Origin of the sequence: Streptomyces sp. NPDC051576 (genome assembly GCF_040681835.1) — a bacterium.
In the GTDB taxonomy this organism is placed as follows: Bacteria; Actinomycetota; Actinomycetes; order Streptomycetales; family Streptomycetaceae; genus Streptomyces.
Map to the genome: position 1 here is coordinate 1 of NZ_JBFAZO010000010.1, position 57,671 is coordinate 57,671.

Genomic DNA, 57,671 nt, shown 5'->3' on the forward strand with positions numbered 1-57,671 from the left:
CGCCCACAGGCCGAAGAGGAGGGCGCCGACCGGCCGCATGACGAGTCACCCCCTCACTCGCGTCCTGCCGGTCAGCCCTTCTGCGGGGACGGCTTGCGCGGGGCCGGCCGCAGCGCCGCCGCCCGCGTCGTCACCGACGTCCACCAGGCCGACAGCGCCCACACCACCCGGACGGTCGAGCGCGGGAGGACCACTGCGCGCACCCGCGTGCCACGGCCGGCCGTGTCCTGGAACCCGACGACCACCCGACGGGCGTCCTTCACGAGCCCGGCCGTCATGCTCGGCCGGGGCGCGTAGAGAACCTGCTCCACGGCGTCCGCCACCCGGTGCACCGCGGCGGTGGTCGGCGGATCGAGCCGCCCGAGTGCCACGATCCGGGCGGCCGCCCTGCGCGGGGTCAGCGATTCGTCGGGCGAGATCCCGAAGTCCCAGGCGGTGTCGGTCAGTTCCTCCCAGACGGCCAGGGTGTGGATCGCCGCCTCCGCCTCCGTACGTCCGTGCGCGCCCAGCCGTACGGATCGCATCCGGGTCCGCCACAGCATCGGCGCGAACGGGAGTGACAGCAGCGCCAGCGCGCCCAGCGTCAGCAGCACTATCGACACGTACGCCCAGAAGTTCGGGCCGTCGTCACCCGCCGCGATCGCCGGGGCCTGGCTCGCGCAGCCGTCCAGCTTCCGCAACTGGGCCGTGCAGCTCTCGCTGGCCGAGGGGGCCGCGGAGGGCGCCGTGCTCGTCGAGGTCGAGGGGCGGGCCGGGTCCGGGATGTCGCTGCCGGGCGTCGTCGACTGGGTGTACGACGGGACCGAGCCGCGGTTGGGGGTCGGTTCGAAGCGGGTCCAGCCGATGCCCTCGAAGTACAGCTCGGGCCAGGCGTGCGCGTCCTTCAGGCCCACCGACACCGTGCCGTCCGCCTCCACGGTGCCCGGTGCGAAGCCCACCGCGACCCGGGCCGGAATGCCCAGCGTGCGGGCCATCGCCGCCATCGCGAAGGAGAAGTGGACGCAGAAGCCCTGCTTCTCCTTCAGGAACTTGGCGATCGCGTTGCGGCCGGTGCCGACGTCCACCTGGGTGTCGTACTGGAAGCCGCCGGTCACCGCGAAGTAGTCCTGGAGCTTGACCGCCTGCTCGTAGTGACTGGTCGCACCCGCGGTGACCTGGCGGGCGGTCTCCGCCACCACCGCCGGCAGGGACTTCGGCACCTTCGTGTACTGGTCCCTCAGCGTTTTCGACGGCTCGGGCGCCGTGGCCAACTGGTCCGCGGTCGGCTGCACGTCCAGGCTCTTGACCTCGTAGGTCACCCCGCGTGTGTTCTGCCCGTGATCGCCGACGACGGTCATGCCCACGGGCTCGTAGCGCCAACTGCCGTCGATGCTCACGCCGCTGGGCGGATACGGCATCGGCAGCCAGTCCTGGGCGTACCAGCCGGCGGCCGAGATCCGGGTCTTGATCTCCGAGCGCTTGACGTCGGCGCCGAGGCCGGTCGGGGTGGGGAACGTGCTCGGCACGCCTTCGATGTGCCGCGACGTCGGCTTCCAGGTGGTGCCGTCGAAGTCGTCCAGGGACACGATCCGCAGATACATGTCCGAGATGTCGTTCGTGTTGGTGCGCAGGGACAGGACCTGGCGGTTCTCGTCCACGTTCAGGCTGTCCCGGAGCGAGACCAGGGGGTTCACCGCGGAGATCGTCCCGCCGTTCCCGGTGCCCGAGCCCACTCCGGTCCCGGCGGCGTCCAGCAGACCGCCCGAGATCGTGGGCAGCGGCAGCAGGGCGATGGCCATCGCGACCGCGCCGATCCGTCGCCCGGTGCGCACCGGCGCGAGCGGGCCCGGGGACTCCGAGCCCGGGGTGGTGCGCGGCGCCCCGCCGAACACCCGGCCCCACTGGGCGAGTCGGTCCCGGCCCTCGGACAGGAGCAGCAGCAGATAGCCCGCGGCGGCGAGCAGGAACCACAGCCAGTCGGCGCTGCTGTCGGACAGCCCGGCGGCGACCGAGTACAGGGCGAGCAGCGGCAGTCCGGCCGGGGCCGCGCTGCGGAAGGTGACCGCGAGGGCGTCCACCGCGAGGCCGATGACCAGGACACCGCCGATGATCATCAGTCGGATGCCGTCGTGCAGCGGTGCCGGGATCGCGTACCGGGAGACGTCGTCGGAACCCTGCTGCAGCAGGTCGGCGAAGTGCTGGAAGGCCTGGGGGCCCGGGACGATCCCGGCGAGGGCCTGCTCGCGGGCGAAGACCAGGGTCAGCATCAGCAGCGTGACCAGGGCCTGTGCCGCGACGGTCAGCGGCCGGGCCAGCGGGACCCGGCGGGTCGCCGCGCCCACCCCGGTCTGGATCGCCAGCAGGAAGGCGGCCTGGAAGATCCAGATCGCCGGGGAGACCAGGGGCATCAGGGCGCAGGACGCCATCAGTGTGGCGGCCCAGGCCCACAGTGCCAGTCGTGCCCGCCCGCTCACGCCCATCCCTCCCCGAGGCCGGCCGCGGTGATGCCGTTCCGCTCCCGGTCGGCCCGCTGCCACAGCTCGGTCAGGGACGCGCCGCGCGGTACGCCCACGGCGGTCCAGCCCGCGTCCCGGAGCATCCGCAGCCGCTCGTCGGACTGTTCGCCCGCACCGGGGACGTCGGTCGGCTCGCGCACCCAGCCCTCGCTGTCCAGCACGAAGGCGAGGGCGCCCCCGCTGCGCTGCCGCATCCGGGCGACGACCGCCGCCTGTTCCTCGTCGAGGTCGCCGAAGAAGGCCACCAGCAGCCCTTCGTTTCCGCCGCGCAGGACGTCGTAGGCACGGGACAGGCCCGAGCCGTCCGAGTGGTCGATCACCGCGAGGGTGTCCATCATCAGCCCGGCCGCGTCCGCCGACTCCTGGCTCGCGCCCGCGAACCCGTCGGCGTCCTGGCCCGGCACCGAGTTGCCGGTGTCGCTCAACAGCCGTACGGAGAAGCCCCGTTCCAGCATGTGCACCAGGACGGAGGCGGCGCCGGAGACGGCCCACTCGAAGGCCGAGTCGGGGCCCTGGCCCGCGAAGGCGATGCCCCGGGTGTCGAGGAGCACCGTGCAGCGGGCGCGCTGGGGCTGCTCCTCGCGGCGCACCATCAGCTCGCCGTAGCGCGCGGTGGAGCGCCAGTGCACTCGGCGCAGGTCGTCGCCGTAGCGGTAGCCGCGCGGGATCACGTCGTCCTCGCCGGCCAGCGCCAGCGAGCGGTTGCGTCCGTCGCCGTAGCCCTTGGCCTCGCCGCTGAGGCGGACCGGGGGCAGGGCCTCCACGCGCGGGATGACCGTCAGGGTGTCGAAGGTCGAGAAGGAGCGGGTCAGTTCGCACATCCCGAAGGGGTCCGTCAGGCGCAGTTGCAGCGGGCCCAGGGGGTAGCGGCCGCGCAGGTCGGAGCGGACCCGGTAGGACACCTCGCGGCGGCCGCCCGCCTCGACCCGGTCCAGGACGAAGCGGGGACGCGGACCGAGCACGTACGGCACCCGGTCCTGGAGCATCAGCAGGCCGGTGGGCAGCCGCGACACGTTGTCCATCCGGAGATGGACGCGGGCCTCGCTGCCGGCCGGCACGCGCGCGGGGGAGAGCCGGCGGCTGCCGGCGACCCGGTAGCGGGTGCGGTAGAGCACGGTCGCGCAGACCAGGGGCAGCACGGCCAGCAGCAGCCCGACCCGGAGCAGATCGCCCTGCCCCAGGACGTACGCGCAGACGGCGGCGGCGATACCGGCGGCCAGGAAGGAGCGCCCGCGGGTGGTCAGCCCGGCCAGCGCCGTGCGGATCCCGCCCTTCTCGTCCCGCTCGGGCTCCGGGTGGCCCGGTCCCGCCGGGGCCATCACAGCCTCCGGGGCGGCTGCTCGCCGTAGGACGGTGTGCCGCGGCCCATGCCGAAGCTGCTCTGCTGCGGGGGCGCCGCGGGCACGGGGGTGCTCTGGATGATCTCCTGGACGACCTGCTCCGCCGTACGACGGTTGAGCTGGGCCTGCGCGGTGGGCAGCAGGCGGTGGGCCAGGACCGCGACCGCGAGCGCCTGGATGTCGTCCGGCAGCGCGTACTCACGGCCGCTCAGGGCGGCGGATGCCTTCGCCGCGCGCAGCAGGTGCAGCGTCGCGCGCGGGGAGGCGCCGAGTCTGAGGTCGGGGTGGTTGCGGGTTGCGGAGACCAGGTCCACCGCGTACCTGCGCACCGGGTCGGCGACATGGACGCCGCGGACCGCCTCGACCAGCTTCACGATGTCGTGCGCGTGGGCCACGGGCTGGAGGTCGTCGAGCGGGTTCACCCCGCCGTGGATGTCCAGCATCTGCAACTCGGCCTCCGCGCTGGGATAGCCGATGGAGACCCGGGCCATGAAGCGGTCGCGCTGGGCCTCGGGCAGCGGATAGGTGCCCTCCATCTCGACCGGGTTCTGCGTGGCGACCACCATGAAGGGGCTGGGCAGTTCGTAGGTCTGGCCGTCGATGGTGACCTGGCGCTCCTCCATGGACTCCAGGAGCGCGGACTGGGTCTTCGGCGAGGCGCGGTTGATCTCGTCGCCGATCACGATCTGCGCGAAGATGGCGCCCGGTTTGAACTCGAAGTCCCGCTGCTGCTGGTCCCAGATGGACACACCGGTGATGTCCGAGGGCAGCAGGTCGGGCGTGAACTGGATTCGCCGCACCGAACAGTCGATCGACCGCGCCAGCGCCTTGGCCAGCATCGTCTTGCCCACGCCCGGAACGTCCTCGATCAGAAGATGTCCCTCGGCGAGCAGCACGGTCAGCGAAAGCCGTACGACCTCGGGCTTGCCCTCGATCACTCCTTCCACCGAACTGCGGACACGCTCCACAGTGGCGGTCAGATCTGTAAGGCTCGCTCGATCGTCATAGGTCGTCACCCGGCCCTCCTCGGCCCGTTCTTTCCATGGGCCGACGCCTGTGATGCGGACCGGCCCACCCCGAAACACGGACACCGCGCGGGAAAAGTTCCGCGCGACGCCACACCCGCATTCTTGTTGCCGTTACCGGTTCGTGTCACTCGCCTGTGGACAACTGCCTTCGCTTTGTCGGGTCTTACGACCTTTTGAGCGGTCCGGGCGGTGACGTTTTCGGGGCGGGCGGGCGCGTCAGGCGGGGTCGATCTCGCGCAGCAGACCCGACTTCACGTCGAAGACGAAGCCGCGCACATCATCAGTGTGCAGCAGGAAGGGCGAGGTGCGCACACGCTGCATGGACTGGCGTACGTCCTGTTCCACGTCCCGGAAGGCCTCCACCGCCCAGGCGGGGCGCTGGCCGACCTCCATCTCCAGGTCGTGCCGGAACTCCTCGGTGAGGGACTCCAGGCCGCAGCCGGTGTGGTGGATGAGCACGACGCTGCGGGTGCCCAGCGCCCGCTGGCTGATGGTGAGGGAACGGATGACGTCGTCGGTCACGACACCGCCCGCGTTGCGGATGGTGTGGCAGTCGCCGAGCTGGAGGCCGAGCGCCGCGTGCAGGTCGAGACGGGCGTCCATGCACGCCACCACGGCCACCTGGAGGACGGGGTGGGCGTCCATCCCCGGATCGGTGAACGCGGCGGCGTACTGGCCGTTCGCCTCGACCAGGCGGTCGGTCACGGTCCCGCCGTCGACTATGGCGCCTTCGGACTCTGTGGGTACGGATGCGGAGGTCGTCATACCTATGACGGTACTGGTCACCGGCCGTTCGGTCGCGGTACGGGAAGGGAAAAAGAGCGTCATTGCGTCCACTTGTGAGGTAACCCACACGGGTGGCGGGGGTGCCCCTGTGTGGGTGATTCCTCCCGTTCTGAGGCTTCACGCGCACCCCGGCCCGCGACGCGCAGGCCGGTTGATTGACCGTGAGACAGCGTGGACTAAAGTTGCGCGGAGCGGGAGGCGAGGCTCTCCCTGCTGGACTTTTCCCGGAGACCCCGGCGATTTTCCGGATTCTCCCCACGTGCGCGGCGCGTACGTACGGCTCGGCCTCCTCCCGCTCCCGGTCGGCCGACGCTTCCGGCGCCGGCGGGCCTCCCCTTCATGAGCGGGCGGGGACCCGGCGGTGCGTACGGGCCCGCCGGACCTGAGAGGGCCCCTTGAGCAACAGTCGACACGTCCCGGTGATGCTCCAGCGGTGCCTGGACCTGTTGGCCCCCGCGCTGGAGCGGCCGGGAGCGGTGGTCGTCGATTGCACCCTCGGCCTCGGCGGGCACAGCGAGGCACTGCTCACCCGGTTCCCCGAGGCCCGCCTCGTCGCCCTCGACCGCGACAAGGAGGCCCTGCGCCTCTCCGGCGAGCGCCTCGCCCCCTTCGGCGACCGCGCCATCCTCGTGCACGCCGTCTACGACGAACTGCCCGAGGTGCTCGACCGCCTCGGCATCCCGCGCGTCGAAGGCGTCCTGTTCGACCTCGGCGTCTCCTCCATGCAGCTCGACGAGGCCGACCGCGGCTTCGCCTACGCCCAGGACGCGCCCCTGGACATGCGCATGGACCAGACGACCGGCATCAGCGCCGCCGAGGTCCTCAACACCTACCCGGCCGGTGAGCTCGTGCGGATCCTGCGGGCGTACGGCGAGGAGAAGCAGGCCAAGCGGATCGTGTCCGCGGTCGTCCGGGAGCGCGACAAGGAGCCCTTCTCCAACAGCGCGCGGCTCGTCGAACTCATCCGCGACTCGCTGCCCCAGGCCGCCAAGCGCACCGGCGGCAACCCCGCCAAGCGCACCTTCCAGGCGCTGCGCATCGAGGTCAACGGCGAACTCTCCGTCCTGGAGAGCGCGATCCCCGCCGCGGTGAAGTCCCTTGCCGTGGGCGGCCGGATCGCCGTTCTGTCGTACCACTCGCTCGAAGACCGCCTGGTGAAGCAGGTGTTCGCGGCCGGCGCCGCCAACACCGCGCCTCCTGGGCTGCCGGTCGTGCCCGAGCGGTACCAGCCCCGGCTCAAGCTCCTGACGCGCGGTGCCGAACTTCCCACCGAGGAAGAGGTCGCCGAGAACCGGCGGGCGGCCCCCGCGCGACTGCGGGGGGCTCAGCGCATCAGGGAGGACGTCGTTGAGTAGGAAACCCGAACTGAGGGGCAGGGCCGCGCGTCTCGCGCGGCTTTTCCCGACCGGCCCCGGACAGGCGGCCCGGACCCCGTTCGTGCTCCTTGTCGTGCTCCTCCTCGGCGGCGGCCTGATCGGCCTGCTCGTGCTGAACTCCGCGCTCAGCGAAGGGCAGTTCAAGCTGGACGACCTCCAGAAGCAGACGAAGAGCCTCACCGACGAGGAACAGGCCCTCCAGCGGGACATCGACGCCTACTCCGCTCCCGACGCCCTCCAGCGCCGCGCCCACGAGCTGGGCATGGTGCCGGGCGGAGACCCCGCCTTCCTCGACCCGAACGGCACCGTGAAGGGTGTCCCCGAGCAGGCCACCGCCGCGAAGACCTCGGTGGAGGCGCCGCTGGTCCTCGCCCCCGAGGCGCTCGTCAGCAGCCCGAGCCCCACAACCGTCGTGTCCACTCCGGCCGCGACCAGGTCTGTACAGCCCGCCCAGCCCTCCACACCCCAGTCCTCCACCCCGACAACCCCCGGCAGGTGACGGAAGTGTCCGACAGGGAACCGCCGCGCCGCCGAGTGCCAGGACCGGCCAGGGCCGAACGCCCCGATGCCCGGCGCCGCCCCGGACCCGGCGCCCGCCCGGCCCGCCGCCCGGCATCGCCTCCGCCATCGGCCCGCCCGGGCGGCCCCCGCTCCCTCCGGCTCGGCAGCCCCCGTCCCCGGCTGCGCATGATCAGCCTCGGGCTGACCCTCGTCCTGATCGCCTTCGTCGTACGGCTGCTCCAGGTGCAGGCCGTCGACGCGAGCGCGTACGCCGCCAAGGCCGCGCAGAACCGGTACGTCGACTACGTCCTGGCCGCCGAGCGCGGTGAGATCACCGACCGCTCCGGGGTGGCCCTCGCGACCAGCGTGGACGCGTACACGATCACCGCCGACCCGACGCTCTTCACACGCAAGCAGTTGAAGATCGACGACGGGCCCGAACAGGCGGCCGCCCTCCTCTCCCCGATCCTCGGCGTGGACCAGGCCTCCCTCGTCAAGAAGCTCAGGCCGGCGAACAAGAACCTGCGCTACGTGGTGCTCGCCAACCGGCAGACCCCGCAGGTCTGGAAGCAGATCAAGGACCTGAAGTCCGCGCTCACCACCAAGTCCGGGACCGACCCGACGACGGTCAACGTCCTGGCCGGTGTCCTCGCCGTCCCCACCACCAAGCGCGTGTACCCGAACGGCGATCTCGCCGCCGGGATACTGGGCTGGGTCAACGCCGACGGCAAGGGCGGCGGCGGGGTCGAGCAGCAGTTGAACAAGGACCTCACGGGCAAGGACGGCAAGGTCCGCTACGCCCAGTCCGGCGGCCTCCAGGTGCCCACCGCGGGCTCCACCGAGACGCCCGCGGTGCCCGGTTCCGATGTCGAGCTGACCATCGACCGGGACATCCAGTGGGCGGCGCAGAACGCCATCACCGAGCAGGTCAAGAAGTCCAAGGCGGATCGCGGGTACGTGATAGTGCAGGACACCCGCACCGGAGAGATCCTCGCCATGGCCAACGCGCCCGGCTTCGACCCGAACGACCTCGCCCAGGCCAACGCGGCCTCTCTGGGCAACGCGGCCCTCCAGGACGCCTTCGAGCCCGGTTCCACCGCCAAGGTCATGACGATGGCCGCCGTACTCCAGGAGAACGTGGCCACCCCGCTGACGCATGTCGTCGTGCCGAACCGGCTGCACCGCGGCGACCGGCTCTTCCAGGACGACGTGGACCACGCGACCTGGAACCTGACGCTCAACGGCGTCCTCGCCAAGTCCAGCAACATCGGCACCATCGAGGCGGCCGGCCAACTCGGCAAGACGCAGGCGCAGTCCAACCAGGTCCTGTACTCGTATCTGCGCAAGTTCGGCATCGGCAGCTACAGCGGCCTCGGCTTCCCCGGCGAGACCAAGGGCATCCTCGCGCCCGCCTCCAAGTGGTCGACCTCGCAGCAGTACACGATCCCCTTCGGTCAGGGCATGTCCCTCAACGCGCTCCAGGCGGCCTCCGTGTACTCGACGGTCGCCAACGGCGGAGTCCGCGTCGAACCCACCCTGGTGCGCGGCACGAAGGGGCCCGACGGCCGCTTCACGCCCGCGGCGACGCCCAAGAAGACCCGGGTCATCAGTGCGAAGACGGCGAAGACCCTCGCCCAGATGCTGGAGTCCGTGGTGGACGACGAGCAGGGCACGGGCGGTAAGGCCGCCATTCCGGGGTACCGGGTCGCGGGCAAGACCGGCACCGCCAACCGCGTGGATCCGGCCACCGGCAAGTACAAGGGCTACACCTCGTCGTTCGCCGGGTTCGCGCCCGCCGACAACCCCCGCATCACCGTCTACTGCGCGATCCAGAACGCCACCAGCGGAAGCTACTTCGGCGGTCAGATCTGCGGACCGATCTACAAGCAGGTGATGGAGTTCGCCCTCAAGACCCTCCAGGTCCCGCCCACCGGGGCGAAGGCCGCGAACCTGCCCGTGACCTTCACTCCCTGATCAGCGCAACAGCCAGGAACCGATCCGTGACCATGATCACCTCCCAGTCCGGGAACCAGGACGCACCCCGCCCCTCGCTTCGCCCCGGGGCGGGTGCGCCCGGTACGCTCACCGCCGTGCCAACCGCCGATCAGTCCCAAACCCCCCAGAAGGGCGCATCCGTGACATATCCGGGACCGCCCAGGCCGGCGCAGCTCTCCGCCACACCCCTCGCGGAACTCGCCGGTCAACTGGGCGCCGCCGAGCCGACGACGACCGCCGACGTCACGGGCATCACCCATGACTCGCGCGCCGTCCGCCCCGGCGACCTGTACGCCGCGCTGCCCGGCGCCCGCCTGCACGGCGCCGACTTCGTCACCCAGGCCGCCGGCCTCGGCGCCGTGGCCGTCCTGACGGACCCGGCCGGCGCCGACCGGGCGGCCGCAACGGGCCTGCCGGTGCTGGTCGTTGCCGACCCGCGCGGGCAGATGGGCGAGCTGGCGGCCACGATCTACGGCCACCCCGGCCGCGAGCTGCTCCAGATCGGTATCACCGGTACCTCCGGCAAGACCACCACCGCGTATCTCGTCGAGGGCGGCCTGAAGACGGTCCGGTCCACCGGCCTGATCGGCACGGTCGAGACGCGCATCGGCGACGAGCGCATCAAGTCGGAGCGCACGACCCCCGAAGCCACCGATCTCCAGGCGCTGTTCGCGGTCATGCGCGAGCGCGGGGTCGACGCGGTCGCCATGGAGGTCTCCAGCCATGCGCTGGTCCTCGGCCGGGTCGACGCCTGTGTCTTCGACATCGCGGTCTTCACCAACCTCAGCCCGGAGCACATGGAGTTCCACTCCGGCATGGAGGACTACTTCCAGGCCAAGGCCAGGCTGTTCACCCCCGAACGCAGCCGCCAGGGCGTGGTCAACCTCGACGACGAGTACGGCCGCAGGCTCGCCCGCGAGGCCACGGTCCCCGTGGTCACCTACTCCGCCGAGGGCCACCCGGACGCCGACTGGCGCGCCGAGGACGTCGAAGTCGGCCCGATGGACTCGACGTTCACCGCGGTCGGCCCCAAGGGCGAGCTGATCACCGCCAGGTCACCGCTCGCGGGCTCCTTCAACGTGGCCAACACCCTCGCCGCGATCGCCGCCCTGGCCACCGCGGGCCTCGACCCGCAGCTCGCCGCCGACGGCATCGCCGCCGTGCCGGGCGTGCCGGGCCGCCTGGAGCGGGTGGACGCCGGACAGCCGTATCTCGCGGTCGTCGACTACGCCCACAAGACGGACGCCGTCGAATCGGTCCTGCGCGCGCTGCGCAAGGTCACCGAGGGCAGGGTGCACGTCGTGCTCGGCTGCGGCGGGGACCGGGACAGGACCAAGCGCGAGCCGATGGGCGCCGCCGTGGCCCGGCTCGCCGACACCGCCGTACTGACCTCCGACAACCCCCGCTCCGAGGACCCCCTCGCGATCCTCGCCACCATGCTCCAGGGCGCGGCCTCCGTGCCGGCGCACGAGCGGGGCGAGGTCCAGGTCTTCGAGGACCGGGCCGCCGCCATCGCCGCCGCCGTCGCCCGCGCACGGCCAGGCGACACCGTGCTGGTCGCGGGCAAGGGCCACGAGCAGGGCCAGGACATCGCCGGAGTGGTCCGTCCCTTCGACGACCGCCAGGTGCTTCGCGAAGCCATCCAGAACACCCAGGGATGAAAATCCAGAAGACCCAGGGGATGAACTTGTGATCGCCCTCTCCCTCGCCGAGATCGCAGCAGTCGTCGGCGGGCAGACGCACGACATACCGGATCCGTCCGTCCAGGTCACCGGCCCGGTGGTCCGCGACTCCCGGGAGGTACGACCCGGCAGCCTCTTCGTCGCCTTCGTCGGCGAGCGCGTCGACGGCCACGACTTCGGACACGCGGTCGTCGAGGCGGGCGCCGTGGCCCTCCTGGCCTCCCGCCCGGTCGGCGTCCCCGCGATCGTCGTGGACGACGTCCAGAGCGCCCTGGGCGCCCTCGCCCGTCATGTCGTACGACGGCTCGGCGCGACCCTGGTGGCCCTCACCGGCTCGGCGGGCAAGACCAGCACCAAGGACCTCATCGCCCAGGTGCTCGCCCGCAAGGCGCCCACGGTGTTCACACCGGGATCGTTCAACAACGAGATCGGGCTGCCGCTGACCGCGCTGAGCGCCACCGACGAGACGAGGTTCCTCGTCCTGGAGATGGGCGCCCGCGGCATCGGCCACATCCGCTACCTCACGGATCTGACGCCCCCGCAGATCGGCCTCGTCCTCAACGTCGGCACCGCCCACATCGGCGAGTTCGGCGGCCGGGAGCAGATCGCGCAGGCAAAGGGTGAACTCGTGGAGGCGCTGCCGGAGAACGGCGCCGCGATCCTCAACGCAGACGATCCTCTCGTACGGGCCATGGCGTCCCGTACGAAGGCGAAGGTGATCCTTTTCGGAGAGTCCGGCGAAGCGGACGTACGCGCCGAGAACGTGCGACTCACGGACAGCGGACAGCCCGCCTTCAGCCTTCGCACACCCTCCGGGTGCAGCGAAGTGACCATGCGCCTGTACGGTGAGCACCACGTGTCGAACGCGCTCGCCGCGGCCGCCGTCGCCCATGAGCTGGGCATGTCCGCAGACGAGATCGCCACCGCGCTCTCCGAGGCGGGCTCCCTCTCCCGCTGGCGGATGGAGGTCACCGAGCGACCGGACGGCGTGACCATCGTCAACGACGCCTACAACGCGAACCCCGAGTCCATGCGAGCCGCCTTGCGCGCGCTCGCGGCCATGGGCAAGGGGCGGCGGACCTGGGCGGTGCTCGGCAAGATGGCCGAGCTCGGGGACGAGGCGCTCGCCGAGCACGACGCGGTCGGACGGCTCGCCGTCCGGCTCAATGTCGGCAAGCTCGTCGCGGTCGGGGGCAGGGAAGCGTCCTGGCTGCAACTGGGCGCATATAACGAGGGTTCGTGGGGTGAGGAGTCGGTGCACGTGTCCGACGCACAGGCGGCGGTCGACCTGTTGCGCAGCGAGTTGCGCCCGGGAGACGTCGTTCTCGTGAAGGCGTCCCGGTCGGTCGGTCTGGAGAGCGTGGCGCAGGCGCTCGTCGAGGCCGGTACCGAGGGTGAGGTTGCCGCCCGATGATGAAGCAGATCCTGTTCTCAGGAGTCATCGGCCTGTTCCTGACCCTGGTGGGCACCCCGCTGCTGATCAAGCTGCTGGCCCGCAAGGGCTACGGCCAGTACATCCGCGACGACGGCCCGCGTGAGCACGCCAGCAAGCGCGGTACGCCGACGATGGGCGGTATCGCCTTCATCTTCGCGACGGTCGCCGCGTACTTCCTGTCCAAGGTCATCACCGGCTACACGCCGACCTATTCGGGTCTGCTGGTACTCGGTCTGATGGTCGGGATGGGACTCGTCGGCTTCCTCGACGACTACATCAAGATCGTCAAGCGGCGTTCGCTGGGCCTGCGGGCCAAGGCGAAGATGGCCGGCCAGCTGATCGTCGGCATCAGCTTCGCGGTGCTCGCGCTGCAGTTCCAGGACGCCCGCGGCAACACCCCGGCCTCGACGAAGCTGTCGTTCATCACGGACTTCGGCTGGAAGATCGGCCCGATCCTGTTCGTGATCTGGGCGCTGTTCATGATCCTCGCGATGTCGAACGGCGTGAACCTGACGGACGGTCTGGACGGCCTGGCCACCGGCGCCTCGGTGCTGGTCTTCGGCGCCTACACCTTCATCGGCGTCTGGCAGTTCCAGGAGTCCTGCGCCAACGCGCAGACCCTGACCAACCCGAACGCCTGCTACGAGGTACGCGATCCGCTCGACCTCGCGGTCATCGCCTCCGCGCTGATGGGCGCCTGCCTGGGCTTCCTGTGGTGGAACACGTCGCCGGCCAAGATCTTCATGGGGGACACCGGTTCGCTGGCCCTCGGCGGTGTCCTCACCGGTCTGGCGATCCTCTCCCGCACGGAGCTGCTGGTCGCCATCATGGGTGGCCTCTTCGTCCTGATCACCATGTCGGTGGTCATCCAGGTCGGCTCCTTCAAGCTCACCGGCAAGCGGGTCTTCCGAATGGCCCCGCTCCAGCACCACTTCGAACTCAAGGGCTGGTCCGAAGTGCTCGTGGTGGTCCGTTTCTGGATCATCCAGGGCATCTGCGTGATCGTCGGCCTGGGCCTCTTCTACGCGGGATGGGCAGCGGAAAAGTGACCGAAGGGCAGGGGCTCTCCTGGGAGGGCAAGCACGTCACCGTCGCCGGACTCGGTGTCTCCGGGATCCCGGCGGCCAAGGTCCTGCACGGCCTCGGCGCGCACGTCACGGTCGTCAACGACGGCGACGACGAGCGCTCCCGGGCCCAGGCGGCCGACCTGGAGGCGCTCGGCATCATCGTGCGCCTCGGCGACGGCGCGACCCTGCCCGACGGCACCGAACTGATCGTCACCACCCCCGGCTGGAAGCCCGACAAGCCGCTGTTCACGGCGGCCCGTGAAGCGGGCGTTCCGGTCTGGGGCGACGTAGAACTCGCCTGGCGCCTGCGTGGCCCCGACGCGGCTCCCTGGCTGGCCGTCACCGGCACCAACGGCAAGACCACCACGGTCCAGATGCTCGCCTCGATCCTGAAGGCGGCGGGCCTGCGCACGGCGGCGATCGGCAACATCGGGGTCTCGGTGCTCGACGCCGTCCTCGGGGACGAGCAGTACGACGTCCTCGCCGTCGAACTGTCGAGCTATCAGCTCCACTGGGCGCCCTCGGTGCGCGCGCACTCCGCCGTCGTCCTGAACCTGGCGCCCGATCACCTCGACTGGCACGGCTCCATGGAGGCGTACGCCGCCGACAAGGGCCGTATTTACGAAGGCAATCGGGTCGCCTGCGTCTACAACGTCGCCGACAAGGCCACCGAGGACCTGGTCCGCGAGGCCGACGTCGAGGAGGGCTGCCGGGCCGTCGGGTTCACGCTGGGCAGCCCCGCGCCGTCCCAACTCGGCGTCGTGGACGGCATCCTGGTCGACCGGGCCTTCGTCGAGGACCGGCAGAAGAACGCCCAGGAGCTGGCCGAGGTCTCCGACGTCAACCCGCCTGCCCCGCACAACATCGCCAACGCCCTTGCCGCGGCGGGCCTCGCGCGCGCCTTCGGGGTGCCCGCCAAGGCCGTACGGGACGGGCTGCGGGCCTTCACGCCCGACGCGCACCGCATCGCGCACGTGGCCGATGTGGACGGCGTCGCCTACATCGACGACTCCAAGGCCACCAACACCCATGCGGCGGAAGCCTCGTTGGCGGCCTACCCGTCGATCGTGTGGATCGCGGGCGGGCTCGCCAAGGGCGCCATCTTCGACGAACTGGTCGCCAAGTCGGCGAAGCGGCTGCGGGGCGTGGTACTGATCGGTGCCGATCGGGCGCTGATCGCCCAAGCCCTCGCGCGACACGCCCCGGAAGTACCCGTCGTCGACCTCGACCGGACCGACACTGGGGCGATGCTCGCGGCTGTCCAGGAGGCACAGCGGCTCGCCGCCGCCGGCGACACGGTGCTGCTCGCCCCGGCCTGCGCCTCCATGGACATGTTCGCCAACTACAACAAGCGCGGTGACGCGTTCGCCCTGGCGGTTCGCGAACTCGGCGCCTGACCGACGTAAGCGGAGGCGCTGATGCCCAGTAGTCGTACCGGCCGGCCGCCCGTGCGGCAGCGGCCCCCCAGACGTCCCGCCGCTGCCAAGGCCGTACGCGACAACCCCGTACGCCGGCTGTACACCAACGCCCGCCGGGCCTGGGACCGGCCGCTGACCGCGTACTACCTGATCGCCGGCGGCAGCGTGCTGATCACTGTGCTGGGTCTGGTGATGGTCTACTCGGCCTCCCAGATCACCGCGCTCCAACTCTCGCTGCCCGGCTCGTACTTCTTCCGCAAACAGTTCCTCGCCGCCTGTATCGGCGGGGTGCTGGCGCTGGCCGCCTCGCGGATGCCGGTCAAACTGCACCGGGCGCTGGCCTATCCGATCCTCGCGGGCGCCGTCTTCATGATGGCGCTGGTGCAGTTGCCTGGGATAGGGATGTCGGTCAACGGCAACCGCAACTGGATCTCGCTCGGCGGCTCCTTCCAGATCCAGCCCAGCGAGTTCGGCAAGCTGGCCCTCGTGCTGTGGGGCGCCGACCTGCTCGCCCGCAAGCAGGACAAGGCGATGCTCGCCCAGTGGAAGCACATGCTGGTGCCGCTGGTGCCGGTCGCGTTCATGCTGCTCGGGCTGATCATGCTCGGCGGCGACATGGGTACGGCGATCATCCTCACCGCGATCCTGTTCGGCCTGCTCTGGCTGGCCGGTGCGCCGACCCGGCTCTTCGTCGGCGTCCTGTCGATCGCCGCCGCGATCGGTGTGATCCTCATCAAGACCAGCCCCAACCGGATGGCCCGGCTCGCCTGCATCGGCGCCACCGAGCCCAAGACCGGGGTCGCCGACTGCTGGCAGGCCGTGCACGGGATCTACGCGCTGGCCTCGGGCGGGATCTTCGGCTCCGGGCTCGGTGCGAGTGTGGAGAAATGGGGTCAACTCCCCGAAGCCCACACCGACTTCATCTTCGCCGTCACCGGTGAGGAACTGGGCCTGGCGGGGACGCTGTCCGTGCTCGCCCTCTTCGCGGCTCTAGGCTATGCGGGTATCCGCGTGGCCGGACGCACGGAGGACCCCTTCGTGAGGTATGCCGCGGGAGGCGTGACCACCTGGATCATCGCTCAGGCGGTGATCAACATCGGTGCGGTGCTCGGCCTGCTGCCGATCGCCGGCGTCCCGCTCCCGCTGTTCTCCTACGGGGGTTCCGCCCTGCTGCCGACCATGTTCGCCATCGGGTTGCTGATCGCCTTCGCGCGCGACGACCCCGCTGCGCGGGCGGCGCTTGCGATGCGGCAACCCCGCTTTGGTAGAAAGCGGGGGGGCAGGGGACCCGGTTCCGGCCGGACGCCCCGGAGATGGAACACGATGCGACGGCGTGCCCCGGTGGCGCGTCCGTCCGGAGAGCGGTGAATTTCGGTGCATGTCGTACTCGCCGGTGGGGGGACCGCCGGCCACATCGAGCCGGCGCTCGCCCTCGCGGACGCCCTGCGCAGGCAGGACCCCACCGTGGGGATCACGGCCCTGGGCACGGAGCGCGGCCTTGAGACCCGTCTCGTGCCCGAGCGGGGCTACGAACTCGCGCTGATCCCCGCCGTACCGCTGCCGCGCAAGCCCACCCCCGAGCTGATCACCGTGCCGGGCCGGCTGCGCGGCACGATCAAGGCGGCCGAGCAGATCCTGGAGCGCACCAAGGCGGACGCGGTCGTCGGCTTCGGCGGCTATGTCGCGCTGCCCGGCTACCTCGCGGCCAAGCGCCTCGGGGTGCCGATCGTGATCCACGAGGCCAACGCCCGGCCCGGGTTGGCCAACAAGATCGGCTCGCGGTACGCGGCCAAGGTCGCCGTCTCCACCCCGGACAGCAAGCTGCGCGACGCCCGCTACATCGGCATTCCGCTGCGCCGCTCGATCGCCACCCTGGACCGCGCGGCCGTACGGCCCGAGGCCCGGGCCGCGTTCGGGCTCGACCCGAACCTGCCGACGCTGCTGGTCTCCGGTGGCTCGCAGGGCGCCCGCCACCTCAACGAGGTGGTCGAGCGGGTCGCGCCCTGGCTCCAACAGGCCGGAATCCAGATCCTGCACGCGGTCGGCCCGAAGAACGAACTGCCGCAGGTGCACCAGATGCCGGGGATGCCCCCCTACATCCCGGTACCGTACGTGGACCGGATGGACCTCGCGTACGCCGCGGCCGACATGATGCTCTGCCGCGCGGGCGCGATGACCGTCGCCGAACTCTCCGCCGTCGGACTCCCGGCCGCCTACGTCCCGCTGCCCATCGGCAACGGCGAACAGCGGCTGAACGCCCAGCCGGTGGTCAAGGCCGGCGGCGGACTCCTGGTCGACGACGCGGAACTGACGCCCGAGTGGGTCCAGGGCCACGTCCTGCCCGTGCTCGCCGATCCGCACCGGCTGTACGAGATGTCGCGCGCGGCAAGCGAGTTCGGCCGCCGGGACGCCGACGACCTGCTCGTCGGCATGGTGTACGAGGCGATCGCCTCGCGGCATCGCTAGTCATATGTGAGAGAGGCAGGGCAGCGTGGCCGGACCGACTACCGCCGAGCGCGGTGAACGCCAACAGGAGTCGTCCGGCCCGCCCCTTGTCCGGCGCCTGGGACCACGGCGCCTTCGTCTGATTGTCGTACTCGCCCTGGCCGCAGTCCTGTTGGGCGCCGCCACGGTCTGGCTGCTCTACGGCTCGCAGTGGCTGCGGGTGGAGAAGGTCTCGGTCTCCGGAACGAAGGTCCTGACGCCCGAGCAGGTGCGCGAAGCCGCCGGCGTACCGGTCGGCGGACCGCTGATTTCCGTCGACACCGATGCGATCGAGGCCCGACTCCGCAGGAAATTGCCCCGAATTGACGCGGTTGACGTCGTCCGTTCCTGGCCTCATGGAATCGGGCTGAAGGTGACCGAACGCAGCCCGGTGCTGGTGGTGAAAAAGGGCGGAAACTTCGTCGAAGTGGACGACGACGGCGTGCGGTTCGCGACCGTTTCCACGCCGCCGAAGTCCGTCCCCACCCTCGAATTGGCACTCTCCCGGTCGGCTTCGTCCGCGGCCGGCCTGCGCCGCTTCGGCGAGGACCGACTCGTCCGCGAGGCGGTGGAGGTCGCGGGTGACATTCCGGCCGCCGTCGCGCGCGACACCCAGGTCGTCAAGGTCCGTTCCTACGACGACATCTCACTGGAGTTGAGCGGTGGCCGGACCGTCGCATGGGGAAGCGGGGAGAAGGGCGCGGCGAAGGCGCGCACGCTCATCGCTCTCATGAAAGCAGCTTCCGGCGCCCGGCACTTCGACGTAAGTGTTCCCACCGCCCCTGCGTCAGCCGGGAGTTGACGCACATTCGCGCAGGCCAGCACCCTGGTTGGGCAGCGCTACGGCTGATCACATAGGGTGAAAAGAAAAACGGGAGGTTCGGCGTGTTCGTTGAACGTGCGCCACTTGTCGACTTAGTGTCCTGTTCAGAAGACTTCAAGGAACAGACACACTGGTAACCCTAAACTTCAACGTTAGGGTTCGGGTCGGCGCTACGGACCGTCCCATTCGGCATCTGTCGTCGGGGTGCGGGCAACCGCACGGCGACGGCAACGTAATTCGAGGCGAGAGGCCTTCGACGTGGCAGCACCGCAGAACTACCTCGCAGTCATCAAGGTCATCGGTGTCGGCGGCGGTGGTGTCAATGCCATCAACCGGATGATCGAGGTCGGCCTCAAGGGCGTCGAGTTCATCGCCATCAACACCGACGCGCAGGCGCTGTTGATGAGCGACGCCGACGTCAAACTCGACGTCGGCCGCGAACTCACCCGCGGACTCGGCGCCGGCGCCAACCCGGCCGTCGGCCGCAAGGCCGCCGAGGATCACCGCGAGGAGATCGAGGAGGTCCTCAAGGGGGCCGACATGGTCTTCGTGACGGCCGGCGAAGGCGGCGGCACCGGCACCGGCGGCGCCCCCGTCGTGGCCAACATCGCCCGCTCCCTGGGCGCCCTCACCATCGGCGTGGTCACCCGCCCCTTCACCTTCGAGGGACGGCGCCGCGCCAACCAGGCGGAGGACGGCATCGCCGAACTCCGCGAAGAGGTCGACACCCTCATCGTCATCCCGAACGACCGGCTGCTGTCCATCTCGGACCGCCAGGTCTCGGTCCTCGACGCCTTCAAGTCGGCGGACCAGGTCCTGCTCTCCGGCGTCCAGGGCATCACCGACCTCATCACCACGCCCGGCCTGATCAACCTCGACTTCGCCGACGTCAAGTCCGTGATGTCCGAGGCCGGTTCGGCCCTCATGGGCATCGGCTCGGCCCGCGGCGACGACCGCGCGGTGGCCGCGGCCGAGATGGCGATCTCCTCGCCGCTCCTCGAAGCCTCCATCGACGGCGCCCGAGGCGTCCTGCTCTCCATCTCCGGCGGCTCCGACCTCGGCCTGTTCGAGATCAACGAAGCGGCCCAACTGGTCAGCGAGGCCGCCCACCCCGAGGCCAACATCATCTTCGGCGCGGTCATCGACGACGCCCTCGGCGACGAGGTCCGGGTCACGGTCATCGCGGCCGGCTTCGACGGGGGCCAGCCCCCGACCCGCCGCGAGTCGACCATGGGCTCGTCCTCGGCCCGCCGCGAAGAGCCCACTCCGGTACGGCAGTCCGAGAGCCGTCCGTCCTTCGGCTCGCTCGGCAGTGTCAAGCCGAAGGAGGAGCCGGAGCCCACCCCGGAGCCGGCCGCCGACCTCCCGGTCGCCCCGCCGGTCCCGCCGTCGCGGACCTACTCGGACAGCGCCGCCGAGGAACTGGACGTACCGGACTTCCTGAAGTGATAGGACAGCTCGACACCGTGAGCGGCGCGCACTTCGCCTTCACCGACAGGTGGGGCGGGGTGAGCGCCGTTCCGTACGAGGAGCTCAACCTCGGCGGAGCGGTCGGCGACGACGCCGACGCGGTCCGTACCAATCGTGAACTGGCCGCCAAGTCACTGGGCTTGGACCCGGCCCTGGTGGTCTGGATGAACCAGGTGCACGGCGCGGACGTGGCGGTCGTCGACGGGCCCTGGGGCTCCTCGGACATCCCCTCCGTCGACGCGCTCGTCACCGCCCGCCGCGGACTCGCCCTCGCCGTGCTGACCGCCGACTGCACGCCGGTCCTGCTCGCCGACCCGGTCGCCGGGATCGCGGGCGCGGCCCACGCCGGACGCCCGGGCATGGTCGCCGGGGTGGTCCCCGCCGTCGTACGGGCCATGGTGGAACTCGGCGCCGATCCCGCCCGGATCGTCGCCCGCACCGGACCCGCCGTCTGCGGCCGGTGCTACGAGGTACCCGCGGACATGCGCGCCGATGTCGCCGCCGTGGAACCCGCGGCGTACGCCGAGACGAGCTGGGGCACTCCCGCGGTCGACGTGACCGCCGGAGCGCACGCCCAGCTCGACCGGCTCGGGGTGCGCGACCGCGAGCGGTCTCCGGTGTGCACCCGTGAATCGGACGACCACTTCTCGTACCGCCGCGACCGCACGACCGGGCGGCTCGCGAGCTATGTGTGGCTGGACTGAAGGCACATGACGGACCGTAGGCACGAACTCGCCGTAAATCTGGCGAAAGTCGAGGAGCGCATCGCCGCCGCCTGTGCGGCGGCCGGGCGGAAGCGCGAAGAGGTGACCCTGATCGTGGTCACCAAGACCTATCCGGCGAGCGATGTGCGGACGTTGGCGGAGCTGGGCGTGCGTCATGTCGCCGAGAACCGGGACCAGGACGCCGCCCCGAAGGCGGCCGAGTGCGCGGATCTGCCGCTGAGTTGGCACTTCGTCGGTCAGTTGCAGACCAACAAGGTGCGATCCGTGGTCGGTTATGCCGATGTCGTGCAGTCGGTCGACCGTTCCCGGCTCGTCACCGCGCTGTCGAGGGAGGCCGAGCGGTCCGGGCGCGAACTGGGCTGTCTCATCCAGATCGCGCTCGACGCGGGAGTCGGCGGGCGGGGCGAGCGGGGTGGCGTCGGGCCGGGCGGGGTACGGGAGTTGGCCGACCTGGTCGCGGAGTCTGTGGGGCTGCGGCTCGACGGTCTGATGACCGTGGCTCCGCTCACCGGCGAGTACGCGGGACGCCAACAGGAGGCGTTCGAGCGGTTGATGGATTTGTCGACTGACCTGCGCCGAGCCCATCCTGCTGCGAACATGGTGTCGGCAGGGATGAGTGCGGACCTCGAACAGGCCGTGGCAGCCGGAGCGACACATGTACGCGTCGGCACTGCGGTACTCGGCGTGCGCCCCAGGCTCGGGTAACGTCGCCAGGAAGTCGGACCACAGCAGAAAATATGGTCAATGCCGCCGAAGGCGGGCGTAACGACCTCGTGGATCGCGGGCACTTGGCAGTCGTCAGCCGATCCACCACAGAGCGGAGGACTCAGAGCATGGCCGGCGCGATGCGCAAGATGGCGGTCTACCTCGGCCTCGTGGAGGACGATGGGTACGACGGCCGGGGATTCGACCCCGACGACGACTTCGAACCCGAACTGGACCCGGAGCCCGAGCGGGACCGTCGACGGCACGAGCCGTCGCACCAGTCGCACAGTCCTCATCAGTCCCAAAGGGACGAACCGGTACGAGTGGTGCAGCCTTCGACCCCTCGTGATCCGGTGTCCCATTCCGCTTCACTGGGTACGGAATCAGGGCGTCCGGCGCGAATCGCGCCCGTGGCATCCATCACACAAGAACGCCAGTCCCTGGAGAAGAACGCACCGGTGATCATGCCCAAGGTCGTGTCGGAACGAGAGCCTTACCGGATCACCACACTTCACCCCCGGACCTACAACGAGGCCCGTACCATCGGGGAACACTTCCGTGAAGGCACCCCGGTGATCATGAATCTGACTGAGATGGATGACACAGACGCGAAGCGACTTGTCGACTTTGCGGCCGGTTTGGTGTTTGGTCTTCACGGCAGCATCGAGCGGGTGACGCAGAAGGTGTTCCTGTTGTCGCCTGCTAACGTCGATGTCACGGCGGAGGACAAGGCCCGCATCGCAGAGGGCGGGTTCTTCAATCAGAGCTGAGACAGACAGCCGCTAGGAAGCACGGAACAGGGGAGAGGGAAAGACAGGCCATGAGCGTGTTCGCGCAGGTGATCTACATCGCGCTGATGGTGTTCCTCATCGTGCTCATCTTCCGGTTGGTCATGGACTACGTCTTCCAGTTCGCCCGCTCGTGGCAACCCGGCAAGGCGATGGTGGTCGTTCTTGAGGCCGCCTACACTGTCACCGATCCACCGTTGAAGCTTCTGCGGCGGTTCATTCCGCCGTTGCGTCTCGGGGGCGTGGCGCTCGACCTGTCCTTCTTCGTCCTGATGATCATCGTCTACATCTTGATCTCTGTCGTGGACAATTTCGCGAGGTGACAGTGGACGATACGGTCTTGCCGACTGCCGATGACTACGTTGAGGTGAAGAGATGCCGTTGACCCCCGAGGACGTGCGGAACAAGCAGTTCACGACCGTCCGCCTCCGAGAAGGCTATGACGAGGACGAGGTCGATGCCTTCCTCGACGAGGTCGAAGCCGAACTGACCCGCTTGCTGCGGGAGAACGAGGACCTGCGCGCCAAACTGGCCGCGGCGACGCGTGCCGCCGCCCAGAACCAGCAGAACATGCGCAAGCCCCCGGAACAGGACCAGCAGCAGGGCGGCATGCAGCAACAGGGAATGCCCCAGCAGGGCATGCCCCCGCAAGGCATGCCCCAGCAGGGCATGCGCGGTCCGGGCGCCCCGGTGCCCGCCGGCATATCGGGCCCGCCGCAGCAGATGGGCGGCCCCATGGGCGGCCCGCCCCAACTGCCGAGCGGTGCCCCGCAGTTGCCCGCAGGCCCCGGTGGCCAGGGCGGTCCGCAGGGCCAGGGTCCGATGGGCCAGGGCCCCATGGGTCAGGGTCCGATGGGCCAGGGTCCGATGCAGGGCCAGATGCAGCAGATGGGTCAGGGCCCGATGCAGGGTCAGATGGGCGGCCAGCCCCCCATGCAGCAGCAGATGGGCGGCCCGATGGGCGGTCCCATGGGCGGCGGCATGCCGCAGCAGGGTCCCGGTGGCGACAGCGCCGCCCGTGTCCTCTCGCTCGCCCAGCAGACCGCCGACCAGGCGATCGCCGAGGCCCGTTCCGAGGCCAACAAGATCGTCGGCGAGGCGCGTTCGCGTGCCGAGGGTCTTGAGCGTGACGCCCGGGCCAAGGCCGACGCCCTGGAGCGGGACGCGCAGGAGAAGCACCGCGTCGCGATGGGCTCCCTGGAGTCCGCCCGCGCCACGCTGGAGCGCAAGGTCGAGGACCTGCGCGGCTTCGAGCGCGAGTACCGCACGCGACTGAAGTCCTACCTGGAGTCCCAGCTCCGTCAGTTGGAGACCCAGGCCGACGACTCGCTGGCCCCGCCGCGCACTCCGGCGACCGCGTCGCTTCCGCCGTCCCCGGCGCCCTCGATGGCCCCGGCCGGCGCCAGCGCCCCGTCGTACGGCGGCAACCAGGGCATGGGCGGTCCGCCGCCCGCCGGTCCGTCCTACGGCGGCCAGCAGCAGATGTCCCCGGCCATGACCCAGCCGATGGCTCCGGTACGGCCGCAGGGCCCGTCGCCCATGGGCCAGGCTCCCTCGCCGATGCGCGGGTTCCTGATCGACGAGGACGACAACTGACCGGCCTTTAGTACGCCTCAGGCGTCGGCAGCGTTCAGGGCGGGGCCCCGGATTTCGATCCGGGGCCCCGCCCTTTTCCCGTGGGTCGGGCACGCCGGGTACGGACAAGGGCCCGGCCTCCGTGCGGGAGGCCGGGCCCTTGTCCGTACCGGTGGTGCTTAGGCCTTGCGCAGGCGGAACACCAGGGACAGCCCCTCGTCCGTGAACGCGGCGCCGTAGCTGTCGTCCGCCTCGCCCTGGGCGAAGTCCGTGGCGAGGACCTCGTCGGCGATCAGGGCCGCGTGCTCGGACAGGGCCGCGATGACCGCTGGGTCGGTCGACGTCCAGCGCAGGGCGATGCGGTCGGCGACGTCCAGGCCGCTGTTCTTGCGGCTCTCCTGGATCAGCCGGATCGCGTCACGGGCGAGGCCCGCCTGCCGCAGCTCCTCGGTGATCTCCAGGTCGAGGGCGACCGTCGCGCCCGAGTCGGACGCCACGGACCAGCCCTCGCGCGGGGTCTCTGTGATGATCACCTCATCGGGAGCCAGCGTGATGGTCTCGCCGTCCACCTCGACGGTCGCCGTGCCCTCGCGCAGCGCCAGGGACAGGGCGGCCGCGTCGGCGTTCGCCACGGCCTTCGCCACATCCTGGACGCGCTTGCCGAACCGCTTGCCCAGCGCGCGGAAGTTGGCCTTCGCCGTGGTGTCGACCAGCGAACCGCCGACCTCGCTCAGCGAGGCGAGCCCCTCGACGTTCAGCTCCTCCGTGATCTGCGCGTGCAGCTCCCGGTCCAGGGCGGCGAAGCCCGTCGCCGCGATCAGCGCGCGGGACAGCGGCTGGCGCGTCTTGACGCCCGACTCCGCGCGCGTGGCCCGGCCCAGCTCCACCAGACGCCGGACAAGGACCATCTGCTGGGACAGCTCCGGGTCGATGACGGACAGGTCCGCCTCCGGCCACGAGGACAGGTGGACCGACTCGGGGGCGCCCGGGGTCACCGGGACGATCAGGTCCTGCCAGACCCGCTCGGTGATGAACGGGGTGAGCGGGGCCATGAGTTGGGTGACCGTCTCGACGACCTCGTGCAGGGTGCGCAGGGCGGCCTTGTCGCCCTGCCAGAAGCGGCGACGGGAACGGCGGACGTACCAGTTCGACAGGTCGTCGACGAACGCCGACAGGAGCTTGCCGGCCCGCTGGGTGTCGTAGGACTCCAGGGCCTGGGTCACCTGGTCGGTGAGGGCGTGGAGTTCGGACAGGAGCCAGCGGTCCAGGACCGGGCGGTCGGCCGGGGCCGGGTCCGCCGCGCTCGGCGCCCAGTCGGACGTGCGCGCGTACAGCGCCTGGAAGGCGACCGTGTTCCAGTACGTCAGGAGGGTCTTGCGGACGACCTCCTGGATCGTGCCGTGCCCCACCCGGCGAGCCGCCCACGGGGAACCGCCCGCTGCCATGAACCACCGCACCGCGTCCGCCCCGTGACGGTCCATCAGCGGGATCGGGTCCAGGGTGTTGCCCAGGTGCTTGGACATCTTGCGGCCGTCCTCGGCGAGGATGTGGCCGAGACAGACCACGTTCTCGTACGACGACTTGTCGAAGACCAGGGTGCCGACGGCCATCATCGTGTAGAACCAGCCGCGGGTCTGGTCGATGGCCTCGGAGATGAACTGCGCCGGGTAGCGGGACTCGAACAGTTCCTTGTTCTTGTGCGGGTAGCCCCACTGCGCGAACGGCATCGAACCCGAGTCGTACCAGGCGTCGATGACCTCCGGCACGCGCGTGGCCGTCCCGCCGCACTCGGGGCAGGCGAAGGTGACCGCGTCGATGAACGGACGGTGCGGGTCGAGGCCCGACTGGTCGGTGCCCGTCAGCTCGGTCAGCTCCGCGAGGGAGCCGACGACCGTGAGGTGGTCGTCCGCGCAGCGCCAGATCGGCAGCGGGGTGCCCCAGTAGCGGCTGCGGGACAGCGCCCAGTCGATGTTGTTGTTCAGCCAGTCGCCGTACCGGCCGTGCTTGACGGTGTCCGGGAACCAGTTGGTGTTCTCGTTCTCCTGGAGGAGGCGGTCCTTGACGGCCGTGGTGCGGATGTACCAGGAGGGCTGCGCGTAGTAGAGCAGCGCGGTGTGGCAGCGCCAGCAGTGCGGGTAACTGTGCTCGTACGGCACGTGCTTGAAGAGCAGCCCGCGGTCCTTGAGGTCCTCGGTGAGCTTTTCGTCCGCCTTCTTGAAGAAGATGCCGCCTACGAGCGGGACGTCCTCGGCGAAGGTTCCGTTCGGGCGGACCGGGTTCACCACCGGCAGTCCGTACGCGCGGCAGACCTTGAGGTCGTCCTCACCGAAGGCGGGGGACTGGTGGACCAGGCCCGTACCGTCCTCGGTCGTCACGTACTCCGCGTTCACCACGTAGTGCGCGGGCTCCGGGAACTCGACGAGCTCGAACGGACGTTGATATGTCCAGCGCTCCATCTCGGCGCCGGTGAAGGTCTCACCGGTGGTCTCCCAGCCCTCGCCGAGGGCCTTGGCGAGCAGCGGCTCGGCGACGACGAGCTGCTCCTCACCGTTCGTCGCGACGACGTAGTTGACCTCGGGGTGGGCGGCGACGGCGGTGTTGGACACCAGCGTCCAGGGCGTCGTCGTCCACACCAGGAGCGCGGCACGACCGGCCAGCGGACCGGAGGTGAGCGGGAAACGGACGTACACGGAGGGGTCGACGACCGTCTCGTAGCCCTGCGCCAGCTCGTGGTCCGAGAGGCCCGTCTGGTCGCGCGGGCACCAGGGGGCGACGCGGTAGTCCTGGACCAGCAGGCCCTTGTCGAAGATCTCCTTGAGGGACCACCAGACCGATTCGATGTACTCGGGGTCCATCGTGCGGTACGGGTCTTCGAGGTCGGTCCAGTACCCCATGCGGGTCGTGAGCGCCTCGAAGGCGTCGGTGTGCCGGGTCACGGACTCGCGGCACCTGGCGTTGAACTCGGCGATGCCGTACGCCTCGATGTCCTGCTTCTCGGTGAAGCCCAGCTCCTTCTCGACCGCCAGCTCCACCGGGAGGCCGTGGCAGTCCCAGCCGGCCTTGCGGCCCACGTGGTAGCCGCGCATGGTGCGGAAGCGGGGGAAGACGTCCTTGAAGACGCGCGCCTCGATGTGATGGGCGCCCGGCATGCCGTTGGCCGTGGGCGGGCCCTCGAAGAACACCCACTCGGGGCGACCCTCGGACTGGTCCAGGGTCTTGGCGAAGATCTTCTGCTCGCGCCAGAAGTCGAGCACGGCGTGCTCCAGCGCGGGCAGGTCGACCTGGGCGGGCACCTGGCGGTACGTCGGCGTTGTCATCAGCGAGCTTCCTCCGGCGGACTTTCTTCCTTCCGTCCGGAGGGACGAGAGCTACGACTTTCCGTACGCCGTGTGCGGCGCGCTCCCGCGGTACCACCCTCCTTGGCTCCCTGGTGCATCTCGCACACCAGTGAGCCCCCTCATTGGGGTCGCGATACCGGGTCTACTCGCCACGGCCGGTCGGCTGCGGCTTTCTTCCGGCGGCTCCGGGGTGATCTTCACGTCGCGCTCGCCCCCGGGCTTCCACCGTCCCCGGGTCGCTCTGGGCTGCTTGCGCCGCTACTCGTCCCCATCCACGCTTCTCGCTCCGCCCAGTGTACGGGGCCGCGCGGACAGCGGCCGACCGGATTTCCCGGGGCCCGGGCGCGGGTTTCGGTCGAGGGCTCCCCGAGCCGCCGTACGACTCGAATGGCGCTGAACGCGCGTTCGCATTCTGGGACGCCGAGCTCGGCGGATTACCCGGCGGGGAGCTGGGCACAACGCATGCAGGCTCGCCGCGCGGGGCCAGGGGGGTGGACGAATCGGGCGGCGTGCCCCGTTGCCGCGGGACTCAAGTCGATTTATCGTCCCAGCACGATTCGCGTGCGTGATCACAAAATGTGAAGGGGCCGCGGCCATGGTGGCGAAGAAGACCGCCGTACAGCAGTCGGCGTCCAAGTCCACGAGTGCCAGTGCCTCCGGCGGTGGGACGAAGGACGTGAGCGGGAAGAAGAGCGTGGTCAAGAAGACCGCGGCCCGGAAGACGGCCGAGAAGGTGCCCGAGAGACCGCTGGCCGCCAAGAAGGCGGTGGCGGTCGGGAAGAGTGCCGTGAAGTCGGCGGGGGCAGGGACGACAGGGAAAACGACGGCCAAGAAGGCTACGGCCAAGAAGGTCACGGCTACGAAGGCGGCGGCTACGAAGGCAACGGCGACCAAGAAGCCCGCCAAGAAAACGGCCGTAAAGAAAGCGGCGGTCAGGAAAACCGCGGCCACCAAGAGCACGACGACGAAGACCGGCTCCACGAAAGCCGGTTCCACGAAGAGCACCACCACGAAGAGCACCACCAGGAAAACCAGCTCTACGAAGAGCACGAAGAAGAGCGCGGCCAAGAAGACGAAGGCGGGCGCGGCGCAGGCCGCGGAGCAGACGGGAGCCACGACGGTGGTTGCGAAGAAGACTCCGGGCACGGCCACGGCGGCGAAGACGCCCCTTCCCAAGGCGCGGCTCGCCGCGGCGGCCGGGCCGGGTGAGCTGGCGGTCCGCCCGGGCGAGGACCCCTGGACGCCGGCGGAGGTCGAGGAGGCCCGCACCGAGCTGCTGTCCGAGGCGGAGCGGCTGAGTGAGGAGATCACCTCCACCGAGCAGGCCCTCGCCGGTCTGATGCGGGACTCCGGGGACGGCGCCGGCGACGACCAGGCCGACACCGGCACCAAGAACATCACGCGGGAGAGCGAGATGGCGCTGGCCGCCAACGCGCGCGAGATGCTGATCCAGACCCGGCGTGCCCTGGGGAAGCTGGACGCGGGCACGTACGGCCTGTGCGAGAACTGTGGCAACCCGATCGGCAAGGCGCGTATGCAGGCCTTCCCGCGGGCCACCCTGTGCGTCGAGTGCAAGCAGAAGCAGGAACGCCGGTACTGAACATCGCTACCGAACGCCGGTACTGAGGGTGCCGAGAGGTGTGCCGTACCCTCTTCCTCAGTCAGGTACCTAGGTTCGAGGGACTCACGTGGCAGAGGCGGAGCGCATCATCGGTACGCCGGATACCCCAGAGGCGGCGGGGGCCGAGCCGGAGCAGGGGGAGACCGCGCCCTCCAGGGGAAAGCGCCGGATCGCCGTCCTGTTCGTGGTGGCCGCCTTCGCGTACACCCTCGACCTGGTCAGCAAGCTGCTCGTGGTGGCCAAGCTGGAGCACCACGCGCCGATCGAGGTCTTCGGGGACTGGCTGGAGTTCCACGCGATCCGCAACCCCGGCGCCGCATTCGGGTTCGGCGCGGCCTTCACGGTCATCTTCACGATGATCGCGGCCGCCGTGATCGTGGTGATCGCGCGGCTGGCCCGCAAGCTCTACAGCCTGCCGTGGGCCATCGCGCTCGGGCTGCTGCTGGGCGGCGCGCTGGGCAACCTCACCGACCGGATCTTCCGTGCGCCCGGCATCTTCCAGGGCGAGGTCGTCGACTTCATCGCGCCCAAGGGCTTCGCCGTCTTCAACCTCGCCGACTCGGCGATCGTGTGCGGCGGCATCCTGATCGTGCTGCTCTCCTTCCGCGGTCTCGACCCGGACGGCACGGTCCACAAGGACTGAGCGAGCGGGCTGAGGTAAGGCGGTGTCGGACCCGTCCGGCATACTCGACCGGGTGAGCACAGTTCCCGAGATCCGAAACCTGCCCGTGCCCGACGGCCTGGAGGGCGAGCGTGTCGACGCCGCCATCTCCCGCATGTTCGGCTTCTCCCGCACCAAGGCCGCCGAGCTGGCCGCGGCGGGGAAGGTCACGGTCGACGGCTCGGTGGTCGGGAAGTCCGAGCGGGTGCACGGCGGGGCCTGGCTGGAGGTCGAGATGCCGCAGGCGCCCGCGCCCGTGCAGATCGTCGCCGAGCCGGTCGAGGGCATGGAGATCGTCTACGACGACGACGATGTGATCGTGATCGTCAAGCCGGTCGGCGTCGCCGCCCACCCCAGCCCCGGCTGGACCGGGACGACGGTCATCGGCGGCCTGGCCGCCGCCGGGTACCGCATCTCGACGTCCGGTGCCGCCGAGCGCCAGGGCATCGTGCACCGCCTCGACGTCGGCACCTCCGGCCTGATGGTGGTCGCCAAGTCGGAGCGCGCGTACACCTCGCTCAAGCGCCAGTTCAAGGAGCGCACGGTCGACAAGCGCTACCACACGCTGGTCCAGGGCCACCCCGATCCGACCAGCGGCACCATCGACGCCCCCATCGGCCGGCACCCGAACCACGACTACAAGTGGGCGGTCACCGCCGAGGGCAAGCCGTCCGTCACGCACTACGACCTCATCGAGGCGTTCCGCGCGGCCTCCCTGCTCGATGTGAAGCTGGAGACCGGCCGCACCCACCAGATCCGGGTGCACATGGCCGCCCACCGCCACCCGTGCGTGGGCGACCTGACGTACGGCGCCGACCCGACGCTCGCCAAGCGGCTGCGCCTGACCCGGCAGTGGCTGCACGCCGTCCGGCTCGGGTTCGAGCATCCCGCGGACGGCCAGTGGGTCGAGTTCGAGAGCGGCTACCCGGACGACCTCCAGCAGGCCCTGGACCTGGTGCGCGAGGAGACGTACGCGTGAGTGCCGTGCCGTACGCGGTGCGCGTGGCCGACGATCCGACCGACCGCGAGGCCTGCTTCGCGGTGCGCAAGGACGTCTTCGTCGTCGAGCAGGGCGTGCCCCAGGAGATCGAGTACGACGCGTACGACGACGCGGCGACGCATGTGCTCGCCGTGCGCGAGGACGGGACGCCGCTGGGCACCGGGCGGCTGCTGTTCGGCGAGGTGGCCGCGGCGAAGACCGGCGGCGACCTCACCGTGGGCTCCCTGGGGCGGCTCGCCGTCACCAAGGAGGCGCGCGGGCTCGGTGTCGGGATCGCGCTGGTGCGGGCGATCGAGGACGCGGCACGCGCGCGTGGACTGGCCGCGGTCGACCTGCACGCCCAGACGCACGCGCTGGGGTTCTACGAACGGCTCGGGTACGAGGCGTACGGCCCGGAGTTCCCGGACGCCGGCATCCCGCACCGGGCGATGCGGCGCGCCCTGTAGGCAAGCGAGGGCGTCGAGAGAGCTGGTCCGGCAGGCGGCGTGGCAGGCTGGGGCGTCCGCTGTGTGAACGTCGAGATCCCGCCGGAGCCCTGACCGTGGATCAATTGGCCCTGTTGTTCGTCCTGTTGCTCGGGGCCGTGGTGAGCGTCCCGCTGGGGGACCGGTTCGGCCTGCCGGCGCCGGTGCTCATGACGCTGCTCGGGATAGTCCTCGCGGTGGCCGACTTCGTGCCGAACGTGAACGTCCCGCCTGAGCTGATCCTGCCCCTGCTGCTGCCACCGCTGCTGTACGCGGCCGTACGGCGCACCTCCTGGCGGCAGTTCACGGCCAACATCCGGCCGATCTTCCTGCTGGCCGTCGCCCTGGTCTTCGTCACCACCCTCGCCGTGGCCGCCGTCGCGAGCGCGATCGTGCCGGGGCTGCCGATCGCCGCCGCCGTGGCACTCGGCGCGCTGGTGGCGCCGCCCGACCCGGTCGCCGCGACCGCCGTCGCGGGCCAACTCGGGCTGCCCCGGCGCCTGGTGTCGATCCTGGAGGGCGAGGGCCTCTTCAACGACGTGACGGCGATCGTGCTGTACCACGTGGCGATCGCCGCCGCCGTCAGCGGAACGTTCCATCCCTGGCGGGCCGGGCTCGACTTCGTGCTGTCCGCCGTCGTCGCCGTAGCGGTGGGACTGGCGCTCGGCTGGGCCACGAACAAGCTGATGTCACTGCTCGACGACGCCACCCTCCAGATCGGGCTGACGCTTCTGGTGCCGTTCGCCTCGTACGTCCTGGCCGACGAGCTGCACGGCTCCGGGGTGCTCGCCGTGCTCACCACCGCCCTGTTCCTGTCCGAGTACGCCTTCGGCGCCGACGACGTGCTGACCCGGCTGGCCGGCGCGACCGTGTGGGACGTGGTGGACACGCTGGTCACCGGGGTCGCCTTCGGGCTCATCGGGCTCGAACTGCACAACGCGATCCGTACGGCGTCCGGGCGGTGGGGCGAGATGCTGGGCTGGGCCGCCGCGATCGTCGGTGTCGTCGTGGTCGTACGACTGGCGTGGCTGCTGCCGGCGACCTGGCTGACCAAACGGCTGCACGCCAAGCGGGACTACGACGAGGAGATCCCGACCTCCTGGCGGGAGACCGTGATCATGTGGTGGGCGGGGATGCGCGGGGTGGCCTCCGTCGCGCTGGCGCTGGCGATCCCGCTGACGATGGACGACGGGTCGGCGTTCCCGGACCGGGACGAGATCGTGTTCATCGCCTTCGGAGTGATCATGGCGACGCTGGTCCTCCAGGGGCTCACGCTGCCGTGGCTGGTGAAGCGGCTCGGGGTGCGGGCCGACACCGACAGCGAGCAGGCCTTCGAGAAGGAGCTGGCGGTGCGGGCGGCGAAGGCCGCGAAGCGGCGGCTGCGGGAGATCGAGGACGTGGAGGACCTGCCGGAGGAGGTGTCCGAGCAGTTGCTGCGGCGGGCCTTCGACATCGGGGTGCGGATCTCTCCCGCGGTGGCGGACGGGGAGCGGCGGGAGGTGTACGAGAAGCGGGTCAAGCGGGTGAAGCGGATGCGGCGGATCCAGAGCGAGATGATGAGCGCGGCCCGGCACGAGGTGCTGGCGGCGCGCAGCGAGCCCGGTGCGGATCCGGAGATCGTGGACCGGGTGCTGCGCCATCTCGACGTGCGGAGCCTGCGGTAAGTCGCCCTTCCCTGCGTGCACTTGGATTCCTTTGTAGGCTCGTGGCATGGCTCGCAATGTGGTGATCAGTGGTGGCGGTACGGGAATCGGGCTCGCCGCGGCGCATGCCTTCGCGGCCGGCGGGGATCGGGTGCTGCTCCTCGGACGGCGACGTGAGGTGCTGGAGAAGGCCGGGGTGCCCGGAGCGCTGACGTACGCCGGGGATCTGAGCGAGCCCGAAGTGGTGCGCGGTGTCGCGCGGTTCGTCGCCGAGGAGTTCGGCACCGTGGATGTGCTGGTGCACAGCGCGGGGGGCAACGGAACCCTGGAGCCGGCGAGCGGCGGCGATGCGCTGGACGCCGTCGCGCACGACTGGACCGTCAACTTCCGCATCAACACGCTGAGCGCGGCCCTCCTCACCGAGGCCCTGAGGGCACGCCTCGCGGAACCGGGCGGGCGGGTGCTGTTCGTCAGCTCCATCGCCGCGTACCGGGGATCGGGCAGCGGGGCGTACGGCGGAGCCAAGGCCGCGTTGCACCCGTACGCCCATGATCTGGCCCGGGATCTCGGCCCGCGCGGCATCACCGTGAACGTGGTCGCGCCCGGGTACATCGAGGACACCGAGTTCTTCGGCCCCGAGATCGCGGAGGCCCGGCGCGACCGGATGATCCGCGACACCTCGACGGGCCGGGCCGGAACCCCCGGCGACGTCGCCGCGACCCTGCACTGGCTGGCCTCCCCGGCCGCCGGGCACGTGACTTCGCAGGTGATCCAGGTCAACGGCGGGGCAGAGCGCGGGCATTGAGGGGGGCGCTGTCCGGCGCAGGCGCGATGTTCACCGGGCGGCCCAACGACTGGGCACAGCCGTTGAGCCGCCCGGCACCCTCATCCCCGGTTCGGCCCCGGCGGCTCGTGGGCCGGGCGGGGGCCACCTCCGTTGGGGGACGTGGTCTCGTGCGGTACCGGGGCCGCGTCCGCCGTGTTGACTCGGGGGAGGGCGTAGGGGTGTTCCACGTACAGCCAGCGGATCATCTGCTCGCGGACCGTGACGCGTACCGTCCAGATGTCGTCCGCGTCCTTCGCCGTCACCAGGGCCCGTACCTCCATGGTGTTGGGGGTGGTGTCGGTGACGACCAGGCCGTAGCTGCGGCCGTCCCAGGCGGGGCAGGCGCGGAGGATCTCGCGGAGTTGTTCGCGCATCGCGTCGACGGGGGCCGAGTGGTCGACCTGGAAGTAGACGATGCCGGTCATCTGCGGGGTGCCGCGCGACCAGTTCTCGAACGGCTTGGACGTGAAGTACGACACCGGCATGGTGATCCGGCGTTCGTCCCAGGTCCGTACCGTCAGATAGGTCAGCGTGATCTCCTCGACCGTGCCCCACTCGCCCTCCACCACCACGGTGTCCCCGATGCGCACCATGTCGCCGAAGGCGATCTGCAGCCCGGCGAAGAGGTTGGCGAGCGTCGACTGGGCGGCGACACCGGCGACGATGCCGAGGACGCCCGCCGAGGCCAGCAGCGAGGCACCGGCCGCGCGCATCGCCGGGAACGTCAGCAGCATCGAGGCGATCGCCACCACGGCCACGCATGCGGCCACCACCCGTGTGATCAGCGTCACCTGGGTCCGCACCCGGCGGACCCGGGCCGCGTCGTGGTGGGCGCGGGCGTAGCGCGAGTACGAGGTCTCCACGATCGCCGCCGCGATACGGATCATCAGCCAGGCCGTGGCGCCGATCAGCACCAGGGTCAGGAGCTGGCCGATGCCGACCCGGTGCTCCTCCAGCAGCCGCGCCTGGTCGTAGGAGCCTCTGAGCAGGGCCGCGCAGATCACCAGCTGGTAGGGCACGCGGCCGCGGCGCAGCAGCCCCCACAGGGGTGTCTCGCCGTGTCTGGCGTCGGCCTTGCGCAGCAGCAGGTCGGTGACCCAGCCGATGAGCAGCGTGAGGACGACGGAGCCGCCTATGACGATCAGCGGGCGCAGTACGTTCTCCATGTGTCCGACCGTACTGGCACGATGGCTTCATGAACATCATGCTCTTCCACTCGACGTACGGACTCCGGCCGGCGGTGCGCGACGCCGCCGAGCGGCTGCGCGCGGCGGGCCACGAGGTGTGGACCCCGGACCTCTTCGAGGGGCGTACGTTCGAGACGGTCGAGGAGGGCATGGCCTTCAACGACGGCATCGGCAAGGACGAGGTGCTCAAGCGGGCCGTGCTGGCTGCCGCCCCCTACTCCGAGCGCGGCCTCGTCTACGCCGGGTTCTCGCTGGGTGCCTCCGTCGCGCAGACCCTCGCCCTGGGTGATGAGCGGGCCCGCGGGCTGCTGCTTCTGCACGGGACCTCGGACATCGCTGCCAACGCCGCCGTCGACGACCTGCCGGTCCAACTGCATGTCGCCGAGCCGGACCAGTTCGAGACCGACGACTGGCTCAGCTCCTGGTATCTCCAGATGGGCAGGGCGGGCGCCGACGTGGAGATCTACCGGTACGCCGGCGCCGGTCATCTCTACACCGACCCCGGCCTCCCGGACTACGACGAGGAGGCCGCCGAGGCCACCTGGCGGGTGGCGCTCGGCTTCCTCGACAGCCTGTAGTCGGCCGTCATGCAGAGTCGTCCGTCAGCACGCCTTGGGCGGGTGGACGAGCGATTCGAAGTGCCCGGACCACACCCAGGCCGTGGGCTGGGAGTCGTAGATCCGGAACCACAGAGCCCCCGAGGGGGTATTGGTGGTCGAGCACTGGATGCGCAGGGTCGTCTTGAACGGCTCCGTGCGGTACCTGGTCGACGAGGACGTGGGCTTCGCGTATATGGGAGCGCCGTGGGTGTCCAACACGGTCAGGTTGACGTACGCCGGCGCCGCCGAGGCTTCCTGCGCCTCGACGGTGGCGGTGACTCCGGCGAGGGCCAGGGCCGCGCCGAGCACCGCGGTCTTCTTCAGGACACTTTGGGGGGTGGCCATATGACTCCAATCGTGAACAGCTGACGGCCCGCCAACTGCGGCGGCCCGCTAGCTTGTTCGATGGAGCCTAGATCCACTCGGTTCCTTCGTGCCGCTATTTTTTTTACACCGGGTCGTAGGTGCGCTCGACTTTCTGCGTGCCGGAGCGCGTGCGGTACGAACGCGCCCAACTGGACGTCGCGTTCTTGTCCGTGCGGTCGGACAGGACGTAGTAGTCCATCTGCGCCCGGTCGGCCGTGATGTCGAGGACGCCGTAGCCGTGGCGGTCCGTGTCGACCCAGTGGACGTGCCGGTTGGCGACCTGGATGAGCGGGGCGGCGAGCGCGGAGACGGTGCCCTCGGGCACCTTCACTATGTCGTCGAGGTTGTCGGAGGTCACCGAGGTGATCACGAACTCCGTTGCCGCGGACGCCGAGAGGGGATACGTGCCGGCGTCCACCGGCACGTCGTTGGCCCAGGACATGTGAATGTCGCCGGTGAGGAAGACCGTGTTGCCGATCGCGTTCGAGCGCAGATGGGCGAGGAGTTCGCGGCGGTCGTCGGTGTAGCCGTCCCACTGGTCGGTGTTGACGCCGATGCCGTCCTGCGGCAGGTCCAGCAGCTTGGCGAGCGGCTTCAACAGGTCGGCGGTGAGCGAGCCGATGACGAACGGCGCGATCATCACCGAGTTGCCGACCAGCCGCCACTTGGTGTCCGACGCCTTCAACCCGGCCTTCAGCCAGTCGAGTTGGGCGCGTCCGGTGATCGTACGGTCCGGGTCGTCGACCGAGCCGCTGCCCGAACTCGCCTGCTGGGAGCGGAAGGAGCGCAGGTCGAGGAGCGAGAGGTCGGCGAGCTTGCCGAAGCGGAGCCGCCGGTAGGTGGTGCCCGCGATCGCCGGGCGCACCGGCATCCACTCGAAGTACGCCTGTTTCGCGGCCGCTTGGCGGGCCGTCCAGGTGCCCTCGGCACCCTCGGTGTGGTTGACCGCGCCACCCGACCAGGCGTTGTCCGCGAACTCGTGGTCGTCCCAGATCGCGATGACCGGCGCCTTGGCGTGCAGGGCCTGGAGGTCCGGGTCGGTCTTGTACTTGCCGTGCCGGGTGCGGTAGTCGGCGAGCGTGATGATCTCGTTGGTCGGCGCGTGCTGTCGTACGACCGTGCCGCGCGCCGCGTACTCGCCGGACTTGTACTCGTAGATGTAGTCCCCGAGATGCAGCCAGGCGTCCAGGTCGCCGCGGGCCGCGAGATGGCGGTACGAGGCGAAATAGCCGGCCTCCCAGTTGGCGCAGGTGACGACGCCGAAGCGGAGGCCGGAGACGGCGGCGTCGGCGGCGGGCGTCGTGCGGGTGCGCGCGACGGGGGAGTCGGTGCCGCCGGACGAGAAGCGGAACCAGTAGTCGGTGGCCGGCTGCAGGCCCCGTATGTCCGCCTTCACGGTGTGGTCGGAAGCGGCGGTCGCGGTGGTCGAGCCCTTGCTGACGATGTCCGTCAGCGCCTTGTCCTTGGCGACCACCCAGCTGACCTCGGTGTCGGGCCCGAGCCCCGAGCCGGGCGTGGCCTCGGATGTGGGCGTCACCCGGGTCCACAGCAGGATGCCGTCGGGCAGCGGGTCGCCGGAGGCGACGCCGTGCAGGAACTGGGGGGTCTCGGCGGCCGCCCGCGCGGGCAGGGCGGCGGCCAGCGGTCCGGCCAGGACAGCCGTCGCCGCCGCGGCCTTGACGACCGTACGGCGGCGGGGCGAGGGCGAGTTGAGGGCCTGGGAGGCTTCGGGGGTTCTGTATCGACTGGTCACGGCCGCCCAGGTTACTGATCGGTACACGGCAGAGCGGGCGAACTCCGAAAGTTCGCCCGCTCTTCACGCGGAGGCGTGGATCCCGTGCCGGTGTCAGGCCTTGAGGGCCGCGTCCACCGCCGTGTTGAACTGCGCGACCGTCCATTCCTGGTTGGCGGGGGTGGTCTCGAGCTGCTTGCCGTCCATGACGAAGCCCGGAGTGCCGGTCACGCCGTCCTTGTTGTTGTCGAAGGTCTTCGACATCGCCAACGCCCAGGCGTCGTAGGTGCCCTTCTTGACGGCGGTCTGGAACTTCGTGTTGTTCTTCAGCGCGGGGACCGTGTTGGCGACCTTGATGAGGTAGCTGTCGTCCTTGAACTTGTCGGTCGTCTCGTCCGGGTGGTACTTCGTCGAGTACAGCGCCGACTTGTAGTCGAGGAACGCCTGGTCGCTGACGTTCAGTGCGGCGCCCAGCGCGCTCAGCGCGTTCTTGGAGCCCTCGCCGTTGTCCTTGGTGTCGATGAACGTGGCGCCGATGTACTGGATCTTGTACTTGCCGTCGTCGATGTCCTTCTTCACCGTCGAACCGACGGTCTGCTCGAACGCGGCGCAGATCGGGCAGCGCGGGTCCTCGTACTCCTTGAGCGTCTTCTTGGCGGTGGACTTGCCGATGACGACCGTCGTGCCGTTCTTGCCCGTGGTGTGGGCGGGAGCGACGACCTTGTCGTCCTTCACGGCCTCCCAGTAACCGGGCTTGTTGTTCTGCACGACGGCGTAACCTATGCCGCCGGCTATCGCGAGGACACCGACGACCGAACCGGCCACGATGATCTGCCGCTTGACCTTGGCGCGCTTGGCCTGACGCTCGCGCTCGGCGCGCAGCCGCTCACGGGCCGCCGTCTTCGCCGCCGCGCTGTTCCGCTTGCTCATGGTGGTGATCTCCATCAGGGACGCGCACATCGTGTGCGCGGAATAGGTATGGGGGGACTACTCGGGGGTGCTCGGGTGCCGGTGCGCGGTCGTGTTCAGACCGCGAGGACGAACGAGCACGGCGGTCCACGCCGTCCCAGCGAGTGCACCAGCAGCCGCTCACGGGCGGTGGCCGTACGGTGCGTGGCGCGCGGCAGGTGGCGTACGACCGAGGTACGGCGGCCCGTCATCGCGGTGACGGCGAGCAGCAGCGGCCGGAAGCCCACCGCCCCGGCCGCGCGCAGCAGTTCGGTCAGCGCGCGCTCGCCGCGGCGCAGATAGGCGGCGGCCAGGAGCCCGACGCCGATGTGCGCGCCGAGCAGCAGCCAGGCGGCGGAGGCGTCGCTGTGCGCGAGCAGCGCCGCCGCCTGATGGGGATCGTCGGTCATCCGGGCCAGCGGGGTGCCCACGCTGCCGCCGCTGCACAGCACGTCGAGGCCGACCGCGCGCAGCGGTCCGGCGACCGGGCCGCCCGCCCTGCCGTAGCAGGCGTGCTGGCCGGTGGTGAACACCGTGTCGGCGGCCAGCTCCAGCGGGATCAGCAGGGCGGCGATCCGGCCGAAGCCGCGCTCGCGGCCCGCCAGCGCGTAGGCGAGCACGAACACGGCGGCGGCGATGGCCGCCACCGTGCCGAACGGCAGGGGGACCCGGGACAGCAGCACGTGCGACGCGGTGCTGAGCGTCACGACCAGTGCCGTGAACAGCGCCGCGCGTACGGCCCTGAGCTGGATCCCGGATATGTCCATAGCGGGGGAGAGTCTGTCACGTGCTCCTGTAGGGGACCCCTAAAGGGTTCCTGTGGGCGTGCGGATGGTTACAGACCCGGAATCCGGCCGTTGCGGAACAGGTCGACGAAGATCTGGTGATCCGCACGCGCGCGTGCGCCGTAGTCGTGCGCGAAGTCGACCAGGACGCCCGCGAAGCCGTCCTCGTCGGCCGCGATCGCCGCGTCGATGGCCCGCTCGGTGGAGAAGGGCACCAGGGACTCGCCGGACTGGTCGTCGGCCGCCGCGTGCATGGTGGCCGTGGCCCGCCCCAGGTCGGCGACGACCGCGGCGATCTCCTCCGGGTCGTCGATGTCGCTCCAGTCCAGGTCCACCGCGTACGGCGAGACCTCCGCGACCAACTGCCCAGAGCCGTCCAGCTCGGTCCAGCCCAGCCACGGGTCGGCGTGCGCCTGGAGGGCGCGCTGGGAGATCACCGTGCGGTGGCCCTCGTGCTGGAAGTAGTCCCGGATCGCCGCGTCCGTGATGTGCCGGGAGACGGCCGGGGTCTGGGCCTGCTTGATGTAGATCACGACGTCGTTCTCCAGGGCGTCGCTGTTGCCCTCAAGCAGGATGTTGTACGAGGGCAGCCCGGCCGAGCCGATGCCGATGCCCCGGCGGCCGACGACGTCCTTGACCCGGTAGGAGTCGGGGCGGTCCAGGGAGGACTCCGGGAGCGTCTCCAGGTAGCCGTCGAAGGCCGCGAGCACCTTGTAGCGGGTGGCCGCGTCCAGCTCGATGGAACCGCCGCCCGAGGCGAAGCGGCGCTCGAAGTCGCGGATCTCGGTCATCGAGTCCAGCAGCTCGAAGCGGGTCAGCGAGCGGGCGGTGCGCAGCGCCCCCAGGAGCGGCCCGTCGGCGGTGTCCAGCGTGAACGGCGGCACCTCGTCGCTCTTCGCGCCGGTCGCCAGCGCGTGCACCCGCTCTCGGTACGCGCCCGCGTAGACCTTCACCAGCTCGGTGATCTGCTCGTCGCTGAGCGCCTTCGCGTACCCGATGAGCGCCACGGAGGCGGCGAAGCGCTTGAGGTCCCAGGTGAACGGGCCGACGTAGGCCTCGTCGAAGTCGTTGACGTTGAAGACCAGCCGGCCGTTCGAGTCCATGTACGTGCCGAAGTTCTCGGCGTGCAGGTCGCCGTGGATCCACACGCGCGAGGTGCGGTCGTCCAGGTACGGGCCGCCCCGCTTCGACCCAAAGGAATTATTTGCAGTGAGGTCGTGGTAGAAGAGGGCCGCCGTGCCCCGGTAGAAGGCGAAGGCGGAGGCCGCCATCTTCCGGAACTTCACACGGAACGCGGCCGGGTCGGCGGCCAGGAGCTCGCCGAAGGCGGTGTCGAAGACGGCGAGGATCTCCTCGCCGCGGTGCTCGTCGTTGAGCTGCGGAACCGACATCGCTCTGTGCCTCCTGGTACGGGTGGTGCGTGACATGTGACGGGTCTGTCGTCACCTTCCAACGCTCGAAGGTACGTGGGAGTGCCCGCCCTGTGTCAGTGGCGAGGCATAGGATTCGGTCTCGTCCCCCCAGACCGTCCGCTGCCCGTCGTCGACCGTTTCCCCTGGAGGCCAAGCCGTGTCAAAGCCGCCGTTCACGCACCTGCACGTCCACACCCAGTACTCGCTCCTGGACGGTGCCGCGCGGCTCAAGGACATGTTCAACGCGTGCAACGAGATGGGCATGACCCATATCGCGATGTCCGACCACGGCAACCTCCACGGCGCCTACGACTTCTTCCATACGGCGACGAAGGCCGGAGTCACGCCGATCATCGGCATCGAGGCGTACGTCGCCCCCGAGTCGCGGCGCAACAAGCGCAAGATCCAGTGGGGCCAGCCGCACCAGAAGCGCGACGACGTGTCCGGTTCGGGTGGTTACACCCACAAGACGATCTGGGCGGCGAACAAGACGGGCCTGCACAACCTCTTCAAGCTGTCCTCGGACGCGTACGCCGAGGGCTGGCTGCAGAAGTGGCCGCGCATGGACAAGGAGACCATCTCCCAGTGGTCCGAGGGGCTCATCGCCTCCACCGGCTGCCCTTCGGGCGAACTCCAGACCCGGCTGCGCCTGGGCCAGGAGGAGGAGGCCCTGAAGGCGGCGGCCGAGTACCAGGACATCTTCGGCAAGGACCGCTACTTCCTGGAGCTGATGGACCACGGCATCGAGATCGAGCGCCGGGTCCGTGACGGCCTCCTCGACATCGGCCGCAAGCTCGGCATCCCGCCCCTGGTGACGAACGACTCGCACTACACGTACGCGCACGAGGCGACCGCCCACGACGCCCTGCTCTGCATCCAGACCGGCAAGAACCTCTCCGACCCGGACCGCTTCCGCTTCGACGGCACCGGCTACTACCTGAAGTCCACCGACGAGATGTACGCCGTGGACTCTTCGGACGCCTGGCAGGAGGGCTGCCGCAACACCCTCCTGGTGGCCGAACAGATCGACACCACCGGCATGTTCGAGGCGAAGAACCTCATGCCGAAGTTCGACATCCCCGAGGGCTTCACCGAGGTCACCTGGTTCAAGGAGGAGGTGCGCCTGGGCATGGAGCGCCGCTTCCCGGGCGGTGTCCCCGAGGACCGGCAGAAGCAGGTCGAGTACGAGCTGGACGTCATCATCCAGATGGGGTTCCCGGGCTACTTCCTCGTCGTCGCCGACTTCATCATGTGGGCGAAGAACAACGGCATCGCGGTCGGCCCCGGCCGTGGTTCCGCGGCCGGCTCGATCGTCGCCTACGCCCTGGGCATCACCGACCTCGACCCGATCCCGCACGGCCTGATCTTCGAGCGGTTCCTCAACCCCGAGCGCGTCTCCATGCCCGACGTCGACATCGACTTCGACGAGCGCCGGCGCGTCGAGGTCATCCGGTACGTGACCGAGAAGTACGGCGCCGACAAGGTCGCCATGATCGGCACCTACGGCAAGATCAAGGCCAAGAACGCGATCAAGGACTCCGCGCGCGTGCTGGGCTACCCGTACGCGATGGGCGACCGCCTCACCAAGGCGATGCCCGCCGACGTCCTCGGCAAGGGCATCGACCTCTCCGGCATCACCGACCCCAAGCACCCCCGCTACGGCGAGGCGGGCGAGATCCGCGGGATGTACGAGAACGAACCGGACGTCAAGAAGGTCATCGACACCGCCAAGGGCGTCGAGGGCCTGGTCCGGCAGATGGGCGTGCACGCCGCCGGCGTGATCATGTCCAGCGAGCCCATCGTGGACCACGCCCCGATCTGGGTGCGGCACACGGACGGCGTGACCATCACACAGTGGGACTACCCGCAGTGCGAGTCGCTCGGCCTGATCAAGATGGACTTCCTGGGGCTGCGCAACCTCACCATCATGGACGACGCCGTGAAGATGGTGAAGTCCAACAAGGGCATCGACCTGGAGATGCTCGCCCTCCCGCTGGACGACCCCAAGACGTACGAACTGCTCTGCCGCGGCGACACGTTGGGCGTGTTCCAGTTCGACGGCGGCCCGATGCGTTCGCTGCTGCGCCAGATGCAGCCCGACAACTTCGAGGACATCTCCGCCGTCTCGGCCCTCTACCGGCCGGGCCCGATGGGCATGAACTCGCACATCAACTACGCGGAGCGCAAGAACAAGCGCCAGGAGATCACGCCGATCCACAAGGAGCTGGAGGAGCCCCTCGAGGAGGTCCTCGCGGTCACCTACGGCCTGATCGTCTACCAGGAGCAGGTGCAGAAGGCCGCCCAGATCGTCGCCGGGTACTCGCTCGGCGAGGCCGACATCCTGCGCCGTGTGATGGGCAAGAAGAAGCCCGACGAGCTGGCGAAGAACTTCACCATCTTCCAGGAGGGCGCCCGGAAGAACGGCTACAGCGACGCGGCGATCCAGGCTCTGTGGGACGTCCTGGTCCCCTTCGCCGGCTACGCGTTCAACAAGGCGCACTCCGCCGCGTACGGCCTGGTCTCGTACTGGACCGCCTATCTGAAGGCCAACTACCCGGCCGAGTACATGGCGGCGCTGCTCACCTCGGTCAAGGACGACAAGGACAAGTCCGCGATCTACCTCAACGAGTGCCGCCGCATGAAGATCAAGGTGCTCCCGCCGAACGTCAACGAGTCGGTGCACAACTTCGCCGCCCAGGGCGACGACGTGATCCTCTTCGGCCTGGAGGCCGTGCGCAACGTCGGCACGAACGTGGTCGACTCGATCATCAGGTCCCGCAAGGCGAAGGGGAAGTACGGCTCCTTCCCCGACTACCTGGACAAGGTCGAGGCGGCCGCCTGCAACAAGCGGACCACCGAATCCCTCATCAAGGCCGGTGCGTTCGACACTCTTGGCCACACCCGCAAGGGCCTCACCGCGCACTTCGAGCCGATGATCGACAACGTGGTGGCGGTCAAGCGCAAGGAGGCCGAGGGGCAGTTCGACCTCTTCGGGGGCATGGGCGACGAGGACACCAGCGAGCCCGGCTTCGGACTCGACGTGGAGTTCACCACGGAGGAGTGGGAGAAGACCTATCTCCTCGCCCAGGAGCGGGAGATGCTCGGTCTCTACGTCTCCGACCACCCGCTCTTCGGCCTGGAGCACGTGCTGTCCGACAAGGCCGACGCGGGCATCGCCCAGCTCACCGGAGGTGAGCACGGGGACGGCGCGGTCGTCACCATCGGCGGCATCATCTCCGGCCTCCAGCGCAAGATGACCAAGCAGGGCAACGCCTGGGCGATCGCCACCGTCGAGGATCTCGCGGGCTCCATCGAGTGCATGTTCTTCCCGGCGACCTACCAGCTCATCTCGACCCAACTCGTCGAGGACGCCATCGTGTTCGTCAAGGGCCGCCTCGACAAGCGCGAGGACGTGCCGCGCCTGGTCGCGATGGAGCTGATGGTCCCGGACCTGTCGAACGCGGGCACCAACGCGCCCGTGATCCTCACCATCCCGGCGACCAGGGTCACCCCGCCGATGGTGAGCAGGCTCGGTGAGATCCTCAGCCACCACCGGGGCGACAGCGAGGTCCGCATCAAGCTCCAGGGCCCGACCAAGACGACCGTCCTGCGTCTGGACCGGCACCGGGTGAAGCCGGATCCGGCTCTGTTCGGCGATCTGAAGGTGCTGCTCGGCCCGTCCTGCCTGGCCGGCTGAGCGACAGACATGACCGAGGGGCGCATCCGTCGACGGATGCGCCCCTCGGCGTGTACCCGGGTCTCAACAACCCTCAAGCAGGCTTCAGTTGTGACCGAAGCGCTTCTGCTTCCCCTTGCGGGCCATGTCGCTGGGAGTCGCCTGGGATATGCGCTGTTCGGCCTGTGCCTCCATCGAGGACGACGTGGCCTGCTCCTGGGCGCGCTCGGACTGCGACTGCTTACGGTCACGGTTCTTGTTCTTGGCCATGGTGATCTGCCTCCTGAGGGGGATCTAGGGGCCAGGGCCGCGACCAGATTCACATAGGCTGACGAAGAACGCATTTCGGATAATTACCGTGTGTGACATGGTTGATGCGAGAGAGAAGCCCCGAAACGCCACGCCGAAGATCGAGTTCGGGCCGTTAACCCCTGTGCGGTCGGGCAGACTCGAAGCAAGCCCGAAGTGAACCGACCGGGAAGAGGGTGAGTCGCGTGGACCGCTGCATCGTCCTGGTGGACGCCGGGTATCTGCTGGGGGCGGCGGCCAGTCTCCTCGCCGGGGAGCCCTCGCGCTCCCGGATCACCGTCGATCACGCCGCCCTCATCCAAGGCCTGCGCGAGCGCGCCGAGTCCGACACGGAACGGCCCCTGCTGCGCATCTACTGGTTCGACGGCGCCCCCGACCGCGTCCCGCAGCCCGAGCACCGCAGGCTGCGCGTGATGCCCCGGGTCACCGTCCGCCTCGGTGCCCTGACCCGCAGCGACGGCCGCTGGGCGCAGAAGGGCGTCGACGCCGCCATGCACGCCGAGCTGACCGAACTCGCCCGCAACCGCGCCTGCTCCGACGTCGTGCTCGTCACCGGCGACGGTGATCTGCTGCCGGGCATGATGGCCGCCAAGGAGCACGGCGTCGCCGTACACCTGTGGGCCGTACAAGCCGCCGACGGGGACTACAACCAGTCCGAGGACCTGGTCGCCGAGGCCGACGAGCGGCGGGTGCTCGACCGGATCTGGATCACCAAGGCCGTACGCGCGAAGGACCTCGGCGGGGTGTGCGCGCCGCCGCCCGTGCCGCGGCCGGAGATCGCCGCGATCCTGTCCGCGCCGCTGCCCGAGTCCGCGCCGGCGGCCCGCGAGCGGCCCGTCGAGGACGGCGAGCACGCGACCGCCGAGGCCGGCTCGGAGAACGGCACGCAGGAGCGGGTGCCCGCGTCCAAGGGCGTGCCCACCCCGAAGGACCTGGCGAGCCTGAAGGCTCCCGGGGCCGCCGCGCCCGCGCAGCACCCCGCGAGTGCGACCCTGCGCTGGTCCTCCGACAAAGGGTGGGTCGACCGGCCGGGCGGCGCCGCCGAACCGCCCGAGGTCGCCTCGATGCCGACGCTGGCGCAGTTGACCACCGCCGAGCAGCGCTGGGCCGACCGGGAGGAGGACATCACCACGGTCGGCGGCGACCCCTTCGAGGTGGGACAGGTCTTCGCCCGCCGCTGGATGGGCCGGCTCGGCGACCAGGGCGGCCACCTGCAGAAACTGTCCGGGATGTACCCGCGCGTCCCGCACCGCATCGACGGGGAACTGCTGCGCTACGCGGCCCGTTTCGGACTCCTCGCCCACAAGGACGACCAGATCGACGAGCACGACCGGTACGCGATCCGGGCCGGGTTCTGGCGCGAGATCGACGTACGGACGGCGGCCGAGCACGCGCCGGCCGGGGAGTGACACTCTTTACCGGCGTATTTGTCGCTATGAACCAACCCGAGAGCGGGGAGGGCTCCGCGACCCCGTACTCTCGTCCTTTGTGAGTACGCGCGCGGGGCAGGCACTTCGACACGGTGGTGACGTCGTGTGCGCGGTGCGCGGGCTCAGCAAGACCTATCCGGCGGTGCGCGGCCGACGCGGTGCGCCGGGCACCCCCGAGGTGCGGGCCACCGACGACGTGACCCTCGACATCCGCCGGGGCGAGATCTTCGGACTGCTCGGGCCGAACGGCGCCGGCAAGTCCACCCTCGTACGCCAGCTCACCGGGCTCATGCGGCCCGACGCCGGCAGCGTCGAGATCCTCGGGCACGACATCGTGCGGCACCCGGAGCGGGCCGCGCGGATCCTCGCCTACCTGGGCCAGGAGTCCTCCGCGCTCGACGAGCTGACCGTGTCGCTGGCCGCCGAGACGACCGGCCGGTTGCGCGGCCTGGACCTGCGCGACGCGCGGGCCGAACGGGACGCCGTACTCGACGAGTTGGGGCTTGCGGCGCTGGCCGGACGACCGCTCAAGAAGCTGTCCGGCGGGCAGCGGCGGCTGGCCTGTGTGGCCGCCGCGCTGGTCGGGGAGCGGCCGCTGCTGGTGCTCGACGAGCCGACCACCGGGATGGATCCGGTGGCGCGCCGGGCCGTGTGGTCCGCCGTCGACCGGCGCCGGGCCGAGCGCGGCAGCACCGTGCTGCTCGTCACCCACAACGTCATCGAGGCCGAGACCGTCCTCGACCGGGTCGCCGTCCTCGACCAGGGCAAGGTCATCGCCTGCGACAGCCCCGCCGGGCTCAAGGAGCAGGTCGCCGGAGAGGTGCGGGTCGAGCTGGTGTGGCGGGAGAAGCCGCCGCTGGACGTCCCGGAGGTCGCCGCGCTGCGGGACCGGGCCGTCGAGTCCGGCCGCCGCTGGACGCTGCGGCTGGCCCCCGAGGAGGCCAGGGTGGCCGTCGCCACGGTGACCGGCGGGGCCGCCTTCGCCGCCCTGGACGACTTCACCCTGGCGACCCCCAGCCTGGAGGACGTGTATCTGGCGCTGGGCGGCAACGCGCAGGGACTGGTGAAGGCATGAGTGCATGGGCCGTCGTATCCGTATGGGACAGCGCGACTGCCGGCGTCGAGAGGAGCAGCGCGACGTGAGTGTCGTATCCGCCGATGTTCTGCCGAGCGGTCCCCTGGCCGTGCCGGAGGCCGCCGGCACGGGCGCGGCCGAGCTCGGGCCGCGGGCCAGGCTGTGGCCCTCCATGGCCGCCGTCTACCGGGCGCAGTTGTCCCGGGCGCGGGTGGCGCGGATTCCGCTGCTGTTCGTGGCGACCTTTCAGTCGGTCGGCATCCTGATCATGATGCGCGGGGTCGTCGACGGCGGCAGCCACGACGCCCAGTTCGTGGTCGCGGGCTCGTCCGTGCTGGTCGTCGCCTACGTCGGGCTGAACCTGCTCGCGCAGTACTTCGGCCAGCTGCGCGGCAGCGGCGGGCTCGACCACTACGCCACCCTGCCGGTGCCGCCCGCCTCCGTGGTGCTGGGCGCGGCGGGGGCGTACGCCTCCTTCACCGTGCCGGGGACCGCGCTCACCGCTGTCTTCGGGTGCGTGCTGTTCGGGCTGCCGATGGGGAACATCTGGATCCTGGCGGCGGTGATCCCGCTCGCCGGGGCCGCGCTCGCCGGGCTCGGCGCCGCCCTCGGGCTGCTCGCACCGCGCCCCGAACTCGCCACGCTGCTCGGCCAGTTGGGCATGTCCGCGGCGCTGCTGCTGGGCGTGCTGCCGGCCGACCGGATGCCGGACGCGGTCCGCTTCCTGCGGGACCTGGTGCCGTCGACGTACGGCGTGGAGGCCTTCGCGCAGACGTTCGGTCCGCACCCGGACTGGGCGCTCGTCCTCGGTGACCTCGCCGTATGCGCCGGAGTCGGCGTCGTCTCGCTGGCGGTCGCCACCTGGGCCTATCGCCGGGCCGCCGTCCGGTGACGCGGCGCACAGCCGGGCCTGGCACGATGTCAGAGTGACCGCACCGCTGACTCCCCCTCCGCCGCCGCGTGACCAGTCCCCGCACGATCCGTGGCAGCCCCCGGGTTCCGGGTATCCGGCCCCCGCCCCGCAGGACGCGTCGTACGAACAGGACGGCCCCGGAATGAAGACCGAGCTGCGCGAGGCCGCGGTCGTCACCGTCGCCGTGGCGCTCGGCGGGGTGCTGCTCGGACTGCTGTGGTGGTGGCTGGCGCCGCATGTGCCGCTGGTCGGGGACGTGGTCGACAAGAACTGGGTCGTCTACCTCAAGGATTCCGAGGGTGAGCAGGCGGCGGGGGTGGATGGAACGTTCACTCTGCTCGCGGTCGGTTTCGGGGTGCTGAGTGCCCTCGCCGTCTTCCTGTGGCGGCGGCGCGGGGGAGTGCCGCTGGTCGTCGCGCTGACCGTGGGCGGGCTGCTCGCCTCGCTGCTCGCGTGGCGGCTCGGGATGTGGCTGGGCCCGGCGAAGGACGTGCTCGCGCACGCCAAGTCGGCGGGCAAGGGGGTCACGTTCTCGGCTCCGCTGAAGCTGGGCGCGAAGGGGGCGTTGCTCGCGTGGTCCGTGGCCACGCTCGTCGTCCACCTCGGGCTGACCGCGCTGTTCGGGCCGCGGGATCCGGAGCCGCCCTATCTTCCGCAGGGGCCGGTTCCCACGGATGGGTACGGGGCGCCGTCGTCGTAGGGAGGGTTACTGGGGGCTTGCCGCCCCCAGAACCCAAGTGCCGGACGGGCTGAAGGACCTAGGCCGGCCGGTGTCCGTGATTCGAGCGGTGCTTCCTGACGCGCCACTTCCGTTTCCTGGTTTTCTTCGACATGCCCCTTGTGCTTAACACTGGCGCCCGATGGGCGCCAGTACCGCCTGCGTGAGGGTCGTCAGATCCTCGGGGGAGAGTTCGACCTCCAGGCCGCGGCGGCCCGCCGAGACGCAGATCGTGGAGTGGGCGGCGGCGGAGTCGTCCAGGACCGTGCGGAGCCTCTTGCGCTGGCCGAGGGGGGAGATGCCGCCGCGGACATAGCCCGTGGTGCGTTCGGCCAGGGTCGGGTCGGCCATGGCCGCGCGTTTGCCGCCCACCGCCGCCGCGAGTGCCTTCAGGTCGAGCTGGCCGGCCACCGGGACCACGGCCACCGTCAGGGCGCCGTCGACGTCCGCGACCAGGGTCTTGAAGACGCGGTCGGGGGAGACGCCCATCGCCTCGGCGGCCTCCTCGCCGTAGGAGGGGTGGGCGGGATCGTGGTCGTAGGAATGGACCTCGTACGGCACTCCCGCGGCCGTCAGGGCCACGGTCGCGGGGGTGCCGCCCGACGGGGACTGCTGCTTCTTGGGTTTCTTCGCCATCAGGGGTCCGGCCTCAGTTCAGGCTCGTCGGGCCGCGGGTCAGTTCCGCCGCGGGCAGGGACGGGAGATTGCGGATGATGGCCGTCTCGGAGCGCAGGAGTTTCAGCTCGTCGCGCAGGCGGGAGGCGGTGTCGGGGGACTGGAGCAGGCGTTGCTTCGCCGCCGTGTCGAGCATCATCGCGGCGGCGACCAGGTACGAGACCACGGACGGCTCGTCCGGCAGCTCGGCGTCGCCGGTCGACAGCGTCCGCTCGCGGGCCCCCGCGAGACGCTTCTGGTACTGGCGGAACGCGCGTAGCACGCCCTCGGCAAGCGCGCCCGCCTCGTCGCCCTTCTCCTCGGACAGCTCCTCCAGCTCGGCCGTCAGGAACGGGCCCGAGGCGTCCACGGAGAGCAGCCGCATCCGGGTCGTGCCCGTCGCCAGCACCTCGAAGGTGCCGTCGGCGCGCTCCCGGATGGTCGCCGCGTCGGCGACGCAGCCCACCGAGTGGAAGGACTTGAGCGGGTCGGGGCCGAAACCGGCCGCGGGCCCGCGCTCGGGCACGGCCGTCTGGTCCGGCATGCCCGGGGCGGTGGACGCCACCTCGTGGCCGTCACGGATGGCGACGACGGCGAATCGGCGCGGTTCCTCCTCAGGGGTCTTGAGCAGATCGCGCATCAACGCGCGATAGCGCTCCTCGAAAATGTTCAGAGGAAGCACGAGCCCCGGGAACAGAACCGAGTTCAGGGGGAAGAGCGGCAGCCGGACGGTGGTCACGGCGCAAAAGCCTAATGGTCGCCGGAGCGGGCACGACCGCCGTGCTCACTCCGTGGATGCTCCGGGGCCTTCTCGAAGGCCCACGGCTGCCGCGGAATCCCCTGGAGACCGGCCGGAACCGGGCCGCCCAGCGGCAGCTCCGAGGCCACCGCGAGCCGTACTCCGTCGCGCGTCTCCAGGAACTGGCCCAGCGGGTCGTCCGAGATCCGGTCCCAGGGGAAGGACGTGGCGTAGGGGCCGATGAGGCGCAGTTGGTCCAAGGCGTCCGTCCAGCGTTCGAGGCGGATGAGGACGTACGTCAGCAGGTTGCGGACCTCGGCGGGCCAGGGGTCGGCGGCCGCGTACGTGGCGGAGAGGGCGATGGCGAGGTCGGCCGCCGCGTCGAGGCGCGCGCGGGGCACCGTCGGCGCGCAGCCGTCGGTCAGACAGGCGAAGGCCGCCCGCACCGGCAGCGCCTGCACGAGGGAGCCGGGCAGCGCGTCCTGCGCGGCCGGCTCGGCGAAGTCGAAGCACTCGCGGTGCGAGCACCGGGCGGTGTGCGGCCGGTCTCCCCACCGGGCGCAGCAGTGCGCGGACAGGTACTGGAGAGCCGCCACATGGCAGCCGTAGTGGTGCGGGGAGCGGCGCACCGCCTCGCCCCACAGCCGCTCGAACTCGGCGTGCCCGGCGTTCGTGCCCCGCGCGTGGTCGAGGGCGATCCGCCACGGCACCGGGTCGCGCGGGCCGGCCTCGGCCGCCGCGGCGATCAGTGGGCTCAGCTCCCGCAGCAGTTCGGCGCGGGCCGGTGACTCCCAGCAGCGGTCCACCGCGAGCTGGGCCCCGACCAGCAGCGCGTCGGGGTCGTGCGGCGCGGCGGCCCGCCAGTGGGCCAGCCACTCGGGGCGGGAGCGGGCGAACGCGGCGAGCCGGCGCGTGTAGCGGTCGCGGTCCTCCCACTCGGCGGCGGCACGGGTGGTGGCCAGCAGCCCGGCCGCGGGCCCGTACTCGCCGCGCCCGGCCGCGACCAGCGCGGGGCCGAGCCGGTCGTCGGGCGCGTCGAGGAGGACCTCGTCGTCGGCCGGCAGTCCGGCGGCGAGCCGCGAGGTGTTCCTTGCCATCCGGGCGGTACGGATGAACGCGCGCAGCAGAGCCATGGTGTCGACCATTGAAAGACCGTGGATCAGGCGGGCGCCAGAGCGTTCGGGTACCCGGTTGAAAGTTGTACGCGACCGGGTCAAGCCCCGGTAAAAGGTGACTATTGCTCACCTGTTCGACTGCTGTGCATGTGGGGCGCTTTCAGCCGCGTCTCAGCAGCCGTGTCGCCCCCGCCGCCACCGTCGTCGCCAGGATCCAGCCCAGCAGGATCAGCGCCACGGACACCCACTGCCAGCCGCCGTGCAGCCGCCACTGGCCCGCCTGCCCCAGGTCGATCACCGGCAGCAGCAGATCCAGCGCGAACAGGGCGGGGCTCCACGGCGGATGCCCGTTGTCGTTCATCGGCGTGTGGTCGGCGTGCGCGAAGGCCAGCGAACTCGCCGCCCACAGCACCGCCATCCATACGGCGGCCCGGCCCGGCCGGTACCCGTAGGCGACCGTCCAGTCCTGCACGACCCCCCACACCTTGGCCGCGACCGGCAGGCTCTCCCGGCGCCGGCGCTGCTTGGCGAGCAGCACCTCGCGCGCGTCCTCGTCCTCACCCGCGTTGCGCAGCACGGTCGCGAGCCGCTCGTACGGCTCCGGGGCGTACTCGGCGGTCGCCGCGGCCACCCAGTCCAGCCGCGTGGTCAGCGGGAACGGACCCACCGGCACCAGGTTCTCGTAGAAGAAGCCGCCCATGTGGAGGTTGCCCGGCTCCGGCCAACTGGTCGCCCGGTCGATCAGGTTGACGATCCGCGCCCCCGACAGCACCACCTTGCCGCGCTCCGGCTTCTCCCCGAGGAAGCGCAGCTCGGGCGTCTGTACCCGGCGCAGCGACAGCTCCTGGTCGTCGGTGAAGGCGAACCGGGCCCGCTCCAGGTCCACGGCGTCCCCGAACCGCCCGTCGTCCAGCCGCACCCCGCCCTGGCACTCGAAGCGCTGGATGCGGGTCCCGTGCGCGGGTGTCGTGCCGCTCAGCCAGGGACCGCCGACGCCGGCCGGGGTGAGGTACAGGGTGCGGCCGACGGTCAACTGCGGGGCGTTCAGGGCGAGTCGGGTGTACGGATTGGCCAGCCGGGCGCCGCGCAGGCTCAGCGAGACCCCGACCTTGGCACTGCGCAGGCTCAACTCGCCGTGCGATTCGAGGAGTTCGGCCTGCAGATCCTGGCCCACGGTCATGCCGTCGGCGGCGATCGAACGCCCGGTGCGGTCCCGGTAGACGATCGCCTGGTTGAGCAGCAGATCGGTGCCGATGTGCGCGTCCGTGAGCCGCAGCCCGTTGTGGAAGCGGCACCGCGGCAGATGCAGATCGCCCTCCGTGTGCACCCGCGCCGCCTCCAGACGCGGCACCGAGCAGTCCACCAGCCGTACGGTCTGGAGATGGGCCTCCGGCAGCAGGATCTCCTGCTCGAACCGGCAGCCCTTCAGCTCGACGTACGGCCTGACGGTGCCGCCCGCGAGGTCCAGGGTGCCGGTGATGCGCAGCCCGGTGAGCTTCAGGGAGGCCACCCGGCCCGACAGCGGGGGCGGGCCGTCCAGGAGCAGCCAGCACACGATGCGGGCCCGCACGGTCCGCTCCGGGCCCCACGGATGCCCGCCGTGCGGATCGTCGACGGCGGTGTCGCCGCTGCTCAGGTCGTACACGCTGCCGTTGCGGAAGGCCTGCCACATTCCCAGCTCGGCGGCGGTCGCGTCGTCCGGCACGTCCCCCGGGAGGCCGGCACCCTCGGTCACTGCTCTGTCATCCCTCTCGACTGCTCATGCGTCTCGCACAGCTGTTCATGCCCGCTGTGTGACGCCCGGAACACTAGCCGTGAAGGGGATCTTCCGGATTCCGGCCAGGTTCTGTATCAGCCATTGATATGCGTGAGCGTCGCCCGATCGCCGTCTGAGAGAATTGTCCTCGTGATCTCCCGAATCGATCTGCGCGGCGACGCCCTCCCCGACGGGCCCGCCCTGCGCGACCTGCTGCCCCGAGCCGACTTCGACGTCTCGGCCGCCCTGGAGAAGGTGCGTCCGATCTGCGAGGCCGTGCATCATCGGGGCGACGCGGCGCTGATCGACTTCGCCGAGAAGTTCGACGGGGTGCGGCTGGAATCGGTACGGGTCCCGGTCGAGGCGCTGCGTACGGCTCTGGAACAGCTCGACCCGGCCGTCCGCGCGGCCCTGGAGGAGTCCATCCGGCGCGCCCGTCTCGTCCACCGCGAGCAGCGCCGTGCGACCCACACGACCCAGGTCGTGCCGGGCGGTTCCGTCACCGAGAAGTGGGTGCCGGTCGACCGGGTGGGGCTCTACGCGCCCGGCGGTCGCTCGGTCTACCCCTCGTCCGTGATCATGAACGTCGTCCCGGCCCAGGAGGCCGGCGTCCCCTCGATCGCGCTCGCCTCGCCCGCGCAGGCCGAGTTCGACGGCCTGCCGCACCCGACGATCCTCGCCGCGTGCGCGCTGCTCGGCGTCGACGAGGTCTACGCGGCCGGTGGCGCCACCGCCGTCGCGATGTTCGCCCACGGCACGGAGTCCTGCGCCCCGGCCGACATGGTCACCGGCCCCGGCAACATCTGGGTCGCCGCCGCCAAGCGCTACTTCACCGGAAAGATCGGCATCGACACCGAGGCCGGCCCCACCGAGATCGCGGTCCTCGCCGACGACACCGCCGACCCGGTGCACGTCGCCTCCGACCTGATCAGCCAGGCCGAGCACGACCCGCTCGCCGCCGCCGTCCTGGTCACGGACTCCGTGACGCTCGCCGACGCGGTCGAGAAGGAACTGGAACCGCAGGTCGCGGCCACCAAGCACATCGAGGACCGGATCGTCCCGGCCCTGAACGGCAGGCAGTCCGCGATCGTCCTCGTCGACGGCATCGACGAGGGCCTGCGGGTGGTCGACGCGTACGGCGCCGAGCACCTGGAGATCCAGACGGCCGACGCCGCCGCCGTCGCCGACCGGGTCCGCAACGCGGGCGCGATCTTCGTCGGCCCCTGGGCGCCCGTCTCCCTCGGCGACTACGCGGCCGGCTCCAACCACGTGCTGCCGACCGGCGGTTGCGCCTGCCACTCCTCCGGGCTCTCCGTGCAGTCGTTCCTGCGCGGCATCCACATCGTCGACTACACCCGCGACGCCCTCGCCGACGTGGCGCATCACGTGGTGACGCTGGCGGAGGCGGAGGACCTGCCCGCGCACGGCGCGGCGGTCAAGGCAAGGTTCGGTTGGAAGGTGCCCGGCAAGTGAGTTTCGGAATCGACGATCTTCCCGTACGGGACGAGCTGCGCGGCAAGTCCCCCTACGGCGCGCCCCAGTTGGACGTCCCCGTACGGCTGAACACCAACGAGAACCCCTACCCGCTGCCCGAGGCCCTGGTCGAGCGCATCGCCGAGCGGGTCCGCGAGGCCGCCCGCCACCTCAACCGCTACCCGGACCGGGACGCGGTGGAGTTGCGCACCCAGCTCGCCAAGTACCTGACGGACACGGCCGGTTACCAGGTCGGCCCGGCCAACGTCTGGGCGGCCAACGGCTCCAACGAGGTCATCCAGCAACTGCTCCAGACCTTCGGCGGACCCGGCCGCACCGCCATTGGCTTCGAGCCGTCGTACTCGATGCACGCGCTCATCGCGCGCGGCACGGGGACCGGTTGGATCTCCGGTCCGCGCAACGAGGACTTCACGATCGATCTCGCGGCTGCCGAGCGGTGGATCGCCGAGAACAAGCCCGACGTCGTGTTCATCACGACCCCCAACAACCCCACGGGCAACGCCGTTCCGCCCGAGACGGTGCTCGCGCTGTACGAGGCGGCACAGGCCGCCAAGCCCTCGATGGTGATCGTCGACGAGGCGTACATCGAGTTCAGCCACGGCGACTCGCTGCTGCCGCTGCTCGAAGGTCGGCCGAATCTCGTCGTCTCGCGCACCATGTCGAAAGCGTTCGGAGCGGCGGGCCTGCGCCTCGGCTATCTCGCCGCGCACCCGGCGGTCGTCGACGCCGTCCAACTCGTACGGCTGCCCTACCACTTGTCGGCCGTCACCCAGGCGACCGCGCTGGCCGCCCTGGAGCACACCGACACCCTGCTCGGGTACGTGGAGCAGCTCAAGTCCGAACGGGACCGACTGGTGGGCGAGTTGCGGGCCATCGGCTACGACGTGGTCGAGTCCGACGCGAACTTCGTGCAGTTCGGGCGGTTCGAGAACTCTCACACCGCCTGGCAGGCGATCCTCGACCGGGGCGTCCTGGTCCGGGACAACGGCATCCCGGGGTGGCTGCGGGTCTCCGCCGGAACCCCCGAAGAGAACGACGCGTTCCTCGACGCGGCCCGTGAACTCAAGAAGGAGCAGAGCGCATGAACCGCGTAGGACGTGTGGAGCGGGTGACCAAGGAGACCTCGGTCGTCGTCGAGATCGATCTCGACGGCGCCGGCAAGGTCGATGTGTCGACAGGGGTCGGCTTCTACGACCACATGCTCGACCAGCTCGGCCGGCACGGTCTGTTCGACCTCACCGTGAAGACCGAGGGCGACCTGCACATCGACTCGCACCACACCATCGAGGACACCGCCCTCGCCCTCGGTGCCGCCTTCAAGCAGGCGCTCGGCGACAAGGTGGGCATCTACCGCTTCGGGAACTGCACGGTCCCGCTGGACGAGTCCCTCGCCCAGGTGACCGTCGACCTCTCCGGCCGCCCGTACCTCGTGCACACCGAGCCCGAGAACATGGCGCCGATGATCGGCGAGTACGACACCACGATGACCCGGCACATCCTGGAGTCCTTCGTCGCCCAGGCCCAGATCGCGCTGCACGTGCACGTGCCGTACGGGCGCAACGCGCACCACATCGTGGAGTGCCAGTTCAAGGCCCTCGCCCGCGCCCTGCGGTACGCCTCCGAGCGCGACCCGCGCGCGGCCGGCATCCTCCCCTCCACGAAGGGCGCGCTGTGACCGGCCTGTCGAGCCTCCTGATCGTCGTCGGACTCTTCCTCCTCGGCGGGGTCTACTCCTTCGTCAAGCAGAAGATGCCGGCGAGCCTCATCGTGCTGGTCTCCATCGGCGCCGCGATGTGTCTCGTCGCCGGGGTCATGCGGCTGGAGGTGTGGAATTGAGCGCATCCGTCAACGCAGCGAAGAAGGTAGTCGTCTTCGACTACGGCTTCGGGAACGTCCGGTCCGCCGAGCGCGCCCTCGCGCGCACCGGCGCCGAGGTCGAGATAACGCGTGACTTCGACAAGGCCATGAACGCGGACGGGCTGCTGGTACCGGGCGTCGGCGCCTTCGCCGCCTGCATGGAGGGCCTGCGCGCCGCGCGCGGCGACTGGATCGTCGGCCGCCGGCTGGCCGGCGGGCGTCCGGTGATGGGCATCTGCGTGGGCATGCAGATCCTGTTCGCGCGGGGCATCGAGCACGGCGTGGAGACCGAGGGCCTCGACGAGTGGCCCGGCTCGGTCGAGCCGTTGCAGGCCGAGATCGTGCCCCACATGGGCTGGAACACCGTGGACACCCCGGCGGGCTCGCAGCTCTTCGCGGGCCTGGACGCCGACGCGCGTTTCTACTTCGTGCACTCCTACGCCGTCCACGACTGGTCGTTGGAAGTCGCCAACCCGGCGATGCGCGCCCCCCTGGTCACCTGGTCGACGCACGGCAAGCCCTTCGTGGCCGCCGTGGAGAACGGCGCCCTGTGGGCCACCCAGTTCCACCCCGAGAAGTCCGGCGACGCCGGAGCGCAGCTGCTCACCAACTGGATCGGAACCCTGTAGACCATGGCCAAGCTCGAACTCCTCCCCGCCGTCGACGTCCGCGACGGCCAGGCCGTCCGCCTCGTCCACGGCGAGTCCGGGACCGAGACCTCCTACGGCTCACCCCTGGAGGCCGCCCTCGCCTGGCAGCGCTCCGGCGCCGAGTGGCTGCACCTCGTCGACCTGGACGCCGCGTTCGGCACCGGCGACAACCGCAAGCTGATCGCCGAGGTCGCCGGCGCCATGGACATCAAGGTCGAGCTGTCCGGCGGCATCCGCGACGACGACACGCTCGCCGCCGCCCTCGCCACCGGCTGCACCCGGGTGAACCTCGGCACCGCCGCCCTGGAGACCCCCGAGTGGGTCGCCAAGGTCATCGCCGAGCACGGCGACAAGATCGCGGTCGGTCTCGACGTACGCGGCACGACCCTGCGCGGGCGCGGTTGGACCCGCGACGGCGGCGACCTCTACGAAACCCTGGACCGCCTCAACTCCGAGGGCTGCGCCCGCTACGTGGTCACCGACATCGCCAAGGACGGCACCCTCCAGGGCCCCAATCTGGAGCTGCTGCGCAATGTCTGCGCGGCGACCGACCGCCCGGTCGTGGCCTCCGGCGGGGTGTCCTCCCTGGACGACCTGCGGGCCATCGCCGAGCTGGTACCGCTCGGTGTCGAGGGCTCCATCGTCGGGAAGGCCCTGTACGCGAAGGCGTTCACCCTGGAAGAGGCCTTGGAGGCGGTGGCCCGGTGACCGAGCTACGACGCGTCACGACCGGCGCGCCCTGGGAGGACGCCTTCGGTTACTCCCGCGCGGTGGAGCTGCCGAACGGCCTGGTGCTGGTCTCCGGGTGCACGTCGATAGTGGACGGCGAGATCGCCGGGGGCGGTCCCTACGAGCAGACGGTCAACGCGTTCAACGTCGCGTTCGCTGCGCTGGACGAACTGGGTCTCGGCGCGGCCGACGTCGTCCGAACCCGTATGTACATCACCCACGCCAGGGATGTGGAGGACGTGGGCCGCGCACACAAGGAACTGTTCGACGCCGTCCGCCCC

At 70.4% G+C, this 57,671-nt stretch carries 51 protein-coding genes (1 of these 51 running past the window's edge); 35 read left to right on the forward strand and 16 right to left on the reverse strand.

Translation table 11 applies throughout. The features are described from left to right. Positions 1-71: 71 nt before the first annotated feature. The 4 genes from AB0M63_RS29595 to AB0M63_RS29610 form a co-directional block, all read right to left on the reverse strand. On the reverse strand, positions 72-2,453 hold the full coding sequence (locus tag AB0M63_RS29595; RefSeq protein WP_366021598.1) for a DUF3488 and transglutaminase-like domain-containing protein: 2,382 nt from the start codon (positions 2,451-2,453) through the stop codon (positions 72-74). After that, positions 2,450-3,814 carry a DUF58 domain-containing protein gene (locus AB0M63_RS29600; RefSeq protein WP_366021599.1) on the reverse strand — a complete coding sequence of 455 codons (1,365 nt, stop codon included), beginning with the start codon at positions 3,812-3,814 and terminating at the stop codon, positions 2,450-2,452. Before AB0M63_RS29600 ends, AB0M63_RS29595 begins: the two co-directional genes overlap by 4 nt. Beyond that, positions 3,814-4,851 (reverse strand): MoxR family ATPase, encoded by a 1,038-nt coding sequence (locus AB0M63_RS29605; RefSeq protein ID WP_366021600.1) that lies wholly within the window; start codon positions 4,849-4,851, stop codon positions 3,814-3,816. Before AB0M63_RS29605 ends, AB0M63_RS29600 begins: the two co-directional genes overlap by 1 nt. 228 nt (positions 4,852-5,079) lie before the next feature. Continuing rightward, complete coding sequence (locus AB0M63_RS29610) at positions 5,080-5,628, reverse strand: carbonic anhydrase (RefSeq protein WP_355912665.1); 549 nt, start codon at positions 5,626-5,628, stop codon at positions 5,080-5,082. Positions 5,629-6,044: 416 nt separating this feature from the next. Here AB0M63_RS29610 and rsmH point away from each other — a divergent pair, with 416 nt between their 5' ends. The 16 genes from rsmH (at position 6,045) to AB0M63_RS29690 (ending at position 23,714) form a co-directional block, all read left to right on the forward strand. After that, positions 6,045-7,004 carry a 16S rRNA (cytosine(1402)-N(4))-methyltransferase RsmH gene (gene rsmH / locus AB0M63_RS29615; protein ID WP_355912662.1) on the forward strand — a complete coding sequence of 320 codons (960 nt, stop codon included), beginning with the start codon at positions 6,045-6,047 and terminating at the stop codon, positions 7,002-7,004. Continuing rightward, complete coding sequence (locus tag AB0M63_RS29620) at positions 6,997-7,524, forward strand: hypothetical protein (RefSeq protein ID WP_366021601.1); 528 nt, start codon at positions 6,997-6,999, stop codon at positions 7,522-7,524. The genes rsmH and AB0M63_RS29620 overlap by 8 nt, the downstream gene beginning before the upstream one ends. Before the next feature lie 5 nt (positions 7,525-7,529). Further along, positions 7,530-9,500 (forward strand): penicillin-binding protein 2, encoded by a 1,971-nt coding sequence (locus AB0M63_RS29625; RefSeq protein ID WP_355912656.1) that lies wholly within the window; start codon positions 7,530-7,532, stop codon positions 9,498-9,500. 161 nt (positions 9,501-9,661) lie between these two features. After that, complete coding sequence (locus AB0M63_RS29630) at positions 9,662-11,182, forward strand: UDP-N-acetylmuramoyl-L-alanyl-D-glutamate--2,6-diaminopimelate ligase (RefSeq protein ID WP_366021804.1); 1,521 nt, start codon at positions 9,662-9,664, stop codon at positions 11,180-11,182. A gap of 28 nt (positions 11,183-11,210) precedes the next feature. Then, positions 11,211-12,617, forward strand: coding sequence for a UDP-N-acetylmuramoyl-tripeptide--D-alanyl-D-alanine ligase (murF, locus tag AB0M63_RS29635; protein ID WP_366021602.1), 1,407 nt, complete (start codon positions 11,211-11,213; stop codon positions 12,615-12,617). After that, complete coding sequence (mraY, locus tag AB0M63_RS29640; protein WP_352183683.1) at positions 12,614-13,687, forward strand: phospho-N-acetylmuramoyl-pentapeptide-transferase; 1,074 nt, start codon at positions 12,614-12,616, stop codon at positions 13,685-13,687. The genes murF and mraY overlap by 4 nt, the downstream gene beginning before the upstream one ends. Further along, positions 13,669-15,102: a UDP-N-acetylmuramoyl-L-alanine--D-glutamate ligase gene (murD, locus tag AB0M63_RS29645; protein ID WP_366021603.1), complete on the forward strand. Its 1,434-nt coding sequence runs from the start codon at positions 13,669-13,671 to the stop codon at positions 15,100-15,102. The genes mraY and murD overlap by 19 nt, the downstream gene beginning before the upstream one ends. A gap of 21 nt (positions 15,103-15,123) precedes the next feature. Further along, complete coding sequence (gene ftsW, locus AB0M63_RS29650) at positions 15,124-16,491, forward strand: putative lipid II flippase FtsW (protein WP_355912646.1); 1,368 nt, start codon at positions 15,124-15,126, stop codon at positions 16,489-16,491. A 6-nt stretch (positions 16,492-16,497) separates the two neighbouring features. Further along, the gene (gene murG / locus AB0M63_RS29655; protein ID WP_355912643.1) at positions 16,498-17,589 is read left to right on the forward strand and encodes an undecaprenyldiphospho-muramoylpentapeptide beta-N-acetylglucosaminyltransferase; all 1,092 of its coding nucleotides are present in this window, start codon (positions 16,498-16,500) and stop codon (positions 17,587-17,589) included. A 25-nt stretch (positions 17,590-17,614) separates the two neighbouring features. Beyond that, positions 17,615-18,409, forward strand: coding sequence for an FtsQ-type POTRA domain-containing protein (locus tag AB0M63_RS29660; RefSeq protein ID WP_355912640.1), 795 nt, complete (start codon positions 17,615-17,617; stop codon positions 18,407-18,409). A gap of 279 nt (positions 18,410-18,688) precedes the next feature. Continuing rightward, positions 18,689-19,879: a cell division protein FtsZ gene (gene ftsZ / locus AB0M63_RS29665; protein ID WP_355912637.1), complete on the forward strand. Its 1,191-nt coding sequence runs from the start codon at positions 18,689-18,691 to the stop codon at positions 19,877-19,879. Beyond that, the gene (gene pgeF, locus AB0M63_RS29670; RefSeq protein WP_366021604.1) at positions 19,876-20,604 is read left to right on the forward strand and encodes a peptidoglycan editing factor PgeF; all 729 of its coding nucleotides are present in this window, start codon (positions 19,876-19,878) and stop codon (positions 20,602-20,604) included. Before ftsZ ends, pgeF begins: the two co-directional genes overlap by 4 nt. A 6-nt stretch (positions 20,605-20,610) precedes the next feature. Further along, positions 20,611-21,330: a YggS family pyridoxal phosphate-dependent enzyme gene (locus AB0M63_RS29675; protein ID WP_366021605.1), complete on the forward strand. Its 720-nt coding sequence runs from the start codon at positions 20,611-20,613 to the stop codon at positions 21,328-21,330. A gap of 128 nt (positions 21,331-21,458) precedes the next feature. After that, positions 21,459-22,100: a cell division protein SepF gene (gene sepF / locus AB0M63_RS29680; RefSeq protein ID WP_355912628.1), complete on the forward strand. Its 642-nt coding sequence runs from the start codon at positions 21,459-21,461 to the stop codon at positions 22,098-22,100. A 50-nt stretch (positions 22,101-22,150) separates the two neighbouring features. Further along, positions 22,151-22,441, forward strand: coding sequence for a YggT family protein (locus AB0M63_RS29685; protein ID WP_355912625.1), 291 nt, complete (start codon positions 22,151-22,153; stop codon positions 22,439-22,441). A gap of 52 nt (positions 22,442-22,493) precedes the next feature. After that, entirely contained in the window at positions 22,494-23,714 is a 1,221-nt protein-coding gene (locus AB0M63_RS29690; RefSeq protein ID WP_355912622.1) for a DivIVA domain-containing protein, read from the forward strand. A 158-nt stretch (positions 23,715-23,872) separates the two neighbouring features. Here the strand turns inward: AB0M63_RS29690 and ileS are convergent, their stop codons facing one another. After that, complete coding sequence (gene ileS, locus AB0M63_RS29695; protein ID WP_366021606.1) at positions 23,873-27,010, reverse strand: isoleucine--tRNA ligase; 3,138 nt, start codon at positions 27,008-27,010, stop codon at positions 23,873-23,875. Between the two features lie 616 nt (positions 27,011-27,626). Here ileS and AB0M63_RS29700 point away from each other — a divergent pair. The 6 genes from AB0M63_RS29700 to AB0M63_RS29725 all read left to right on the forward strand — a co-directional run bounded on the left by AB0M63_RS29700 (position 27,627) and on the right by AB0M63_RS29725 (position 33,225). Then, positions 27,627-28,631, forward strand: coding sequence for a TraR/DksA family transcriptional regulator (locus tag AB0M63_RS29700; protein WP_366021607.1), 1,005 nt, complete (start codon positions 27,627-27,629; stop codon positions 28,629-28,631). 88 nt (positions 28,632-28,719) lie between these two features. Beyond that, on the forward strand, positions 28,720-29,295 hold the full coding sequence (gene lspA / locus AB0M63_RS29705; RefSeq protein WP_355912613.1) for a signal peptidase II: 576 nt from the start codon (positions 28,720-28,722) through the stop codon (positions 29,293-29,295). A gap of 52 nt (positions 29,296-29,347) precedes the next feature. Next, positions 29,348-30,292 carry an RluA family pseudouridine synthase gene (locus AB0M63_RS29710; protein ID WP_033284519.1) on the forward strand — a complete coding sequence of 315 codons (945 nt, stop codon included), beginning with the start codon at positions 29,348-29,350 and terminating at the stop codon, positions 30,290-30,292. Further along, a complete protein-coding gene (locus tag AB0M63_RS29715; protein ID WP_355912610.1) occupies positions 30,289-30,759 on the forward strand; it encodes a GNAT family N-acetyltransferase in 471 nt (156 codons plus the stop codon). The genes AB0M63_RS29710 and AB0M63_RS29715 overlap by 4 nt, the downstream gene beginning before the upstream one ends. A 95-nt stretch (positions 30,760-30,854) precedes the next feature. Next, positions 30,855-32,441 (forward strand): Na+/H+ antiporter, encoded by a 1,587-nt coding sequence (locus AB0M63_RS29720; RefSeq protein WP_355912607.1) that lies wholly within the window; start codon positions 30,855-30,857, stop codon positions 32,439-32,441. Positions 32,442-32,487: 46 nt separating this feature from the next. After that, on the forward strand, positions 32,488-33,225 hold the full coding sequence (locus AB0M63_RS29725) for an SDR family oxidoreductase (RefSeq protein WP_366021608.1): 738 nt from the start codon (positions 32,488-32,490) through the stop codon (positions 33,223-33,225). An 80-nt stretch (positions 33,226-33,305) separates the two neighbouring features. On the opposite strand, the gene AB0M63_RS29730 is transcribed toward AB0M63_RS29725, so the two are convergent. Next, positions 33,306-34,412, reverse strand: a complete 1,107-nt coding sequence (locus AB0M63_RS29730; RefSeq protein WP_366021609.1) for a mechanosensitive ion channel domain-containing protein — start codon at positions 34,410-34,412, stop codon at positions 33,306-33,308. Positions 34,413-34,441: 29 nt separating this feature from the next. On the opposite strand from AB0M63_RS29730, the gene AB0M63_RS29735 reads away from it, so the two are divergent. Beyond that, the gene (locus tag AB0M63_RS29735; RefSeq protein ID WP_355912598.1) at positions 34,442-35,011 is read left to right on the forward strand and encodes a dienelactone hydrolase family protein; all 570 of its coding nucleotides are present in this window, start codon (positions 34,442-34,444) and stop codon (positions 35,009-35,011) included. Positions 35,012-35,035: 24 nt separating this feature from the next. Here the strand turns inward: AB0M63_RS29735 and AB0M63_RS29740 are convergent, their stop codons facing one another. The 5 genes from AB0M63_RS29740 to AB0M63_RS29760 form a co-directional block, all read right to left on the reverse strand. Next, positions 35,036-35,377: a hypothetical protein gene (locus AB0M63_RS29740; protein ID WP_355912595.1), complete on the reverse strand. Its 342-nt coding sequence runs from the start codon at positions 35,375-35,377 to the stop codon at positions 35,036-35,038. Positions 35,378-35,480: 103 nt separating this feature from the next. After that, positions 35,481-37,151 carry an alkaline phosphatase D family protein gene (locus AB0M63_RS29745; RefSeq protein WP_355912592.1) on the reverse strand — a complete coding sequence of 557 codons (1,671 nt, stop codon included), beginning with the start codon at positions 37,149-37,151 and terminating at the stop codon, positions 35,481-35,483. Positions 37,152-37,244: 93 nt separating this feature from the next. After that, entirely contained in the window at positions 37,245-38,060 is an 816-nt protein-coding gene (locus tag AB0M63_RS29750) for a thioredoxin domain-containing protein (protein ID WP_355912589.1), read from the reverse strand. Positions 38,061-38,155: 95 nt separating this feature from the next. Then, positions 38,156-38,845, reverse strand: coding sequence for a hypothetical protein (locus AB0M63_RS29755; protein WP_366021610.1), 690 nt, complete (start codon positions 38,843-38,845; stop codon positions 38,156-38,158). A gap of 68 nt (positions 38,846-38,913) precedes the next feature. Next, the gene (locus AB0M63_RS29760; RefSeq protein ID WP_355912583.1) at positions 38,914-40,254 is read right to left on the reverse strand and encodes a DUF2252 domain-containing protein; all 1,341 of its coding nucleotides are present in this window, start codon (positions 40,252-40,254) and stop codon (positions 38,914-38,916) included. 178 nt (positions 40,255-40,432) lie between these two features. On the opposite strand from AB0M63_RS29760, the gene dnaE reads away from it, so the two are divergent. Then, on the forward strand, positions 40,433-43,972 hold the full coding sequence (gene dnaE / locus AB0M63_RS29765) for a DNA polymerase III subunit alpha (protein WP_366021611.1): 3,540 nt from the start codon (positions 40,433-40,435) through the stop codon (positions 43,970-43,972). Positions 43,973-44,056: 84 nt separating this feature from the next. Here dnaE and AB0M63_RS29770 read toward each other — a convergent pair whose 3' ends face one another. Next, positions 44,057-44,221 (reverse strand): hypothetical protein, encoded by a 165-nt coding sequence (locus AB0M63_RS29770; RefSeq protein WP_355912577.1) that lies wholly within the window; start codon positions 44,219-44,221, stop codon positions 44,057-44,059. A 224-nt stretch (positions 44,222-44,445) separates the two neighbouring features. On the opposite strand from AB0M63_RS29770, the gene AB0M63_RS29775 reads away from it, so the two are divergent. The 4 genes from AB0M63_RS29775 to AB0M63_RS29790 all read left to right on the forward strand — a co-directional run bounded on the left by AB0M63_RS29775 (position 44,446) and on the right by AB0M63_RS29790 (position 48,378). Beyond that, on the forward strand, positions 44,446-45,669 hold the full coding sequence (locus tag AB0M63_RS29775; RefSeq protein ID WP_366021612.1) for an NYN domain-containing protein: 1,224 nt from the start codon (positions 44,446-44,448) through the stop codon (positions 45,667-45,669). A 124-nt stretch (positions 45,670-45,793) separates the two neighbouring features. Next, positions 45,794-46,765, forward strand: a complete 972-nt coding sequence (locus AB0M63_RS29780) for an ABC transporter ATP-binding protein (RefSeq protein ID WP_366021805.1) — start codon at positions 45,794-45,796, stop codon at positions 46,763-46,765. Positions 46,766-46,829: 64 nt separating this feature from the next. Then, a complete protein-coding gene (locus AB0M63_RS29785) occupies positions 46,830-47,657 on the forward strand; it encodes an ABC transporter permease (protein ID WP_355912571.1) in 828 nt (275 codons plus the stop codon). Positions 47,658-47,691: 34 nt separating this feature from the next. Then, positions 47,692-48,378 (forward strand): hypothetical protein, encoded by a 687-nt coding sequence (locus AB0M63_RS29790; RefSeq protein WP_355912568.1) that lies wholly within the window; start codon positions 47,692-47,694, stop codon positions 48,376-48,378. Positions 48,379-48,522: 144 nt separating this feature from the next. Here the strand turns inward: AB0M63_RS29790 and ybaK are convergent, their stop codons facing one another. The 4 genes from ybaK to AB0M63_RS29810 form a co-directional block, all read right to left on the reverse strand. After that, positions 48,523-49,032: a Cys-tRNA(Pro) deacylase gene (ybaK, locus tag AB0M63_RS29795; RefSeq protein ID WP_355912565.1), complete on the reverse strand. Its 510-nt coding sequence runs from the start codon at positions 49,030-49,032 to the stop codon at positions 48,523-48,525. Positions 49,033-49,045: 13 nt separating this feature from the next. Beyond that, positions 49,046-49,789, reverse strand: coding sequence for an LON peptidase substrate-binding domain-containing protein (locus AB0M63_RS29800; protein WP_355912562.1), 744 nt, complete (start codon positions 49,787-49,789; stop codon positions 49,046-49,048). A gap of 11 nt (positions 49,790-49,800) precedes the next feature. Continuing rightward, on the reverse strand, positions 49,801-50,934 hold the full coding sequence (locus AB0M63_RS29805) for a hypothetical protein (RefSeq protein WP_366021613.1): 1,134 nt from the start codon (positions 50,932-50,934) through the stop codon (positions 49,801-49,803). Positions 50,935-51,064: 130 nt separating this feature from the next. Next, on the reverse strand, positions 51,065-52,639 hold the full coding sequence (locus AB0M63_RS29810; protein WP_366021614.1) for an oxidoreductase: 1,575 nt from the start codon (positions 52,637-52,639) through the stop codon (positions 51,065-51,067). A gap of 171 nt (positions 52,640-52,810) precedes the next feature. Between AB0M63_RS29810 and hisD the strand changes: the two genes are divergently transcribed. The 7 genes in view from hisD to AB0M63_RS29845 are tightly spaced (at most 3 nt apart) and all read left to right on the forward strand, a layout consistent with a single transcriptional unit that may run on beyond the window. Further along, positions 52,811-54,133 (forward strand): histidinol dehydrogenase, encoded by a 1,323-nt coding sequence (gene hisD / locus AB0M63_RS29815; protein WP_366021615.1) that lies wholly within the window; start codon positions 52,811-52,813, stop codon positions 54,131-54,133. After that, a complete protein-coding gene (locus tag AB0M63_RS29820) occupies positions 54,130-55,239 on the forward strand; it encodes a histidinol-phosphate transaminase (protein ID WP_355912551.1) in 1,110 nt (369 codons plus the stop codon). The genes hisD and AB0M63_RS29820 overlap by 4 nt, the downstream gene beginning before the upstream one ends. After that, complete coding sequence (hisB, locus tag AB0M63_RS29825) at positions 55,236-55,829, forward strand: imidazoleglycerol-phosphate dehydratase HisB (RefSeq protein ID WP_033284488.1); 594 nt, start codon at positions 55,236-55,238, stop codon at positions 55,827-55,829. Before AB0M63_RS29820 ends, hisB begins: the two co-directional genes overlap by 4 nt. Next, the gene (locus AB0M63_RS29830; RefSeq protein WP_355912548.1) at positions 55,826-55,990 is read left to right on the forward strand and encodes a hypothetical protein; all 165 of its coding nucleotides are present in this window, start codon (positions 55,826-55,828) and stop codon (positions 55,988-55,990) included. The genes hisB and AB0M63_RS29830 overlap by 4 nt, the downstream gene beginning before the upstream one ends. Beyond that, the gene (gene hisH, locus AB0M63_RS29835) at positions 55,981-56,640 is read left to right on the forward strand and encodes an imidazole glycerol phosphate synthase subunit HisH (protein WP_366021616.1); all 660 of its coding nucleotides are present in this window, start codon (positions 55,981-55,983) and stop codon (positions 56,638-56,640) included. Before AB0M63_RS29830 ends, hisH begins: the two co-directional genes overlap by 10 nt. Positions 56,641-56,643: 3 nt before the next feature. Beyond that, positions 56,644-57,369, forward strand: a complete 726-nt coding sequence (gene priA, locus AB0M63_RS29840) for a bifunctional 1-(5-phosphoribosyl)-5-((5-phosphoribosylamino)methylideneamino)imidazole-4-carboxamide isomerase/phosphoribosylanthranilate isomerase PriA (RefSeq protein WP_200714877.1) — start codon at positions 56,644-56,646, stop codon at positions 57,367-57,369. Continuing rightward, positions 57,366-57,671, forward strand: the 5' portion of a protein-coding gene (locus AB0M63_RS29845; RefSeq protein ID WP_366021617.1) for a RidA family protein. The gene runs 93 nt beyond the window's last position; only the first 306 of its 399 coding nucleotides appear in the window; its start codon is at positions 57,366-57,368; the stop codon falls past the right edge of the window. The genes priA and AB0M63_RS29845 overlap by 4 nt, the downstream gene beginning before the upstream one ends.

Excerpts from the sequence above, each read along its gene's own strand:
- murD (WP_366021603.1), top strand. The coding sequence starts at position 13,669 with ATGGGCAGCGGAAAAGTGACCGAAGGGCAGGGGCTCTCCTGGGAGGGC.
- AB0M63_RS29805 (WP_366021613.1), bottom strand. The coding sequence starts at position 50,934 with ATGGTCGACACCATGGCTCTGCTGCGCGCGTTCATCCGTACCGCCCGG.
- mraY (WP_352183683.1), top strand. The coding sequence starts at position 12,614 with ATGATGAAGCAGATCCTGTTCTCAGGAGTCATCGGCCTGTTCCTGACC.
- AB0M63_RS29750 (WP_355912589.1), bottom strand. The coding sequence starts at position 38,060 with ATGAGCAAGCGGAACAGCGCGGCGGCGAAGACGGCGGCCCGTGAGCGG.
- AB0M63_RS29700 (WP_366021607.1), top strand. The coding sequence starts at position 27,627 with ATGGTGGCGAAGAAGACCGCCGTACAGCAGTCGGCGTCCAAGTCCACG.
- ybaK (WP_355912565.1), bottom strand. The coding sequence starts at position 49,032 with ATGGCGAAGAAACCCAAGAAGCAGCAGTCCCCGTCGGGCGGCACCCCC.
- priA (WP_200714877.1), top strand. The coding sequence starts at position 56,644 with ATGGCCAAGCTCGAACTCCTCCCCGCCGTCGACGTCCGCGACGGCCAG.
- AB0M63_RS29610 (WP_355912665.1), bottom strand. The coding sequence starts at position 5,628 with ATGACGACCTCCGCATCCGTACCCACAGAGTCCGAAGGCGCCATAGTC.
- sepF (WP_355912628.1), top strand. The coding sequence starts at position 21,459 with ATGGCCGGCGCGATGCGCAAGATGGCGGTCTACCTCGGCCTCGTGGAG.
- ftsW (WP_355912646.1), top strand. The coding sequence starts at position 15,124 with ATGCCCAGTAGTCGTACCGGCCGGCCGCCCGTGCGGCAGCGGCCCCCC.
- AB0M63_RS29600 (WP_366021599.1), bottom strand. The coding sequence starts at position 3,814 with ATGGCCCCGGCGGGACCGGGCCACCCGGAGCCCGAGCGGGACGAGAAG.
- AB0M63_RS29760 (WP_355912583.1), bottom strand. The coding sequence starts at position 40,254 with ATGTCGGTTCCGCAGCTCAACGACGAGCACCGCGGCGAGGAGATCCTC.
- AB0M63_RS29730 (WP_366021609.1), bottom strand. The coding sequence starts at position 34,412 with ATGGAGAACGTACTGCGCCCGCTGATCGTCATAGGCGGCTCCGTCGTC.
- AB0M63_RS29755 (WP_366021610.1), bottom strand. The coding sequence starts at position 38,845 with ATGGACATATCCGGGATCCAGCTCAGGGCCGTACGCGCGGCGCTGTTC.
- AB0M63_RS29685 (WP_355912625.1), top strand. The coding sequence starts at position 22,151 with ATGAGCGTGTTCGCGCAGGTGATCTACATCGCGCTGATGGTGTTCCTC.
- AB0M63_RS29690 (WP_355912622.1), top strand. The coding sequence starts at position 22,494 with ATGCCGTTGACCCCCGAGGACGTGCGGAACAAGCAGTTCACGACCGTC.
- hisB (WP_033284488.1), top strand. The coding sequence starts at position 55,236 with ATGAACCGCGTAGGACGTGTGGAGCGGGTGACCAAGGAGACCTCGGTC.
- AB0M63_RS29725 (WP_366021608.1), top strand. The coding sequence starts at position 32,488 with ATGGCTCGCAATGTGGTGATCAGTGGTGGCGGTACGGGAATCGGGCTC.
- AB0M63_RS29740 (WP_355912595.1), bottom strand. The coding sequence starts at position 35,377 with ATGGCCACCCCCCAAAGTGTCCTGAAGAAGACCGCGGTGCTCGGCGCG.
- AB0M63_RS29735 (WP_355912598.1), top strand. The coding sequence starts at position 34,442 with ATGAACATCATGCTCTTCCACTCGACGTACGGACTCCGGCCGGCGGTG.
- ileS (WP_366021606.1), bottom strand. The coding sequence starts at position 27,010 with ATGACAACGCCGACGTACCGCCAGGTGCCCGCCCAGGTCGACCTGCCC.
- AB0M63_RS29675 (WP_366021605.1), top strand. The coding sequence starts at position 20,611 with ATGACGGACCGTAGGCACGAACTCGCCGTAAATCTGGCGAAAGTCGAG.
- AB0M63_RS29770 (WP_355912577.1), bottom strand. The coding sequence starts at position 44,221 with ATGGCCAAGAACAAGAACCGTGACCGTAAGCAGTCGCAGTCCGAGCGC.